The organism is Terrisporobacter mayombei (assembly GCF_020748465.1).
Classification (GTDB): Bacteria; Bacillota; Clostridia; order Peptostreptococcales; family Peptostreptococcaceae; genus Terrisporobacter; species Terrisporobacter mayombei.
The window spans coordinates 1-57671 of the sequence record NZ_JAHZMP010000010.1 but is presented as its reverse complement, the minus strand read 5'-3'; the positions used below and the strand labels follow the sequence as shown (position 1 = coordinate 57671).

Sequence of the window (57671 nt, the reverse complement as noted above, 5' to 3'; positions counted from 1 at the left end):
TGTAGGTATAAAAATAACTTTGAAAAGTAGAGAAGATTTATTTAATATTAGTAAACTAAGTAGATTATCTTCAAGTTTAGGAAAAGACAAGTCAGGTAAAAAAGAGAATGCTATAAAATCAATACCGCCAAAAGTATTAGACACTAGTGTAATAATAGATGGTAGAATAGCAGATATTTGTAGAACAGGTTTTGTAGAAGGAAAACTTATTATACCTAAGTTTGTTTTAAATGAATTACAGCATATCGCAGATTCTTCTGATGATTTAAAAAGAGTTAGAGGAAGAAGAGGTCTAGATATACTTAATATAATTCAAAAAGAATTAGATATAGAAGTTGAAATAACTGAAAAAGACTTTGATGATATACCAGAAGTTGATAGTAAACTTCTTAAGCTTGCTCAAGTAATGAATGGAAAAGTCGTGACAAATGATTATAACCTAAATAAAGTAGCTCAGTTCCAAGGTGTAGAAGTTTTAAACATAAATGAACTTGCTAATGCTGTTAAGCCTGTTGCAATACCAGGAGAAGAAATGGTAGCTCAAGTTGTAAAAGAAGGTAAAGAATCTAACCAAGGAATAGCTTATTTAGATGATGGAACAATGATAGTTGTAGAAGGTGGAAGAAAACATATTGGTGAAACAATAAATGTATTAGTTACATCGGTACTTCAGACTTCTGCAGGAAGAATGATATTTGGAAAACCTAAGAATTAATATAAAAGGCCTTCTATGACTAGAAGGCCTTTTTAACTTATTAGAATAAATTAATGAGCAATAAGAAGAGGTGAAATTATGAATAGTGTGATTATTGTTAGTGCAGGCAGGGGAAGCCGAATGAAAGCTGATATAAACAAACAATTTCTAAAGATAAGAGATAAAGAAGTAATAGCCCATACCATAGATAGATTTTATAAAAATAAAAATATAGGAGAAATAATTATGGTAGTGAGGGAGGATGAAGAAGAATTTTTCCAAGAAAATATTATAAATAAGTATGGATATAAAAATATAAAAGTTGCTTTTGGTGGAAACGAAAGGCAAGATTCTGTATATAATGGATTAAAGCAAGTAGATGAAAAATGTAAAATAGTTTTAATTCATGATGGAGCAAGACCTTTTGTAACTAATGAAATTATAGAAAAATCTATAAAGTGTGCCAAAGAATGCAAGAGTGCAATAGTGGGTGTTCCTGTTAAAGACACTATAAAAATAGTAAATAAAAATAATGAGGTGTGTGACACTCCAAATAGAAGCACATTATGGTCAATTCAAACGCCACAAGTTTTTGATTACTCGCTTATTATAAAGGCTCACGAAAAAGCTAAACATGATAAATACTATGGAACAGATGATTCCATGTTAATAGAGTATTTGGGACATAATGTTAAAGTTGTAGAGGGTTCTTATAATAATATAAAGATAACTACCCCTGAAGATTTAAAAATAGCGGAAGAGATTTTAAGAGAAAATTAATACAAAAAGGAGAAAATTTAGATGAGAATTGGTTTAGGATATGATGTACACAAACTTGTTGAAGGAAGACCTTTAATCATAGGTGGAGTAAATGTTCCACATGAAAAGGGACTTCTTGGACATTCTGACGCAGATGTATTGATTCATGCCATAATGGATAGTATGCTAGGAGCACTTGCCTTGGGGGATATAGGTAAACATTTCCCTGATACAGATGAAAAATATAAGGGCGCAGATAGTATGAAACTGCTAGAATGTGTTAATGACTTAATAAATAAAAAAGGGTATGAAATAAATAATATAGACAGTATAATAGTAGCTCAAAGTCCTAAGATGGCGCCACATATAGAACAAATGAGAAAAAATATTGCAATAGTATTAAATACGGATATAGACAATATCAGTGTGAAAGCAACTACGGAGGAAGGCCTTGGTTTTACAGGTGAAAAACAAGGTATTTCATCTCAAAGTATTTGTTTACTGAATAAAAAACAAGAAGTCTAAACTAAATAGAAAAAGGTTAGCACAAAAACTTTTTGTAAATAGTATATTAGTATTACTTACTGGATATAATAATTTCCATATAGTAAAAGATAAGCAACATAAAATTATTTTGAAATATACACTAAAAATTATAATGATATTATTTAAAAGTTGAAGTTGACAATAAAAATGAAATGCTATATCATTAAATTATTATATTTTAAAACAACTTAAGTAAGACTAAAAACAACAATAAAGAAATAGTAAAAAATGAAATCTTTACAGAGAGGGAACATTGGTGAGAGTTCCTAAGAGGAAGTTTTTGAACCAGTCTTTTAGTATAAAAACGGTAAAAAGTTTTTACGGGTCAGGACCGTTACATCCTTTGAGAGAATCATAAAATATTATGATTAATTAGAGTGGTACCGCGGAAAGTCAGCCTTTCGTCTCTATTTTTAGAGATGAAGGGCTTTTTTTATATTTTAAAAAAGAAATTATAATTTCTAATTGCTCAAAATGCGCAGAGCAAACTTTATATTTTACAAATAAATTTTAGGAGGTAATTTAATATGAGAATGTCAAGAATGTTTATACCAACATTAAAAGAAGTTCCAGCTGATGCAGAGATAACAAGTCATCAGTTAATGCTAAGATCAGGAATGATTAAAAAAATGTCTTCAGGACTTTACAATCATTTACCATTAGGACTAAGAGTATTTAGAAAAATAAGCGACATAATAAGAGAAGAAATGAATGCAAAAGATGCTAATGAAATATTCTGTACAGGTATAATACCTGCTGAATTATGGCAAGAGTCTGGTAGATGGGAAGCTATGGGACCAGAAATGTTTAGACTACAAGATAGAACTGGAAAAGATTACTGCCTTGGACCAACACATGAAGAAGTATTTACGGATACAATAAGACAAGAAGTAAAATCTTACAAAGATCTTCCAGTAAATTTATATCAAATACAAGCAAAATACAGAGATGAAAGAAGACCAAGATTTGGGGTTATGAGAACGAAAACATTCTTAATGAAGGATGCTTATAGTTTCGATATAGATGAAGCAGGATTAGACAAATCATACAAAGATATGTTTGATGCATACACAAAAATATTTGCTAGGTGTGGTCTTGATAATTCACCAGTTCAAGCGGATTCAGGAGCTATAGGTGGAGCTTTCTCAGCAGAATTCATGGTTAAATCAGAAGTTGGGGAAGATGAAATAGTATTCTGTAAAGAATGTGATTATGCAGCTAATATAGAGAAAGCAGAATCAGTAAATCATGAACCATGTAAAGAAGAAATGTTAGAGTTAGAAGAAGTTCATACTCCAGAAGTAAGAACAATAGAAGAATTACAAAAATTTATGAATACAGATGCAAGTAAATGTGCTAAAACTTTAATATTTGATGCAGATGGAAAATCTGTAGCAGTAGTTGTTAGAGGAGATAGAGATGTTAACGATACTAAGGTTGCTAATGCTATAGGTGGAGTTATAGAAATGGATATGGCAAGTGCAGAAATGGTTAAAGCAGTTACTGGTGCTGAAACAGGATTTGCTGGACCAATAGGAATAAAAGCTGACTATTTATTCATAGACCAAGAAGTTGTAGATCAATCTAACTTAATAGTTGGTGCTAACAAAACTGAATATCATATAAAAAATGCTAACTACGGAAGAGATTTCGAAGGTGTGGTAGGAGATTTCAGATCTGTACAACATGGAGACAAATGTATTAAGTGTGGTGGAGAATTAGAAATAATGAGAGGTGTTGAAGTTGGTCACATCTTCAAATTAGGAACTAAGTACTCTGAAGCAATGAACTGTACTTTTGTAGATAAAGAAGGAAAATCACACCCAATACAAATGGGATGTTATGGAATAGGTGTTGAAAGAACAGCAGCAGCTATAATAGAACAACACTACGATGATAATGGTATAAAATGGCCTTTATCAGTAGCACCATATCATGTTATAGTTGTACCAGTAAACATGAAAAAAGAAGAACAAGTAGAAAATGCAGAAAAAATTTACAAGCAATTAGAATCAATAGGTGTTGAAACTATATTAGATGATAGAGATGAAAGACCAGGATTCAAATTCAAAGATGCAGAATTAATAGGTATACCAATGAGAGTTACAGTTGGTAAAGATATAGTAGATGGAAAAGTTGAATTTGTATTAAGAGAAACTGGTGAAAAAGAATTAATAGCTTTAGAAGATATAGAAGCTAGAGTTAGAGAAGAATTCAAAAAAAATAACGTAAGATTATAATAGGTTAGTTTTAGGAGGCAAAAGATGAGTAATGTTAGAGTAAGATTTGCTCCAAGTCCCACAGGATTTGTTCATATAGGTAGTTTAAGAACGGCTCTTTATAACTATTTATTCGCTAAAAAAATGGGCGGTGAATACATATTAAGAGTTGAAGATACTGACAGAACAAGACTTGTTGATGGTGCAGTAGAAAATATGCTAAATGCTATGAAATGGGCTGGTGTAAATCACACAGAAGGTGTTATGTTAGACGACAATGGAAATGTGGTGCAAAAAGGTGATTGCGGACCATACATCCAATCTGAAAGATTAGACATATATCAAAAATACATTCAAGAACTTTTAGATAACGGCAAAGCTTACTACTGTTTCTGTACAAAGGAAAGATTAGACGAAGTAAGAGAAAAACAAAGAGAAGCAGGAGAAACTGCTAAATATGATGGTCACTGTAGAGACCTTTCTAAAGAAGAAGTTGAATCTAAAATAGCAGCTGGAGAGCCTTATGTTATAAGACTTAGATTACCAGAAAATCATGTTATAAAATTCATGGATGGTGTTAGAGGAGAAACTGAGTTTAATACTAATGATTTAGATGATCAAGTTTTAATAAAAACTGACGGATTCCCAACTTACCACTTTGCTGTTGTAGTTGATGACAACTTAATGGGTATTACTCATGTAATAAGAGGTGAAGAATGGGTTTCTTCTACTCCAAAACATGTATACTTATATGAAGCATTCGGATGGGAAGCTCCAACATTTGTACATCTACCAAACATACTTAATAAAGAAAAGAAAAAGTTAAGTAAGAGACAAGGTGATGTTGCAGTAGAAGACTTCAAGAAAAAAGGATATTTACCAGAAGGATTAGTTAACTATGTTGCGCTAGTTGGTTGGTCTCCAGAAGAAAACAAAGAAATATTCTCTATGGAAGAACTTGAACAAGCATTCTCTATAGAAAGAGTTTCTAAGAGTGGAGGAGTATTTGACACAGAAAAACTAAACTGGGTTAATCAACACTACATGAAAGATGGAGATGACGAAGTATTAACTACTTTAGCCATACCATTCTTAGTAGAAGCTGGTTTCGTAACAGAAGAAGAAGTCAAAGAAAAATATGATTTCTTAAAAGGAATGGTTTCAGTTCTTAAAGAAAAATTACAATATGTAAAAGAAATAACTGATCATGCTTCAATATTCTTTGGAGATAAGGTTGAATTAGAAACTGAAGAATGTAGAGAGTTCTTAAAATTAGAGCATATACCTACTTTAGTAGATGCTTTAATAGAAAAAATATCTAACATGGAAGTTTTAGATGAAGCTGCTGCAAAAGCTATGCTTAAAGAAATACAAAAAGAGCATGGAATAAAAGGTAAAAACTTATTCATGGGATCAAGAATAAGTTTAACAGGACAAATGCATGGTCCAGATCTTAACAAGATAATGGAAGTTATCGGAAAAGATACTTGCTTAAATAGATTAGCTTATGTAAAAAATAACATATTATAATAAATAAGAATTGCTATTAAAAAGGTAGCAATTCTTTTGCTTTAATTTAACAAAAGTAGAAGAATAGGTTTTTTATAAAGAGTTAATTATGTATAATAATATAGTAGAGCAAATTTATTAGAAAATATTTGTATTTTCTTTGGATTATGTGAGCAAAATTAAAGTTAGAAACAAAATATACAAGGGTATAATAATATCATTACTCTTAAAAAGAAATAAATTTATTTATAGAACAATATTTTAAAATACATAATAAAAAGGAAACTAAATAGAAAGGAGAGATGGGAAAATGAAACTATTTAATACCATGACAAGATCAAAAGAAGAGTTTAAACCATTAGAAGAAGGAAAGGTTAAAATGTATGTTTGTGGTCCGACAGTATATAACTACATTCATGTAGGTAATGCTAGACCATTTATAATTTTCGATACATTAAGAAGATATTTAGAATATAGAGGATATGATGTAACTTATGTTCAAAACTTTACAGATGTAGATGATAAAATAATAAAAAGAGGTCATGAAGAGAATATAGAACCAGAAGAAGTTGCTAAAAAATATATAGAGGAGTACTTTGTAGATGCAGATGGACTTGGAGTAAAAAGAGCAACTGTACACCCACAAGTTACAGAAAATATAGAGGAAATAATTGGATTTGTTAAAGAATTAGAAGAAAAGGGATATGCATATGCAGTAAATGGAGATGTGTATTTTGATACTCAAAAATTCAATGGCTATGGAAAACTTTCTGGTATAAAACAAGAAGAATTAGAAGCTGGTTCGAGAATAGAAGTAAATGATCAAAAAAGACATCCAATGGACTTCGTTTTATGGAAAGCAAAAAAAGAAGGTGAACCAGGATGGATGAGTCCTTGGGGAGAAGGTAGACCAGGATGGCATATAGAATGTTCTGTTATGTCTCGTAGATATTTAGGAGATACGATAGATATACATGCTGGAGGACAAGACTTAAAATTCCCTCATCATGAAAATGAAATCGCACAAAGTGAAGCTAGAAGTGGAAAGAAATTCTCAAACTACTGGATGCACAATGAATATATAAATATAAACAACGAAAAAATGAGTAAATCAAAAGGAAACTTCTTCACTGTAAGAGACATATCAAAATTATATGACTTAGAGATAGTTAGATTCTTCATGCTATCAACTCATTATAGAAATCCAATAAACTTTAGTGATGAAATCTTAAATCAATCTAAAGCTGGACTTGAAAGATTATATAATGCTAAGGAAAGATTAGAATTTATAATAAGTAAATTAAGCGATGATGCTGAAAATGATGAAGAACTAAAATTAGAAGAAGAGTTAAATTCATTTAGACAAAGGTTTATAGAGGCTATGGATGATGACTTAAACACAGCTGACGCTGTAAGTGTAATATTTGAATTAGCTAAATTTATGAACTCTAATGTAAATGAAAATTCAACTAAAGAGTTTGCTAATAAAGTTTTAGCTGAATTTAATGAATTAACTAGTGTACTAAATGTTGTAAACAAAAAACAAGAAGATATGTTAGATGAAGAAATAGAAAAATTAATAGAAGCAAGAACAAATGCTAAGAAAAATAAAGATTTTAAATTAGCTGATCAAATAAGAGATGAATTATTAGAAAAAGGTATTGTACTTGAGGACACAAGACAAGGAGTTAAATGGAGAAGAGCATAAAATGGATAAAATACAACTAGTGACAATGTCACCATTGGTATTAGCTTATTTAGGAGACACAGTATATGAATCTTATATAAGAGAATATTTAATAAGAGACAATTGTAATAAAAAAGTTAATGATTTACACAAAACTGCAATTAAATATTCAAATGCAAAGGCTCAAGCATCCATAATACATGGCATGGTTGAAGAATTTACAGAAGAAGAGAATAGAATATACAAAAGAGGAAGAAATCAAAAGTCCCATACATCTCCTAAAAATGCAGACATCATAGATTATAAATGTGCAACTGGATTTGAAGCTCTAGTGGGATACCTATATTTAAAAGAAGATAAAGAAAGACTGGAGTATATAGTGTATAAAGGGATTTCTATAATAGAAAGTAATATGTAATAAAAAAGTATTGCCATTTGTGCAATACTTTTTTATTTAGTTGGTAAACCTATTGAAACAAGGAGAATTATATACCATTTTTTAAAATATTCCGTAAACTATATGGTAATATAGTATAATATATTTATAACAATAGAACTAGGAGGTAAATGAATGAAGGTAAAACTATTAGCCCATACTCCACAGCCTGAAAAAGTTATAGCTATGGCAGCGAAGCTTTGTTATTCTCCAGTAGGAGTAGATGAAATAGAAGAAAATTTAAGTGATGAAAGCATAGAAAAGTTTTTAAATGTATTGATTAATATGGGACATGAATCTCCGTTAGAGCATGTAACATTTACATTTGGGATAGAAGGAATATCTAGAAGTTGTTCTCACCAAATAGTAAGACATAGAATAGCGAGTTTTTCTCAGCAAAGTCAAAGGTATGTTAAGCTAGATCAGTTTGAGTACATTATTCCTCCACAAATTGAAAAAATAGAAGAAGCTAAAGAAATATTTATTCAGTCTATGAAAAAAGACCAAGAAGATTATGATAAATTAGTTGATATACTATTTGAAAAACATTATAAGAAGTTAATAGAAGAAGGTAAGAATGAAAAAGAAGCTAAATCTCAAGGTGAAAAAATAGCCATTGAGGATGCTCGATATGTATTTCCAAATGCTTGTGAAACTAAAATGGTATTCACAATAAATACAAGAAGTTTATACAATTTCTTTGACCATAGATGTTGTGAAAGAGCACAGTGGGAAATAAGAGGACTAGCTACACAGATGCTAAAAGAAGTAAAAGCAGTTGCACCAATACTATTTAAAAATTGTGGACCAAAGTGTGTAAAAGGACCATGTCCAGAAGGAAAAATGAGTTGTGGCGAAATAGTCAGCATAAGGGAAAAATTCAAAAATTTATAGGCGGTGAACGAAATTGACAAATATAGAGGGAAGAAATCCCGTAATTGAAGTTTTAAAAAGTGATAGACAAATAGATAAAATAATGATCGCAAATGGAGCAAAAGAAGGCTCTATAAAAAAGATAATAGGAATGGCTAAGGACAAAAATGTAGTTGTACAATATGTGAATAAAGCTAAATTAGATGAAATAAGTACGAGTCATGCACACCAAGGTGTAATAGCTATTGTAAGCGAGTATGAATATTCTGAGTTAGAAGAATTAATAGAGAAAGCAAAAAGTACAAATGAAGATATGTTCTTTATAATATTAGATGAAATTACTGACCCACATAATTTAGGAACTATAATTAGAACAGCAGATGCTGTTGGAGCTCATGGAGTTATAATACCAAAGAGAAGATCTGTACATATTACTCCTGTTGTTGCCAAAGCATCAGCAGGAGCTGTGGAATATGTACCTGTTTGTAAAGTAACCAATATAGTCAACACAATAAAAAGATTAAAAGAAGAAGGTCTTTGGATAGCTGCAGCAGATATGGATGGAGAAGTTTTCTATGAACAAAACTTAACAGGTCCTATTGGATTAGTTATAGGAAGTGAAGGATTTGGTATATCTAGGCTGGTAAAGCAAAATTGTGACTTTACCGTAAAAATGCCAATGACAGGTAATGTAACATCTCTGAATGCTTCTGTAGCAGGAGGAATACTTCTTTATGAAATATTTAGACAAAGAAATAAAGGTTAAAAACTAAAAAATGAGGAGACACAATAGAAACGCTTATTTAATAATAGATGGTTACAATATTATAAACGCATGGGATAATCTAAAAGAAATATCTAAAGATGATTTGGAAGATGCTAGAGAAAAGCTGATTCATTACATTATTGAATACGCACAGTATACTGGGAAAAAAGCAATAATAGTATTTGATGCTTATAATGTTAAAAGTTCTAAAGAAAAAATAGAAGAGAGAGAATATATAACTATAGTTTATACAAAAGAACATCAAACAGCAGACAGTTTCATAGAAAAATACATAAGTTCATTATCAAAGTATGATGATATAGAAGTCGCCACTAGTGATTATGCAGAACAACAAATTATTTTGGGTAAAGGGGCTTCTAGAATATCAGCAAGAGAGTTAAAACTCTATGTAGACGGTGCAATGGTAAAAATTAAAGAAGAACAAGGAAAACGCCAGCAAAAAATACAGCGAAATTTTTTGGAAGAACGGTTAGATAAAGATATATTGTCGAAACTTGAGAACATTCGTAGAAAGCATTGAAAACACTAAGTTTCATAAGCTATAATGTACTTATGAAACTTTTAATTGGGGGAGATTTTAATGTTAGTAGCTAATGATAATGATTACAGAGTCTTAGATAATAACCAGCAGGATGAGTATAATATTGTATTAAAAGCAAGCAATGGGGATAAAATAGCATTAGAATACATTATTACAAAATATAAGAACTTTGTTAAAGCAAAGGCAAAATCCTACTTTTTGGTAGGTGCTGATAAGGAAGATATAATTCAAGAGGGAATGATAGGTCTGTATAAAGCAGTAAGAGACTTTGATGGAAGTAAAACAAATTCATTTAAGTGTTTCGCTGAAATTTGTATTACTAGACAGATAATAACTGCAATTAAAACAGCAACAAGACAAAAACATATACCTCTTAACTCATATGTATCTTTGAATAAGCCTATTTATGATGAAGAGTCAGATAGAACTCTTTTGGATATTATAGCAACTAGTATAGTTACTGATCCAGAGGAGCTAATAATAAGCAAAGAAGAACTGAGAAACATAGAAAATAAGATGAATGAACTTCTTAGTGATTTAGAACTTGAAGTACTGGAATTATACTTAAATGGGAAGTCTTATCAATATATTGCGGATAAGCTTGATAGAGATGTAAAATCAATAGATAATGCTCTTCAAAGAGTGAAGAGAAAATTGGAAAAACATCTTGAAAACAGGAATGATTAATAGTAAAATACTTATCATAGGCTTATAGTAAGCATTTTAAATTATATTAAATACAACAGGAGGTATTTTAAAATGGCTAAGGCTAAATTTGAAAGAAATAAACCACACGTTAATATAGGAACAATAGGTCACGTTGACCACGGTAAAACTACATTAACAGCAGCAATAACAAAAACATTATTTGACAGATATCAATTAGGAGAAGCTGTAGATTTCGCTAACATAGATAAAGCTCCAGAAGAAAGAGAAAGAGGAATTACAATATCAACAGCTCACGTTGAATATGAAACTCCAAACAGACACTACGCTCACGTTGACTGCCCAGGACATGCTGACTACGTTAAAAACATGATAACAGGTGCAGCTCAAATGGACGGTGCTATATTAGTTTGTTCAGCAACTGATGGACCAATGCCTCAAACAAGAGAGCATATACTATTATCAAGACAAGTTGGTGTACCATACATAGTAGTATTCTTAAACAAATGCGACATGGTAGACGACGAAGAATTATTAGAATTAGTTGAAATGGAAGTAAGAGAATTATTAAACGAATATGAATTCCCAGGAGATGACACTCCAATAGTAAGAGGATCTGCATTAAAAGCATTAGAAGATTCTTCATCAGAGTGGGGAGACAAAATAGTTGAATTATTCGAGCAAATAGATGAATATATACCAGCTCCAGAAAGAGATGTAGATAAGCCGTTCTTAATGCCAGTAGAAGACGTATTCTCTATAACAGGAAGAGGAACAGTTGCTACAGGTAGAGTAGAAAGAGGAGTATTAAAAGTACAAGACGAGGTTGAATTAGTTGGATTAACTGAAGAGCCAAGAAAAGTTATTGTAACTGGTGTAGAGATGTTCAGAAAATTATTAGATAGCGCACAAGCTGGAGATAATATAGGAGCATTATTAAGAGGTGTTCAAAGAGATGATATCGAAAGAGGACAAGTATTAGCTAAGCCAGGTTCAGTTAACGCTCATACAAAGTTCACTGCAGAGATATACGTTCTTAAAAAAGAAGAAGGTGGAAGACATACTCCATTCTTCGATGGATACAGACCACAATTCTACTTCAGAACAACTGACGTAACAGGAGCTTGTAAATTACCAGAAGGAACAGAAATGGTAATGCCTGGAGATAACGTAACTATAGAGGTTGATTTAATAAACTCTATATGTGTTGAAGAAGGATTAAGATTCGCCATCAGAGAAGGTGGAAGAACAGTAGCTTCAGGAGTTGTTGCAACAATAGTAGAATAATCTATTTTTAGATTATTTATATATAGAAATAAAGAGGGGTTACGACCTCTCTTTTTTTAGCAGTAAACTTACAAAAACATTGACATCAATATAAATTTGTGATAACTTATACAAAGTAATGATTTAAGGAAGGTGATAATATCTAGCGTTAATTTTTAAAATAAATGCTTAAGATATTATTTAACAATATATATTATTGTATTTACAAATTTGGAGGTGTAGCAGATGAGAGTAAAAGTAACTTTAGCTTGTTCAGAATGTAAGCAAAGAAACTACAACACTACAAAAAACAAAAAGAACAATCCAGACAGAATTGAGTTAAACAAATACTGTAAATTCTGTAAGAAACATACTACTCATAAAGAAACAAAATAGTCTTATTTTAAGGATGTGAGTGTGGATGGCAACTCAAGAGAGCCAAAAGGTTAAAAAGAAGTCTGGTTTAGTGGGATATTTAAAAGGCACTAAGCAAGAACTTTCAAGAGTTACATGGTCAACCAAAACAGAATTGCTAAAAAACACAGGTATAGTTTTAGCTACAATTATTTCGTTTACTATATTAGTATGGGGATTAGACACTGTATTATCTGGTGCACTAGGATTAATACTAAAATAGATTAAAAGGAGAAAACAAATGTCAGAGTTACAAGAAGCAAGATGGTATGTTGTTCATACTTATTCAGGACATGAAAACAAAGTTAAAGCTACCATAGAAAAAGCCGTAAAAACAAGAGGCATGGAACAATTCATAACAGATGTGGTTGTACCAACTGAAGATGTAGTGGAAACTACAAAAACAGGAAAAGAAAAAGTTAGACAAAGAAAAATATATCCAAGTTATGTTTTAATCAAAATGATAATAACTGATGAATCTTGGTATATAGTAAGAAATACTAAAGGCGTTACAGGATTTGTAGGTCCTGGATCTAAACCAGTACCACTGAGTGAAGCCGAAGTTGAAACAATGGGAATTGATTTAACTGTATTTAAAGTAAACGGTCCAGAAGATTTAGAAGTTGGGGAAGTTGTAAAAATTACGACTGGTCCATTTGTAGGTCAAACAGGAACTGTTAAACATGTCGACACAAATAATGACACAGCAAGAATATGTATAGACGCATTTGGTGGAAAAGAAACACCACTTGAAATGAGTCTTAAAAACATAGAAAGAATATAATAACGCAATAGGAAATCTGAGGAGGTGCGATCGTAATGGCTAAAAAAGTTATAGGTCAAATAAAATTACAAATACCTGCAGGAAAGGCTACTCCAGCTCCACCAGTTGGTCCAGCATTAGGACAACATGGGGTTAACATAATGGGATTCACTAAAGAATTCAATGCTAAAACTGCAGATCAAGCTGGAATGATAATACCAGTTGTTATAACTGTATATCAAGATAGATCTTTCAGCTTCATAACTAAAACTCCACCAGCTGCAGTATTATTAAAGAAAGCTGCTGGTTTAGACTCTGCGTCTGGAGAACCAAATAAAAAGAAAGTTGCAACTTTAACTTCAGCTCAAGTTAGAGAAATAGCTGAATTAAAAATGCCTGACTTAAATGCTGCTTCAGTAGAAGCTGCTATGAGAATGATATCTGGTACTGCAAGAAGTATGGGTATCGTAGTAGAAGACTAATTTTAGATTAGACACTTCGTATAGAAGTGGGAGGTTGTAAAACCGTAAATAAACCACAGGAGGAAAATAAAATGGCTAATAAAAGTAAAAAATATGCTCAAGCATTAGCAAAAATAGATAGAACAAAATTATATGATTCAAAAGAAGCTTTAGATTTAGTTGCTGAAATAGCTACAGCTAAATTTGATGAGACTGTAGAAGCTCATATAAAATTAGGTGTTGACGGACGTCACGCTGACCAACAAGTTAGAGGTGCTATAGTATTACCTCACGGAACTGGTAAAACTAAAAAAGTTTTAGTTTTCGCTAAAGGAGAAAAAGCTGCAGAAGCTCAAGCTGCAGGTGCTGATTTCGTAGGTGCTGAAGATTTAGTACAAAAAATACAAAAAGAAAACTGGTTTGACTTTGATGTAGTTGTTGCTACTCCAGATATGATGGGTGTAGTTGGTAGATTAGGTAGAGTATTAGGACCAAAAGGTTTAATGCCAAACCCAAAATCAGGAACAGTTACATTTGATGTTACTAAAGCTATAGAAGAAATAAAAGCTGGTAAAGTTGAATACAGATTAGACAAAAACAATATAGTTCACGTTCCAGTAGGAAAAGTATCTTTCGGTGGAGAGAAATTAGCTGAAAACTTTGCGACATTAATGTCTGCTATAGTAAAAGCTAAGCCATCTTCAGCAAAAGGAACTTACTTAAGAAGTATAACAGTTGCTTCTACAATGGGACCTGGAGTAAAAATAAACTCAGCTAAAATAACTGACTAATTATTGATTAATTATTCCAGTTGACATAAGCTAACAAAAATGTTAATATAACATTTGTTGATATAAAATTGAATAAATTTGCCGTAGACAGTAGGTGCTTTAGCTTAAATATCCTACCGAGGTTTTAGATAAATGATAATACTAAAGCTTTTATGTGGTCTATGCAATAGATAATATAAAGGCTTTTTATATGATGAATCGCGGCGAATTATAACCTACATGGTGAAGGAGGTGCACATCTAGATGAGAGAAGCTTTACAAATAAAATCACAAGTTGTTGCAGAGATAGTTGAAAAATTACAAAAATCATCTTCTACTATAGTTGTTGATTACAAAGGACTTACAGTTGAAGAAGTTACAGAACTTAGAAAGAAAATGAGAGAAGCTGGTGTTGAATACAAAGTATACAAAAATACTTTAGTAAGAAGAGCAGCTCAAGAAGTTGGAATATCTGAGTTTAATGACGAATTATTAGTAGGAACTAATGCTATAGCATTTGGTTACGAAGATCCAATAGCTCCAGCTAGAGTTATAAAAGAATTTATGGATTCTCATCCAAAAATGAAATTAAAAATGGGTGTTGTTGAAGGCGAATTCTACAACGAAGCTCAAATCGTTGAGTTTGCTAACATACCACCAAGAGAAGTTCTTCTTGCTAAGTTACTTGGTAGCTTAAAAGCTCCAATGTCTAACTTCGCTTACTTATTAGACGCGTTAATAAAAGAAAAAGAAGGACAAGAAGCTTAATTGTCAGTTAATTAAAAATTAACAATTATAAAAGATAATAATAAAAAATTAGAAAATAATTTCGGAGGTGCGAAAAATGACAATAGAACAAATATTAGAAGCTATAGAGCAAATGAAAGTTACAGAATTAAATGAATTAGTAAAAGCTGCAGAAGAAAAATTCGGTGTATCTGCTTCTGCTCCAGTAATGGTTGCTGGTGCTGCTGGTGGTGCTGCTGCTGAAGAAAAAACTGAGTTTGATGTAGTATTAGCTAGCGCTGGTGCATCAAAAGTTAAAGTTATAAAAGCTGTTAGAGAAATAACTGGTTTAGGATTAAAAGAAGCTAAAGAATTAGTTGACAACGCTCCTAAAACATTAAAAGAAGGAGTTTCTAAAGAAGAAGCTGAAGAAATGAAAGCTAAATTAGAAGAAACTGGAGCTTCTGTAGAAGTTAAATAATTATAAGATAGTTATTAAAAGCTAATAATAAAAATATAAAAGGCATCTTAGTTAGATGCCTTTTTTTAAACTAAAAATGAAATGATAAACTAGAGAATAGAAAGTAGATGTAAACTTACTTCTGTTTTCTATTCTCTAGTTTGGAAATTTTTTTAAAAAACTAGAATTATTGTTTGGTTTTTTGAGCATAATAAATAATGCATATTTTGTGAATAAAATTTTAATACATAAAATTAAAAAGATTGGGCAATAAGAATATTGAAATTTAGTCAGATTTGTGGTATAATTCCTAGATGCGTTAGAATCACAATGGTTTTATTTTTAATTATTGAGAGGTGAAAAGTGAATGCCATACCCTGTCACGATAGGTAAGAGAACTAGAATGAGCTTTTCTAAAATAAAAGAAATAGCTGATTTACCAAATCTTATAGAAATACAAGTTGATTCCTATAAGTGGTTTTTAGAAGAAGGTTTAAAAGAAGTATTTGAAGACATTTCTCCAATAGAAGACTACACGGGAAATTTAATATTAGAATTCGTAGATTACTCTTTAGACGAAAAACCAAAATACGATATAGAAGAGTGTAAAGAAAGAGATGCTACATATCATGCACCTCTAAATGTAAAAGTAAGACTTATAAATAAAGAGACTGGAGAAATTAAGGAACAAAAGGTCTTCATGGGGGATTTCCCTCTTATGACAGATAGAGGAACTTTTGTTATTAATGGAGCGGAAAGAGTTATAGTAAGTCAGCTAGTTAGATCTCCTGGTGTATACTATGCACTTGATAGAGATATGAAAACTGGTAAAAAAATGATATCTTCAACTGTTATACCGAATAGAGGAGCATGGTTAGAATATGAAACTGATACTAATGATGTTATCTATGTAAGAGTTGATAGAACAAGAAAACAACCTGTAACAGTTCTTTTAAGAGCATTAGGTATAGGAACAGACGAAGAAATAAAAGAGTTATTAGGTGAAGATGAAAGATTACTAGCTACATTAGACAAAGACAATACTAATTCTGTAGAGTCAGGTTTAGTTGAAATTTATAAAAAATTAAGACCAGGTGAACCACCTACTGTAGAGAGTGCATCATCATTAATAAATGCTTTATTCTTTGATGCAAAAAGATATGACTTAGCAAAAGTAGGAAGATATAAGTTCAATAAGAAATTAGCATTAGCTTATAGAATAATGAACAGAATATCTTGCGAAGACATAATAAATCCTGAAACAGGAGAAGTTTTCGTAAAAGATGGAGAAAAAATATCTTACGAAAAAGCTTGGGAGATACAAAATTCGGGTATAAACTTTGTTCGCGTTTTAGCTGAAGAAGACAAAAAAGTTAAAGTAATAGGAAATAATTTTGTAGACATCAAGTCTCATATTAAATTTGATATAGATGATTTAAAAATCAAAGAAAAAGTACATTACCCAACATTAAAAGAAATTTTAGCTGAATGTACTACTGAAGAAGAAATAAAAGAAGCTTTAAGAATAAGAATGAGAGAATTAATACCAAAGCATATCTTATTAGACGATATTATAGCATCTATAAATTATCAATTTAATCTATTCTCTGATGTTGGAACTATAGATGATATAGACCACTTAGGAAATAGAAGAATAAGATCTGTTGGAGAATTATTACAAAATCAAGTAAGAATTGGTCTTTCAAGAATGGAAAGAGTTATAAGAGAAAGAATGACTGTACAAGACATGGAATCTATAACTCCGCAAGCATTAGTAAATATAAGACCTGTTTCAGCTGCAATTAAAGAATTCTTTGGTAGCTCTCAGTTATCTCAGTTCATGGATCAAACAAATCCATTGTCAGAATTAACTCACAAGAGAAGATTATCAGCATTAGGACCAGGTGGGCTTTCGAGAGAAAGAGCTGGATTCGAAGTGCGTGACGTTCATCATTCTCATTACGGTAGAATGTGTCCTATAGAGACTCCAGAAGGACCAAATATCGGTCTTATAAACTCTCTAGGAACTTATGCTAAAATAAATGAATATGGATTTATAGAATCTCCTTACAGAAAATATGATAAAGAAACTGGAAGAATAACAGATAAAATTCAATATTTAACTGCTGATGAAGAAGATATATTTGTAAGAGCTCAAGCAAATGAGCCATTAAAAGAAAATGGTGAATTTGTAAACAATAAAGTGGTTTGTAGAACAGTTAATGGTACTGTTGAATTACTTCCTGCTAATAGAGTAGACTTCATGGATATATCTCCAAAACAAGTTGTTTCTATAGCTACAGCTATGATACCATTCCTTGAAAATGATGACGCCAACCGTGCCCTAATGGGATCAAACATGCAGCGTCAAGCCGTGCCTCTTGTAAGAAGAGAAGCACCAATCATAGGAACTGGTTGTGAGTATAGAGCAGCAAAAGACTCAGGAGCAGTTGTAGTAGCTAAACATTCTGGTATAGCAGAAAGAGTTACTGCAGATGAAATAATAATAAAAAGAGAAGATGGAAATAAAGACAAGTATAAACTACTTAAATTCAAAAGATCTAACTCTGGTACATGTGTTAACCAAACTCCTATCATAAGCAAAAATGATATGATAGAAGCTGGCGATGTTATAGCAGATGGTCCAGCAACAGACTTAGGAGAAGTAGCTTTAGGAAGAAACTGCCTGATAGCCTTCATGACTTGGGAAGGATACAACTATGAGGATGCTGTTTTAATAAATGAAAGACTTGTTAAAGAAGATAGATTATCAACAATTCATATCGAAGAGTATGAATGTGAAGCAAGAGATACTAAACTAGGACCAGAAGAAATTACTAGAGATATACCAAACGTATCTGAGAATGCAATTAAGAACTTAGATGAAAGAGGTATAATCAGAATAGGTGCTGAAGTAGATTCAGGAGATATATTAGTTGGTAAAGTAACTCCAAAAGGAGAAACTGAACTTACTGCTGAAGAAAGATTACTTCGTGCAATATTCGGAGAAAAAGCAAGAGAAGTTAGAGATACATCTCTTAAAGTTCCTCATGGAGAATCTGGTATCATAGTTGATATAAAATTATTCACAAGAGAAAATGGTGATGACTTATCACCAGGTGTAAATGAAAGTGTAAGATGTTACATTGCTAAGAAGAGAAAAATAAAAGTCGGAGATAAAATGGCCGGACGTCATGGTAATAAAGGGGTTATCTCAAGAGTATTACCAGAAGAAGATATGCCATTTATGGAAGACGGAACGCCTATGGATATAGTTCTTAATCCGCAAGGTATACCATCTCGTATGAATATCGGTCAGGTACTTGAAATGCATTTAGGACTTGCAGCTAAGAAATTAGGATGGCATGTTGCCACATCAGTGTTTGATGGTGCTAATGAGTATGATATTCAAGATGCTCTTGAGGAAGCTGGATATTCTAGAGATGGAAAATTAACTTTATTTGATGGTAGAACAGGTGAATCATTTGATAATAGAATAACAGTTGGATACATGTATTACTTGAAACTTCACCATCTAGTAGATGACAAGTTACATGCAAGAAGTACAGGACCATACTCACTAGTTACGCAACAACCACTAGGCGGTAAAGCGCAATTCGGTGGACAAAGATTCGGTGAGATGGAGGTTTGGGCATTAGAAGCATACGGTGCAGCTCATATCCTACAAGAAATACTTACTGTTAAATCAGATGATGTTGTTGGTCGTGTTAGAACTTACGAAGCTATTGTTAAAGGTGAAAACATACCTGAACCAGGTATACCAGAATCATTCAAAGTGTTAATAAAAGAACTTCAATCTTTATGCTTAGATGTAAAAATACTATCAGAAGAAGAAGAAGAATTAGACGTTAAAGAAAATGTTGACTTCGATGAACCAGAAAGTGATTTTGAAGGTTCGGTAATTAGCAATGATACTGATGTTCAAGAAAATCACATGATAGAAGAAATAGAAGTTGAAGAAGATGAACAATTAGTAGATGATATGAGTTACGATGATTTTGACTACAATAATGATGACAACGATAATTATGAAATGTAGTTTTATAAAATAAATATCAAATAGAAGGGAGAGAACTCCTTGTTTGAATTAAACAATTTCGAGTCGATTAAAATAGGATTAGCTTCTCCAGAAAGAATAAGAGAATGGTCTTATGGTGAAGTAAAAAAACCAGAAACTATAAACTACCGTACTTTAAAGCCAGAGAAAGACGGTTTATTCTGCGAAAGAATATTTGGACCACAAAAAGACTGGGAATGTCATTGTGGAAAATACAGAAGAGTTAGATATAAAGGCGTAATATGTGATAGATGTGGCGTTGAAGTAACTAAATCTAAAGTAAGAAGATCTAGAATGGGACATATAGAGCTTGCAGCTCCTATGTCTCACATCTGGTACTTCAAAGGAATACCAAGTAGAATGGGTCTCTTACTTGATATGTCACCTAGATCACTAGAAAAAATATTATATTTTGCTTCTTATGTTGTTATTGATCCAGGAGAAACAGGATTAAACGAAAAAGAGTTAATAAACGAAGATAAGTTTAGAACTGTTTACAGAGAGCATGGAAACACTTTTGAAGTTGGAATGGGTGCAGAAGCTGTTAATAAGCTTTTACAAAAAATAGACTTAGAAAAAGAGTCTAAAATGTTAAGAGATGATTTAAAAGACAGTACTGGACAAAAAAGAGTAAGAACAATAAGAAGATTAGAAGTTGTTGAAGCATTCAGAAAATCTGGAAATAAGCCAGAGTGGATGATATTAGATGCAATACCAGTAATTCCACCAGATTTAAGACCGATGGTTCAATTAGATGGAGGTAGATTTGCAACTTCTGACTTAAATGACTTATATAGAAGAGTTATAAACAGAAATAACAGACTTAAAAGATTATTAGAACTTGGAGCTCCTGATATCATCGTTAGAAATGAAAAGAGAATGCTTCAAGAAGCGGTAGATGCTCTAATAGACAATGGTAGAAGAGGAAGACCGGTAACTGGACCTGGTAATAGACCACTTAAGTCTTTATCAGACATGTTGAAAGGTAAGCAAGGGCGTTTCCGTCAAAACTTACTTGGTAAACGTGTTGACTATTCAGGACGTTCTGTTATCGTTGTTGGACCAGAACTTAAATTCTATCAATGTGGTCTTCCAAGAAAAATGGCCCTTGAATTATTCAAACCATTCGTGATGGATAGATTAGTTAAAGAAGGTCATGCACATAATATTAAGAGTGCTAAATCTATAGTTGAAAAAGTAAAACCAGAAGTATGGGATGTACTTGAAGATGTAATCAAGAGCCATCCAGTTTTACTTAACCGTGCTCCTACATTACACAGATTAGGTATACAAGCATTTGAACCAATATTAGTTGAAGGAAAAGCAATTAAGTTACATCCACTTGTATGTACAGCATACAATGCTGACTTCGATGGTGACCAAATGGCCGTTCACGTTCCTTTATCTGTTGAAGCACAAGCAGAAGCTAGATTCTTAATGCTTTCTGTAAATAATATACTTGCACCTAAAGATGGTTCTCCTATAACTACTCCATCTCAGGATATGGTTCTAGGTAGTTATTACTTAACGATAGAATCACAAGGTGAAGAAAAAGGAACAGGAAGTATATTTAAAGACTACAATGAGCTATTAATGGCTTACCAAACTAAAGCTGTTGAATTACATGCCGCTGTTAAAGTAAGAAAAGTATTCCCAGATGGAAGAAAAGGATTAATAGAAAGTACTGTAGGTAGATTTATTTTCAATGAGAATATGCCTCAAGACTTAGGATTTGTAGATAGAAATATAGATCCATTTAAATTAGAAATAGATTTCCTAGTTGATAAAAAAGCATTAGGAAAAATAATAGAAAAATGCTTTAGAAGACATGGTAATACAAAAACTGCAGAAGTTCTAGACCATATAAAAGCTTTAGGATTTAAATATTCTACAGTTGGTGGTATAACAGTTGCAGTTTCAGATATGAAAGTACCAAAAGAAAAGGCAGAATATATAGCTGCTGCTGAAAAACAAGTTGATAAGTTTGAAAAAGCTTACGGAAGAGGACTTATATCTGATGAAGAAAGATATGAGAAAGTTATAGAAACTTGGACAGAAACTACTAATAAAGTAACTGATGCACTTATGAATGGACTTGAAAGAATGAACAACATTTATATAATGGCCCATTCAGGAGCCAGAGGTTCTAAGAATCAGATAAGACAGTTAGCTGGTATGCGTGGTCTGATGGCCAATGCATCTGGTCAAACAGTAGAAATCCCAGTTAAATCTAACTTCCGTGAGGGGTTATCAGTTATGGAATACTTTATATCATCACATGGTGCTAGAAAAGGACTTTCAGATACAGCTCTTCGTACAGCCGATTCAGGATACTTAACAAGAAGACTTGTTGACGTTTCTCAAGACGTCATAGTTAGAGATTATGATTGTGGAACTACTGATGCTTCAACAATCGTAGCTATAAAAGAAGGTAACGAAGTTATTGAAGAAATATATGATAGAATAGTAGGAAGATATACTATAGATCCTATAGTAAATCCTAATACTGGTGAAGTTATAGTAGAAGCTGATGCTATGATAATGGAAGAACAAGCTGAAGAGATAGTAGCAGCAGGAATAGAAGAAGTTCAAATAAGAACTGTTCTTAACTGTAAAACTAGACATGGTGTTTGTTCGAAATGTTATGGTAGAAACTTAGCTACTGGAAAAGAAGTTAATATAGGTGAAGCTATAGGTATAATAGCTGCTCAATCAATTGGTGAACCAGGTACACAGCTTACAATGCGTACATTCCATACAGGTGGGGTTGCCGGTGGAGATATAACTCAAGGTCTTCCAAGGGTTGAAGAGTTATTCGAAGCAAGAAAACCTAAAGGTTTAGCTGTAATAGCTGAAATAGATGGTAGAGTTGAAATAGATGAAACAGGTAAGAGAAAAGAAATAATAGTTGTACCAAATGAAGGTGAAAAACAAGCTTACGCAATAGCCTATAACTCTAGATTAAGAGTTAAACAAGGCCAAATGGTTAAAGCTGGAGACCCTTTAACACAAGGTTCTATAAATCCACATGATATCGTAAGAGTTAAAGGTATAGGTGGAGTTCAAGAATATATAGTTAAAGAGGTTCAAAGAGTTTATAGGCTTCAAGGGGTTGACGTTAACGATAAGCATATAGAAGTTATAGTAAGACAAATGCTATCTAAAGTTAAGGTTGAAGATCCAGGAGATACACATTTATTACCAGGTGGTTATGAAGATGTATTAACATTTGAAAAATGTAATGATGAAGCTATATCAGATGGACTTAGACCAGCAACTGCTAAAAGAGTATTACTTGGAATAACTAAAGCATCTCTTGCTACAGAATCATTCCTGTCAGCTGCTTCATTCCAAGAAACTACAAGAGTTTTAACTGAAGCTGCAATAAAAGGAAAAGAAGACCGCTTAATAGGACTAAAAGAGAATGTTATATTAGGTAAGTTAATTCCAGCAGGTACAGGAATGAAAAAATATAGAAATATAGCCGTTGAAAAGATAGAAGAATAATACAAGAATGCAAATTAAAGAGTTCTTGACATCAATTGACGGTGGTGTTAAAATGTAAAAGTGTGAAATTTGAAAGTTTACTTGAAAACCCAGGTTTTTAGTAAACTTTTAAATAAGCATTAATATATAAATAAAGAACTATAAGTACCAAACTATTAAATGTTGCCCCTATATTTGTAGTGGCTTTTTATGACATTTTATAGTGACAAACTATTACAAAGTCAGTATGAATTCATATTGATTTAGTTGGCGATCATTTTAGATCGAAAATTACGAAAAGGAGGTGCAGATGATGCCAACAATTAACCAATTAGTTCGTAAAAGTAGAAAAGACATAGAGAAAAAATCTACTGCTCCAGCATTACAAAAAGGGTTTAACTCTTTACACAAGAAAACTACTAATGCTAGTGCTCCACAAAAAAGAGGAGTTTGTACGTCAGTAAAGACAGTTACTCCTAAAAAACCAAACTCAGCTTTAAGAAAAGTTGCCAGAGTTAGATTAACTAATGGTATAGAAGTTTCTGCTTATATACCAGGAGAAGGACATAACTTACAAGAACATAGTGTTGTTCTTATAAGAGGAGGAAGAGTAAAAGACCTTCCAGGGGTTAGATATCATATATTAAGAGGTACATTAGATACTGCAGGTGTTGATAAAAGAATGCAATCAAGATCTAAATATGGTGCTAAGAAACCTAAAGCTGCAAAGAAATAAATTACTAAACTAAACAATAAAATGACAATATTATAGTGCGGTGCTTTAAATATATATTCGTATTTATGGCATCACGGCATTTTATTATGTCGAGTACCTATGATTTAAGATTAAATAATTAAGGAGGGAAGCAAAATGCCAAGAAAAGGTAATGTTCCAAAAAGAGAAGTTTTACCAGATCCAATGTATGGAAGTAAAGTGGTAAGTAAATTAATAAACAATTTAATGATAGATGGAAAAAAAGGGAAAGCACAAACAATCGTGTATGATGCTTTTGCTATAATTGCTGAAAAAACTGGAGAAGATGCTTTAGAAGTATTCGACAAAGCTATGGATAACATAATGCCAGTTTTAGAAGTTAAAGCAAGAAGAGTTGGTGGAGCTAACTACCAAGTTCCAATAGAAGTTAGACCTGAAAGAAGACAAACTTTAGGTTTAAGATGGCTAGTAAACTATACTAGAGCTCGTGGTGAAAAAGGTATGGTTGAAAAACTTGCTAAAGAAATAATGGATGCTGCTAATAATACTGGTGCATCAGTTAAGAAGAGAGAAGATACTCATAAAATGGCAGAAGCTAATAAAGCATTTGCTCATTACAGATTCTAATCTTATACAAATAAAGAATAGAATTTGTTTCATATGAAATAATAAAGGATATCTTAAGGAGGATAACCATGGCTAGACAGTTTCCTTTAGAGAAAACTAGAAATATAGGAATAATGGCCCATATAGATGCAGGGAAAACTACTACTACAGAAAGAATCCTGTTCTATACTGGACAAACTCATAAAATAGGAGAAACTCATGAAGGAGCTTCTCAAATGGACTGGATGGAGCAAGAGAAGGAAAGAGGTATAACAATAACTTCTGCCGCTACTACTGCTCAATGGAAAGGTCATAGAATAAATATAATAGATACTCCAGGACACGTGGATTTCACTGTTGAAGTTGAGAGATCTCTAAGAGTTCTTGATGGTTCTGTTGCTGTATTCTGTGCTAAAGGTGGGGTTGAACCTCAATCTGAGAACGTATGGAGACAAGCAGATAACTACGGAGTACCTAGAGTGGCATTCGTAAATAAAATGGACATCATGGGTGCAGATTTCTACAATGTTGTACAAATGATGAAAGACAGATTAAATGCAAATGCTGTGCCAGTTCAATTACCAATAGGTAAAGAAGATTGGTTAGAAGGTGAAGTTGACTTAGTAGAAATGTGTGCTCACATATATAAAGACGACTTAGGAATAGAAATAGAAAGAACTGAAATACCAGAAGATATGCAAGAATTAGCTGCTGAGTGGAGAGAAAAATTAGTTGAAGCTGTAGCTGAAACTGACGAAGAGTTAATGATGAAATATCTTGAAGGTGAAGAATTCTCAGTAGAAGAAATAAAAACTGCTATAAGAAAAGCTACTATAGGATGTGAAATGAACCCAGTATTCTGTGGTTCTGCATACAAGAACAAGGGTGTTCAGTTATTATTAGATGGTGTTGTTGATTATTTACCAGCTCCAACTGATATAGCTTCAATAAAAGGTATATTAGAAGATGGAAGTGAAGATGAAAGACACTCATCAGATGAAGAACCATTCTCTGCTTTAGCATTCAAAATAATGACTGACCCATTCGTTGGGAAGTTAGCATTCTTCAGAGTTTACTCTGGTATAATGCAAGGTGGATCTTATGTTCTTAACTCTACTAAAGGTAAGAGAGAAAGAATAGGTCGTATCCTTCAAATGCATGCTAATACAAGAGAAGAAATAACAGTAGTATACGCTGGAGATATAGCTGCAGCAGTAGGTCTTAAAGATACTACTACTGGAGATACTTTATGTGATCCAGCTAACCCAATAATACTTGAATCTATGGAATTCCCTGAACCAGTTATATCTGTTGCTATAGAACCAAAGTCTAAAGCAGCTCAAGAAAAAATGGGTATAGCTCTTCAAAAATTAGCTGAGGAAGATCCAACTTTCACAGTTAAGACTGATGAAGAAACAGGACAGACTATAATATCAGGTATGGGTGAATTACACTTAGAAATAATCGTTGATAGATTATTAAGAGAATTCAAAGTAGAAGCTAACGTTGGGGCTCCTCAAGTTGCTTACAGAGAAACTATAACTCAACCAGTTGATGTAGAGTACAAATACTCTAAACAATCAGGTGGTAGAGGACAATACGGACATGTTAAGCTTAGAGTTAACCCACAAGAGCCAGGTCTTGGATACAAATTCGAAAACAAAACTGTTGGTGGATCTGTACCTAAGGAATATGTTGGCCCAACTGATACTGGTATTCAAGGTGCTATGCAATCTGGTTTAGTAGCTGGTTATCCAGTTGTTGACGTTGCTGTTGAATTATACGATGGTTCTTACCATGAAGTCGATTCATCAGAAATGGCATTCAAAATGGCTGGTTCAATGGCTATGAAAGAAGCTCTTAAGAAGGGGAACTCAGTATTACTTGAGCCATTCTTCAAAGTTGAAGTTGTTACTCCAGAAGAGTACATGGGAGACGTTATGGGTGGACTAAACTCTAAGAGAGGTCTAATCCAAGGGATGGAAGCTAGAAGCGGAGCACAAGTTATAAATGCATTCGTTCCACTTTCAGAAATGTTCGGATACTCTACTGAATTAAGATCTACTACTCAAGGTAGAGCAACTTACACAATGATCTTCGATCACTATGAGCAAGTTCCAGCAAGTGTTGCTAAGAAAATTGCTGAAGGGAAATAATAATTATTTCCTTTATAAATAAATAAATTAGTAAGACGAGGTTTATCCTCGTCTTATGATAATAAATTATAATAATAAAATATATTAGGAGGTATTTCACAATGGCTAAGGCTAAATTTGAAAGAAATAAACCACACGTTAATATAGGAACAATAGGTCACGTTGACCACGGTAAAACTACATTAACAGCAGCAATAACAAAAACATTATTTGACAGATATCAATTAGGAGAAGCTGTAGATTTCGCTAACATAGATAAAGCTCCAGAAGAAAGAGAAAGAGGAATTACAATATCAACAGCTCACGTTGAATATGAAACTCCAAACAGACACTACGCTCACGTTGACTGCCCAGGACATGCTGACTACGTTAAAAACATGATAACAGGTGCAGCTCAAATGGACGGTGCTATATTAGTTTGTTCAGCAACTGATGGACCAATGCCTCAAACAAGAGAGCATATACTATTATCAAGACAAGTTGGTGTACCATACATAGTAGTATTCTTAAACAAATGCGACATGGTAGACGACGAAGAATTATTAGAATTAGTTGAAATGGAAGTAAGAGAATTATTAAACGAATATGAATTCCCAGGAGATGACACTCCAATAGTAAGAGGATCTGCATTAAAAGCATTAGAAGATTCTTCATCAGAGTGGGGAGACAAAATAGTTGAATTATTCGAGCAAATAGATGAATATATACCAGCTCCAGAAAGAGATGTAGATAAGCCGTTCTTAATGCCAGTAGAAGACGTATTCTCTATAACAGGAAGAGGAACAGTTGCTACAGGTAGAGTAGAAAGAGGAGTATTAAAAGTACAAGACGAGGTTGAATTAGTTGGATTAACTGAAGAGCCAAGAAAAGTTATTGTAACTGGTGTAGAGATGTTCAGAAAATTATTAGATAGCGCACAAGCTGGAGATAATATAGGAGCATTATTAAGAGGTGTTCAAAGAGATGATATCGAAAGAGGACAAGTATTAGCTAAGCCAGGTTCAGTTAACGCTCATACAAAGTTCACTGCAGAGATATACGTTCTTAAAAAAGAAGAAGGTGGAAGACATACTCCATTCTTCGATGGATACAGACCACAATTCTACTTCAGAACAACTGACGTAACAGGAGCTTGTAAATTACCAGAAGGAACAGAAATGGTAATGCCTGGAGATAACGTAACTATAGAGGTTGATTTAATAAACTCTATATGTGTTGAAGAAGGATTAAGATTCGCCATCAGAGAAGGTGGAAGAACAGTAGCTTCAGGAGTTGTTGCAACAATAGTAGAATAATCTATTTTTAGATTATTTATATATAGAAATAAAGAGGGGTTAAACCTCTCTTTTTTTGTATACAATATTGACAAGTAAGAAAAAAAATTATATACTAATCAAGTCGCTGTAAAAAGAGTAAGATAAAATTTTTTATAATACAAAAGTTAAAAATAATGTATACAAAAAATAAAAAAAGTCTTGAAAAAAAATTAATAATAAGTTAGAATGTAATAGTGTGCTTGAGAGATACGAATTATAAGGAAAGAGAATTGGTCTTAAAATTTTAATATTTTTTACTTTTAAAAACAGGAACACCCGGAACTGTGTATCGGTATTGAAATGAATAAAGGCTAATGATAAACAAGCTAAGAAGGAGGGAAATAAAACATGGCTAAAAATGAAAAAATAAGAATAAGATTAAAATCTTATGATCACAAATTATTAGATTTTTCTGCTGGTAAAATAGTTGAAACTGCTAAAAAAGCTGGATCACAAGTTTCAGGACCTGTGCCACTACCAACAGAAAAGCAAGTAGTTACTATATTAAGAGCTGTTCATAAATACAAAGATTCTAGAGAACAGTTTGAAATAAGAACTCACAAAAGATTAATAGACATAACAAACCCAACACCTAAGACTGTTGATTCTTTAATGAAATTAGACTTACCAGCAGGTGTTGATATAGAAATAAAGTTATAAGAACAAACACCTAAGATATTATCCTATAAGGTGACTATCTTAGAATGATTATCCAATTAGGTAATCCGCTGTAAGAATTATAGGAGGTGCTAATATGAAAGGAATATTAGGAAAAAAAATAGGTATGACTCAAGTGTTTGCTGAAGCTGGTGAAGTAATTCCAGTAACGGTTGTTGAGGCAGGACCAGTTGTTGTAACACAAGTTAAAACAATAGAAAATGATGGATACAATGCAGTTCAAGTAGGTTTTGTAGATACTAAAGAAAAATCTTTAAACAAACCTCAAAAAGGACACTTAGCTGCAGCTAATACATTAAAAAAACATTTAAAAGAATTCAGAGTTGAGTCTGTAGATGCCTATACAGTTGGACAAGAAATAAAAGCTGACGTATTCGCTACAGGTGAAATGATAGATGTAACAGGAATATCTAAAGGGAAAGGATTCCAAGGTCCAATAAAAAGACATGGTCAATCAAGAGGCCCTGAATCTCACGGTTCTAGATACCACAGAAGACCAGGTTCAATGGGAGCTTGTTCTTACCCAGGTAGAGTTTTCAAAAACAAAAAATTAGCTGGACACATGGGTAGCGTAAAAGTTACAGTTCAAAACTTAGAAGTAGTAAGAGTTGACGCTGAAAAGAACTTTATACTAGTTAAAGGTGCTATACCAGGAGCTAAAGGTTCAGTAGTAACAATAAAAGAAGCAGTTAAGGCTTCTAAATAAGACTAACCTAAGAAAGGAGGATGCACAATGCCAAAATTAAATGTATTGAATATGAATGGACAAAATGTTGGTGAAATAGAATTAGCTGATTCTATATTCAATGTTGAAGTTAACGAACATGTTTTATATGAAGTAGTTAAAAACCAACTTGCAAATAAAAGACAAGGTACTCAATCTGCAAAAACTAGAGCAGAAGTTAGAGGTGGCGGAAGAAAACCTTGGAAACAAAAAGGAACAGGTAGAGCAAGACAAGGTTCTATAAGAGCTGTACAATGGATAGGTGGAGGAGTTGCTTTTGCACCGAAACCAAGAAATTACAGATACACTTTACCTAGAAAAGTTAGAAGATTAGCTATGAAGTCTGCTTTATCTTCAAAAGTACAAAACAACGAAATAATAGTATTAGATGCTTTAACTATGGAAGCTCCTAAAACTAAAGATTTCGCAGCTGTATTAAAAAACATAAATGCTGGTAAAAAAGCTTTAGTAGTAATGGCTGAAAAAAATGAAAATGTAATAAAATCAGCAGCAAATATACAAGGTGTTGAAACTGCATTAGTTAATACTATAAATGTTTACGATATCTTAAAATACGATTCTTTCGTAATAACAACAGACGCTGTTAAAAAAGTGGAGGAGGTGTACGCATAATGACTAATCCACACGATATAATAATAAAACCAATCGTTACAGAACAAAGTATGGCTGAAATGGCTGAAAACAAATACACATTTGTAGTAAGCAAAAAAGCTAATAAAACTGAAATAAAAAAAGCTGTAGAAACTATATTCGGAGTAAATGTTGAAAAAGTAAATACATTAAACTACGATGGAAAAGTTAAAAGAATGGGTAGAAGTGTAGGAAGAACTGCAAGTTTCAAGAAGGCGGTAGTTAAATTAACTGCTGATTCTAAAGAAATAGAATTCTTCCAAGGAATGTAATACCTTAATTAATGTAAGGAGGAAAAAAGATGGCTATTAAAAAGTTTAAACCAACTTCGCCTGCCTTAAGACAAATGACAGTTTTAGTTTCTGATGAGATAACAACTAACCAACCAGAGAAATCTCTTTTAGTTTCTTTAAAGAAGAATTCTGGTAGAAATGCTCACGGTAAAATAACTGTTCGTCACAGAGGTGGAGGAAACAGAAGGAAATATAGAGTAATAGATTTCAAAAGAAATAAAGATGGAATACCTGCAAAAGTTGCAACTGTTGAATATGATCCAAACAGAACTGCTAACATAGCTTTATTAAACTATGCTGATGGTGAAAAGAGATATATATTAGCTCCAGTTGGAATAAAAGTAGGAGATACTTTAATGTCAGGACCAGATTCTGATATAAAACCAGGTAATGCATTAGTATTAAAAAATATGCCAGTTGGTACAGTAATTCACAACATAGAATTAAAACCAGGAAAAGGAGCTCAGTTAGTTAGATCTGCTGGTGTTTCTGCTCAATTAATGGCTAAAGAAGGAACAAAAGCTTTATTAAGATTACCATCAGGAGAAATGAGATATGTTTCTATAGAGTGTAAAGCTACTATAGGACAAGTTGGTAACGTAGAACACGGTAACGTTGTTATAGGTAAAGCTGGTAGAGTTAGACACATGGGTATAAGACCTACAGTTAGAGGATCTGTAATGAACCCTTGCGATCACCCTCACGGTGGTGGTGAAGGTAGAGCTCCAATCGGTAGATCTGGACCAGTTACTCCATGGGGTAAACCTGCACTTGGATACAAAACTAGAAAGAAAAATAAAGCATCTAATAAATTAATAGTTTCAAGAAGAACTAAATAATAGATGATTAAATAGATTTTAAAGAAATTTATTTTACTCAGAGAGGAGGAAATTAAATGTCAAGATCAACTAAAAAAGGACCTTTTATTCATGCTAGATTACTTAAGAAAGTAGAAGCTATGAATGAAGTTGGAAATAAAGAAGTTATAAAGACTTGGTCAAGAAGTTCAACAATATTCCCTCAAATGGTAGAGCATACTATAGCTGTTCATGATGGAAGAAGACATATACCTGTATATATAACAGAAGATATGGTTGGACATAAATTAGGAGAATTTGTTCCTACAAGAACGTTCAAAGGACACAAAGACGACGAAAAGAGTAACAAGAGAAGATAATACCATTCTTACTAAGGAAGGAGGATATTAAAAATGGAAGCAAAAGCAATTGCAAAATATGTACGTGTATCTCCAAGAAAAGCTGGACAAATATGTAGCTTAGTTAGAGGTAAAAACGTTGATGAAGCATTAGCAATATTAAAATTCACTCCAAGAGGTGCAGCAGCAGATATATTAAAAGTTGTAAAATCTGCTAAGGCAAATGCTGAAAATAATCACGAAATGAACGCTGAAAATTTATATATAGAATCAATAGTTGCTAACCAAGGGCCAACAATAAAGAGATTTATGCCTAGAGCTCAAGGTAGAGCTACTATGATAAGAAAAAGAACTTCTCATATAGAAGTAGTTCTAAAAGAAAAAAATTAGTCACAGATAGGAGGGAAATAAATGGGACAAAAGGTTAACCCACACGGATTAAGAGTCGGTGTTATAAAAGATTGGGATTCAAGATGGTTCACAACTGATAAAAAAGAGTTTGGTGCATTATTATTAGAAGACCACAATATACGTAAATTCTTAAAGAATAAATTATACTCTGCTGGAGTTGCTAAAATAGAGATAGAAAGATCTGCTAACAAGATTAGATTAGATCTTCATGTTGCTAAGCCAGGTGTTGTTATAGGAAGAGCTGGTGCAGGAATAGAAGCATTAAAAGCTGAGTTAGAAAAAATGACTAAGAAAAATATAATAGTAAACATAGTTGAGGTAAGATCAACAGATAAAAACGCTCAATTAGTTGCTGAAAACATAGCTTTAGCTATAGAAAGAAGGGTTGCTTTCAGAAGAGCTATGAAACAAGCTGTTCAAAGAGCGCTTAAAGCTGGAGCTAAAGGGATAAAAGTTTCTGCATCAGGTAGACTTGGTGGAGCTGAAATGGCTAGAACTGAAGGATACAGTGAAGGAAATGTACCTCTTCAAACTTTAAGATCTGATATAGATTATGGATTTGCTGAAGCTGATACTACTTATGGAAAAATAGGTATAAAAGTTTGGATCTGTCATGGTGAAGTATTACCAACTAAAAACGGAATAAATCCAAGAGAAGAAAGAAAAGATAACAGAAGAGACAGAAGAGATAACAAGAGAGATAACAGAAGAAGAGATTCTAGAGGAACTGATAGAAGAGGTCAAAGACCACAACAAGGACAAAGACCTCAAGGACAAAGACCTCAAAGAACTGAAAACAAAGGTAATAAATAATTAGTAAGGTTCGAGGAAGGAGGAAACACTCATGTTAATGCCAAAAAGAGTAAAACGTCGTAGAGTTCATAGAGGAAGCATGGCTGGTAAAGCTCAAAAAGGTAACAAAGTTACTTACGGAGAGTTCGGTTTAATGGCTATGGAAGCATCATGGATAACTTCTAATCAAATAGAAGCTGCCAGAATAGCTATGACTAGATATATAAAAAGAGGCGGGAAGGTTTGGATAAAAATATTCCCACATAAGCCAGTAACAAGAAAACCAGCTGAAACTCGTATGGGTGCTGGGAAAGGTTCTCCAGAGTATTGGGTAGCCGTAGTTAAACCAGGAAGAGTTATGTTCGAATTAGCAGGTGTAGATGAAGAAAAAGCTAGAGAAGCTATGAGACTTGCTGCACATAAACTTCCAATAAAATGTAAATTTGTTAAAAAAGAAGATTTAGAAGTAAAGGGTGGTGAATAGGATGATAGCTAAAGAATTAAGAAATTTAACAAGCGAAGAGCTAATGAGTAAATTAAATGACTTCAAAAGTGAATTATTTAGCTTAAGATTCCAATTAGCTACTGGTCAATTAGAAAACACAGCAAGAATTAAGTTTGTTAAAAAAGATATAGCTAGAGTTAAAACTATCCTTGCTGAAAGAAAGTTAAACGAAACTAGAGCTTAATTTGGAGAGGAGGCTTTTTAAACATGGAAAGAGGAAGAAGAAAAGTTAGAATAGGCCGTGTTGTAAGTAACAAAATGGATAAAACTATAGTAGTTGCTGTTGAAGATTTCGTACGTCATGAGTTATATAACAAGCCTGTTAAAAGAACTAAAAAGTTCAAGGCTCACGATGAAAACAATGTATGTTCAATCGGAGATAGAGTTAAGATAATGGAAACTAGACCTTTATCAAGAGATAAATATTTCAGACTAGTAGAAGTTATCGAAAAGGTTAAATAGTCTTGCAAAAAGGAGGTATTACGATATGGTACAACAAGAATCACGTTTAAAAGTTGCTGACAATTCTGGTGCAAAGGAACTTTTATGTATCCGTGTATTAGGTGGAAGTAAAAGAAGATATGGTAACGTAGGTGACGTAATCGTTGCTACTGTTAAAAGTGCAACACCTGGTGGAGTTGTAAAAAAAGGTAAAGTTGTTAAAGCTGTAATAGTTAGAACAAAAAAAGGTATGAAGCGTAACGACGGATCTTATATAGCATTTGATGAAAATGCTGCAGTTATAATAAAAGATGACAAAACTCCAGTAGGAACTCGTATATTCGGGCCTGTTGCAAGAGAGTTAAGAGATCATGAATTTATGAAGATAGTATCTCTTGCTCCAGAAGTACTATAATAAGGAGGTGCAATAGGACATGATGCGTGTTAAAAGAGAAGATACAGTTGTTGTTATAGCTGGTAAAGATAAAGGTAAAACAGGGAAAGTAGTTAAAGTATTTCCTAAGACTAATAAAGTAATAGTTGAAGGTGTTAACGTTGTAACTAAACACCAAAAACCAAGTGCTATAAATCCACAAGGTGGAATAGTAAATAAAGAAGCTGCTGTACACGTTTCAAATGTAATGCCAGTTGATCCTGAAACAGGAAAAGGAACAAGAGTTAGATTTGAAATGAAAGACGGAAAAAAAGTTAGAGTAGCAGTGAAGAGCGGAAAAGAAATATAATATAGCTTGAAAGGAGGGACCTTAAATGGCTTCTAGATTACAAGAAAAATACAACAAAGAAGTTGCTCCAGCAATGATGGAGAAATTTGGATATAAAAACATAATGGAAATACCTAAATTAGATAAAATAGTTATCAATATGGGTGTTGGAAATGCTAAAGAAAATCCAAAAGGATTAGAAAAAGCAGTAGAAGAAATGCAAATAATATCTGGTCAAAAACCAGTTATAACTAGAGCTAGAAAATCAGTAGCTAACTTTAAATTAAGAGAAGGTATGCCAATAGGTGCAAAAGTTACATTAAGAGCTGACAAAATGCACTACTTCTTAGATAAATTAGTTTCTGTTTCTTTACCAAGAGTTAGAGACTTCAGAGGAATTAATCCTAACGCTTTCGATGGTAGAGGAAATTACGCTTTAGGAGTTAAAGAGCAATTAATATTCCCTGAGATAGAATATGATAAAATAGATCAAGTTAGAGGAATGGATGTAATATTCGTTACTACAGCTAAAACAGACGAAGAAGCTCGTGAATTATTAAAATTATTAGGAATGCCATTTTCTAAATAATTAAAGGAGGGATTCCAGTGGCTAGAAAAGCGATGGTTGTAAAGCAACAAAAGAAGCAAAAGTATTCTACAAGAGAATATACTAGATGCTCAATATGTGGTAGACCACATTCTGTAATAAGAAACTTCGGTATATGCCGTATATGCTTCAGAGAATTAGCTTACAAAGGTCAAATACCTGGTGTAAGAAAAGCAAGTTGGTAAGATTTTTTTAAACTGAAAGGAGGGTTTCAATATGACAATGACAGATCCAATTGCAGATATGCTGACTCGTATAAGAAATGCGAATACTGTTAAGCATGAAACTGTTGACGTTCCAGCTTCTAACATAAAGAAGGAAATAGTTAGAATCTTATTAGAAGAAGGTTTCGTTAGAGGTTATGATGTTATAGAAGATGAGAAACAAGGAATAATAAGAATACAATTAAAGTACGGACAATCAGGCGAAAGAGTTATACAAGGGATAAAGAGAATATCTAAACCTGGTATGAGAGTTTATACAAATGCTTATGAAGTACCAAAGGTATTAAGAGGATTAGGAATATCTATGATATCTACTTCAAAAGGTATATTAACTGATAGACAAGCAAGAAAAGAAAATGTTGGTGGAGAAGTAATCTGCTACGTTTGGTAATCAATCGAACTAAGTAAGGAGGTGCGACTATGTCAAGAATAGGTGTTAAACCAATAACAGTACCAGCTGGTGTTGAAGTTACTATATCAGATGATAATACAGTAACTGTAAAAGGACCTAAAGGAACTTTAACAAAGCAATTAGATGGTGCTTTAACTATAAAACAAGAAGGAAATGTTATAACTGTTGAAAGACCAACAAATAACAAACAACACAGATCATTACACGGATTAACTAGAACTTTAATAGATAATATGGTAGTAGGTGTTAATACTGGTTTCGAAAAGAAATTAGAATTAGTAGGTGTTGGATACAGAGTACAAAAACAAGGAAATAAATTAGTTATGAACTTAGGATACTCTCATCCAGTTGAGATGGTAGATCCAGAAGGAATAACTGTAGAATCTCCAAATCAAACTGAATTAGTAGTAAAAGGTATAGACAAGCAATTAGTTGGTAACTATGCTGCTAAAATAAGAGACTGGAGAAAGCCAGAGCCATATAAAGGTAAAGGTATAAGATACGCTGGTGAAGTTGTAAGACGTAAAGAAGGTAAAACTGGTAAAAAGTAAGCCTAATTAAATAAAGGTTGAAAGGAGTGAGCTCAATGTTAAAGAAAGCTGATAAAAATGCTATAAGACTTCAAAGACATAAGAGAGTAAGAAGAAAAATATCTGGAACTACTCAAAGACCAAGATTATGTATATTTAGAAGTTCAAACAATATATACGCTCAAATAATAGATGACACTAATAGAGTAACTCTTGTTGCTGCTTCTTCTTTAGAAGCTGATGTAAAGGGTACTGTTAATTATAGAGGAAACAAAGAAGCAGCTAAATTAGTTGGACAATTAGTAGCTAAGAAAGCTGTAGAAAAAGGTATAACTGAAGTTGTATTCGACAGAGGTGGATACTTATATCATGGAAGAATAAAAGAGTTAGCTGAAGCTGCAAGAGAAGCTGGTCTTAAATTCTAATTAAAAAAGGAGGGACATGCACATGCGTCGTAAATTAATAGATGCGAGACAACTAGACTTACAAGAAAAAGTTGTTGAAGTTAGACGTGTTACTAAAGTTGTTAAAGGTGGTAGAAACTTTAGATTCGCAGCTTTAGTAGTTGTTGGAGATGAAAACGGACACGTTGGAATAGGTTCTGGAAAAGCTATGGAAGTTCCAGATGCTATAAGAAAAGCAGTAGAAGATGCTAAAAAGAATCTTATAAGAGTACCTATGGTAGGAACTACTATACCTCACGAAGTTATCGGACACTTCGGTGCTGGAAGAATAATAATAATGCCAGCTCAAGAAGGTACAGGAGTTATCGCTGGTGGTGCTGCTAGAGACTTATTAGAATTAGCTGGATTAAAAGACGTTAGAGCGAAATGCCTAGGAACTAGAAATCCAAGAAACTTAGTAAATGCTACAATAGAAGGACTTAAATCTCTTAAAACAGCTGAAGATGTAGCTGCGTTAAGAGGTAAAAAAGTTGAAGATCTTTTAGGCTAAGGAGGTAGTGTGAAATGGCTAAATTACAAATCAAATTAGTTAGAAGTACAATAGGAACTACTCCTAACCAAAGAAAAAACGTTGAAGCGTTAGGATTAACAAAAAGAGAACAAGTAGTTGTTAAAGAAGATAATGCTCAAATGAGAGGTATGATCTCAAAAGTTAGTCACTTAGTTGAAGTGACTGAAATAACTGAATAATTTATTTACGGAATAAGAAGGAGGTGCAATCCATGAAACTACATGAGTTAAAACCTGCCAAAGGAGCAGTAAAAGCTAAGAAAAGATTAGGTAGAGGTACTGCTACTGGTCAAGGTAAAACTGCAGGACGTGGACAAAAAGGACAAAAGTCTCGTTCAGGTGGTGGAGTTAGAGTAGGATTCGAAGGTGGACAAATGCCACTTGCTAGAAGATTACCTAAAAGAGGTTTCACAAATATATTTAAAAAGCAATATACAGAAGTTAACGTTGAACTTTTAAATAGATTCGAAAATGGTACTGAGGTAACTGCAGAATTATTAAAATCTACAGGTGCTGTAAGTAAGATAGAAAAAGACGGTATAAAAATATTAGGACAAGGAAATCTTGAAAAAGCTGTTACAGTTAAAGCTGCTAAATTCACAGCATCAGCTCAAGAGAAAATAGAAAAAGCTGGAGGAAAAGCTGAATTAATATAATTTATGCTTTCTAGCAACACTTGTGGGGTGATTACGTGCTATCAAAGATAAAACAATCTTGGAAAGTGAAAGATGTAAGAAAAAGAATTTTATATACCCTAATGATGATTCTAATATTTAGAATAGGTACTACTATACCAGTTCCTGGAGTCAATACCAGTATTATAAAGGATATGGTAGGCAACAATAGCCTACTTTCCCTATATAATATGTTTGTTGGGGGCGCTTTCAGCAACTTTACTCTATTTGCATTAGGTATAGGACCGTTTATTACAGCTTCAATTATTATACAACTTCTTACAATTGGATTTGATAGTTTGAAAGAACTACAAAAGTCTGGTGAAGAAGGTAGAAAGAAAATGAATGCGTATACTAGATATACAGCTTTAGTATTAGGGTTTGTACAAGCGATAGGAATAACTCTTGGTATTGTTAAACCGGCTTTAGCTGATCAAAGTATATTTTTCATTTGTACAGTTATAGTAACTTTAGTTGCAGGTAGTATGCTTGTAATGTGGATGGGTGACAGAATTACTGAAAAAGGTTTAGGTAATGGTAGTTCAATTATAATATTCGTTGGTATTATCTCAAGAATACCAACAGATCTTATTGGAACTGTAAAAGATGTAAATCAAGGGAGTTTAGCTTTATGGGCTGCAATATTAATTGCTGTTGTAATGCTAATCACTATAATGGCAGTAACATATATAAATGAAGCAGTTAGAAAAATTCCAGTACAATATGCTAAGAGAGTTGTTGGAAGAAAGTTATATGGAGGAGATAGTTCTCATATACCAATGAAAGTCAACCAATCAGGTGTTATGCCCATAATATTTGCTAGTTCACTTTTAGCTTTTCCACAAACAATAGCAATGTTTATGGGAGAAAGTGCTCAAACATTTGTATCAACTTACCTAAGTACAAGTTCAGACATAGGTTTTTGGATATATAGATCTTTAGAAGTTCTATTGATAGTATTTTTCTCATATTTCTACACTACTATATCATTCAACACTGAGGATATAGCAGAAAATATGAAAAACAATGGTGGATTCATTCCTGGGATAAGACCTGGAATGCCTACAATTGATTATCTAAATAAAATATTATCAAAGCTAACATTAGCAGGAGCTGTATTCTTAGCTATAATTGCGATGATACCAGCATTCACAGTACATTTCTTAAATGTTCAAATAAGTTTAGCTGGAACATCTATACTAATCGTTGTAGGGGTAGCTCTTGAACTTAAGAGACAATTAGAGTCACACCTTGTTATGAGAAGTTATCAAGGATTTTTAAAATAAATTGGAGATGATAGTATGAGACTTATATTATTAGGACCTCCTGGGGCTGGTAAAGGTACTCAAGCTGCAGGAATAGTTGAAAAATACCAAATACCTCATATATCAACAGGAGATATATTCAGAAAAAATATAAAAGAAGGAACGAATCTTGGAAAAAAAGCCAAAGAGTTTATGGACCAAGGATTGTTAGTTCCTGATGAATTAACTGTAGGATTAGTTACAGATAGATTATCTAAAGATGATTGTAAAAATGGGTTCATGTTAGATGGATTTCCAAGGAATGTAGCTCAAGCTGAACAGTTAGATGCTTTCTTGAAAGATACAGGAATGGCATTAGATAGAGTTATCAACATAGAAGTTGATAAAGAAAAATTAGTAGCAAGAGCAGTTGGTAGAAGAATCTGCAAATCTTGCGGTGCTACTTATCATATAGAATTTAACCCTTCAAAAGAAGAAGGTGTTTGTGATATATGTAAAGGTGAGCTTTATCAAAGAGCTGACGACAATGAAGAAACTGTATCAAAGAGAATACAAGTTTACTTAGATGAAACAAAACCATTAGCTGATTATTATTCTAAAGCAGGTATAATAGCAGATATAAATGGTCAACAATCTATAGATAAAGTATTTAATGATATAGTAGCTGCTTTAGAGAGTAGTAACTAATTAATGATTATTATAAAATCTAAATCAGAAATTGAACTTATGAGAGAAGCGGGGAAAATTGTCGCAGAAACTCATGAAATTATTAGAGAGGCTATTATTCCGGGAATATCTACTTTAGAGCTAGATAAAATAGCTGACGAAAATATAAAAAAATATAATGCAGTACCATCTTTTAAAGGCTATGGAGGATTTCCAGGAAGCATATGTGCTTCTATTAACAATAAAGTTGTGCATGGAATTCCTGGTAATGAAATAGTAAAAGAGGGAGACATTATAAGTATAGATATAGGCGCCTATTATAAAGGATACCATGGTGACTCTGCGAAGACTCATGGAGTTGGCCTGATATCTGAAGAAAATAGGAAGCTCATAGAAGTTACGAAAGAAAGCTTCTATGAAGGACTTAAATTCGCGAAAGTTGGATATAGACTTTCGGATGTCTCACACACAATACAAACACACACAGAAAAAAATGGTTTTTCAGTAGTTAGGTCATTAGTTGGACATGGAGTAGGCAAAGATCTTCATGAATCTCCAAACATTCCTAACTATGGTAGACCCAATAAGGGACCTATGTTAAAGCAAGGAATGGTATTAGCTATAGAACCTATGATTAATCAAGGAAGTCACCATGTTTACAGTTTAGCCGATGGTTGGACAATAGTAACGGGAGATGGAAAAAACTCTGCTCACTATGAGCATACGATAGCAATAACAGAGGATGAACCTCTTATATTAACTAGTTTATAAAACGGATAGTATAATGCTATCACAAAAATTGCATTTATTTCTAAGTATTTAAATGTAAAATGGAGGGCTGATTATATAATGGCCAAAAAAGATGTTATAGAATTTGAAGGTACAGTTATTGAAAACTTACCAAACGCTATGTTTAAAGTTAGACTAGAAAATGGACATGAGGTATTATGCCATTTATCTGGTAAGTTAAGAATGAACTTCATAAGAATTCTTGAAGGTGATAAGGTTAATGTTGAGCTTTCACCTTATGATCTTACAAGAGGAAGAATCACTTGGCGTAAGAAATAGGCTATGTACTAGTCTAAGGAGGGATAATAATGAAGGTAAGACCATCAGTAAAACCAATGTGCGAAAAATGTAAAATCATTAAAAGAAAAGGTAAAGTAATGGTTATATGCGAAAATCCTAAGCACAAACAAAAACAAGGATAAGAAAATATTACTAGCATAAAGTCGCTGAATATGTTATAATGTTTAAATGTGACATTGACTGGATGCGTTGGAAATACAGTACTTGAATACTTTCTAGTAAATATTTAAGTAAAACAATTAAAAGTAAAATAACTAAGTCGTAGGAGGTGCAAGTAATGGCAAGAATCGCTGGGGTAGATTTACCTAGAGAAAAAAGAGCGGAAATAGGCTTAACTTATATATACGGTATAGGTAGAGCAACTGCTAATGAAATATTAGCGAAAGCTGAGATAAATCCAGATGCAAGAATCAAAGATTTATCAGATGATGAAGTTAATACATTAAGAAGAATAATAGACACTGATTTCTTAGTTGAAGGTGACTTAAGAAGAGAAATCGCTTTAAATATAAAAAGATTAAGAGATATAAAATGCTACAGAGGTATAAGACATGCTAAAGGTTTACCACTAAGAGGGCAAAAAACTAAGACTAACGCTAGAACTAGAAAAGGTCCTAGAAAAACTGTATCTCGTAAGAAGAAAAAATAATAAATTAGGATAGGAGGGAAATCGAACAATGGCTAAACAAAAAAAGAAAGTTACTCGTGTAAGAAGAAGAGAACGTAAAAACATAGATCGTGGTCATGCACATATACAATCAACTTTTAACAACACTATAATTACTTTAACTGACGTTCATGGAAATGCTATATCATGGGCATCTTCAGGACAATTAGGATTCAAAGGATCAAGAAAATCAACTCCATTTGCTTCTCAAATGGCTGCAGAAACTGCTGCTAAAGCTGCAATGGAACACGGTTTAAAAAGTGTTGAAGTATTCGTAAAAGGACCAGGTTCAGGAAGAGAAGCTGCTATAAGAGCTTTACAAGCTACTGGACTAGAAGTAACAATGATAAAAGATGTTACTCCAATCCCACATAACGGATGTAGACCACCAAAAAGAAGAAGAGTATAATTAGGAGGTGTAATTATGGCAAGATATACTGGTGCATCATGCAGACAATGCCGTAGAGAAGGAATGAAATTATTCCTTAAAGGTGATAGATGTTATACAGATAAATGTGCTATAGTTAAAAGAAACTATGCTCCAGGACAACATGGACAAGGGAGAAAGAAAGTTTCTAACTATGGTTTACAATTAAGAGAAAAACAAAAAGTTAAGAGAATATACGGAGTTTTAGAAACTCAATTCAGAAACATGTACGAACGTGCTGAGAAAATGTCAGGTAAAACTGGTGAAAACTTATTAAGCTTATTAGAAAGAAGATTAGATAATGTTGTTTACAGAATGGGATTAGCTAACTCTAGAAAAGAAGCTAGACAATTATTAACTCATGCACACTTTACTTTAAATGGTAAAAAAGTTGATATACCTTCAATAACTGTAAAAGTTGGAGATGTTATAGGAGTTAAAGAAACTTCTAAATCATCTGCTAAATTCAAAGGTATAGTAGAAGCAAATACAAAAGTAGCTCCAAGATGGATAGATGCAAACGTAGAAAATATGACTGCGACTGTAACTGCTCTTCCAAACAGAGAAGATATAGATCTTGAAATAGCTGAACACTTAATCATAGAGCTTTATTCTAAATAATAAGCATCTTCTAAAGTTTTTCTTTAGAGGTGTTTACCCTCAGTGGATTAATAAATTTGAAGGAGGGTTTTGTCCATGATAGAAATAGAAAAACCAAAAGTAGACATTGTAGAACTTGGTGAAGATTATAGATATGGAAAGTTTGTCATTGAACCTTTAGAAAGAGGATACGGAACTACTATAGGGAATGCTCTAAGAAGAATATTATTATCTTCTTTACCTGGTGTAGCAGTGAATTCGATAAGAATAGATGGTGTTCTTCATGAATTCTCAACAGTACCAGGAGTTAAAGAAGATGTTACTGAAATAATATTAACTTTAAAAGAACTTTCTGCAACTATAGATGGTGAAGGAAGTAGAACTCTTAAAATTCAGGCTCAAGGACCTTGTACTGTAACAGGAGCAGACATAATCTGCCCACCAGATGTAGAAATATTAAATAAAGACTTATTAATCGCTACTTTAGATGATAATGCTAAATTTAATATGGAAATAAACATTGACAAAGGTAGAGGATATGTTCCGGCCGAGGAAAACAAGACTGAAAATATGCCTATAGGTGTTTTACCTGTAGACTCAATATACACTCCCGTACAAAAAGTTAGCTACCATGTAGAAAACACAAGAGTTGGTCAAAAATCAGATTATGATAAATTAACACTTGAAGTATGGACTAATGGAAGCATTAATCCTCAAGAGGGTATATCTCTTGCAGCTAAAGTATTAGTTGAGCATTTAAATCTATTCATTGACTTAACTGAGCATGTAAGCAACGTTGAAATAATGGTAGAAAAAGAAGAAGATCAAAAAGAAAAAGTTCTTGAAATGACTATTGAAGAGCTTGATTTATCAGTTAGATCTTACAACTGTTTAAAGAGAGCGGGAATTAATACAGTTGAAGAATTAGCTAATAAATCAGAAGATGATATGATGAAGGTTAGAAACCTTGGTAAAAAATCACTTGAAGAAGTTATTCAAAAACTTGAAGAATTAGGATTAGGACTTAAACCTAGCGAAGAATAAGCGAGCAAAGGAGGGATTGGCGTGGCTAATTACCGTAAATTAGGACGTGTGACATCACACAGAAACCTTATGTTAAGAAACTTAGTAACTGACTTACTAAGATGTGGTAGAATAGAAACTACAGTAACAAGAGCAAAAGAAACTCGTAGAATGGCTGAAAAGATGATAACTCTTGCTAAAAGAGGAGATCTTCATGCTAGAAGACAAGTTTTAGCTTACGTTATGGATGAAACAGTAGTTAACAACTTATTCACTGATATAGCTCCAAAATATGCTGAGAGAAATGGTGGATATACTAGAATAATAAAAAAAGGGCCAAGAAGAGGCGATGCAGCTGAAATGGCATTTATTGAATTAGTTTAGTAAATAGTTAAAATATATGAAAAAAGATTAAGTTTGATGGGCTTAATCTTTTTTTTATGCAAATAATATTAATTAAAAAAGATTATATAATCAAAGGAATTATTTTTTAATTAGAACTGTGATATAATATTAAGATACAAATTTTAAATTACTACTTTAAAGAAGGAGTAGAATAAATGAATAATATTATAAACGTTAACAATATTTCATATGAATATATAACTGAAGAATCTAGTTTTAAAGCTATAGATAATTTAAGTTTGAATGTTAAACAAGGTGAATTCGTGGCTATTATTGGACATAATGGTTCGGGAAAATCAACTTTATCTAAAAACTTAAATGCTATTTTGATGCCAACAGAAGGTAATATATTAATAGATGGAAATGATACAAAAGATGAAGAAAAGCTATGGGATATAAGACAGACTGCAGGTATGGTATTCCAAAACCCGGATAACCAAATAGTTGCAACTATAGTAGAAGAAGATGTGGCATTTGGACCGGAAAATTTAGGTATAGAGCCAAAAACAATTAGAGAAAGAGTTAAAGATGCTCTTGAAAGTGTGGGAATTTCGGAATTAAAAGATAGACAGCCACACTTGTTATCTGGAGGACAAAAGCAGAGAGTTGCCATAGCAGGTATAATTGCTATGAGACCTAAATGTATAATTTTTGATGAGGCTACAGCAATGCTTGATCCGTCAGGTAGAAAAGAAGTTATGAATGTAATAGAGAAACTTAACAAAGAAGAAAACATTACAGTATTACATATAACTCACTACATGGAAGAGGCTGTAGATGCTGATAGAGTTATAGTTATGGATAAAGGAAGAAAAGTATTAGAAGGAACACCAAAAGAAGTATTTAGAAACATAGAAAAGCTTAAGAAAATAGGTTTAGATGTTCCTTATATGACAGAACTAGCCACTTCTTTAAAAGAAGAAGGAATAGATATTAACGATGATGTATTAACAGTAGATGAGATGGTGGTGAAATTATGTCAATTATTGTAAAAAACTTAACTTATATATATGATGAAGGTATGCCTTTTGCTAGTAAAGCAATAGATGATATATCATTTGAAATAAAAGATAGAGATTTTGTAGGTTTAATTGGTCATACAGGATCAGGTAAATCTACTCTTATACAACACTTAAATGGCCTTATTAAACCATCATCAGGAGAAATTTTCATAAATGAGTTTAATATAACTGGAGAAAATCAAAACCTGACTGAAATTAGAAAAAGAGTAGGCATAGTATTCCAATATCCTGAGTATCAGCTTTTTGAAGAAACAGTTGAAAAAGATATAGCTTTTGGGCCTTCTAATTTGAATTTAAGCCAGGAAGAAATATCTATTAGGGTAAAAGAATCTATGAGAGCTGTAGGGCTTGATTATGATGAATATAAAGATAAATCACCTTTTGACTTATCAGGTGGCCAAAAGCGTAGAGTGGCAATAGCTGGAGTTATAGCGATGAACCCAGAATTATTAATACTAGATGAACCTACTGCTGGATTGGATCCAGGAGGAAGAGATGAAATATTTGCTTTAATAAAAAGATTACATGAAGAAAGCAATATGACTATAATACTATCTTCTCATAGTATGGACGATATGGCTAAGATAGCTAAAACTATAATAGTTATGAATCATGGTAAAATTGAATTTATGGGAACACCTAGACAAATCTTTAATAATCATGCGTCAAGACTTAAAGAAATAGGATTAGATGTACCTCAAGTTTTAGAATTAGCTATAAAATTAAAGGATAAAGGTTTTGATATAAAAACTGATGTCTTAACAATAGAAGAAATAAAAGAAGAAATACTAAACTTTATGAAAGGAAGAAAGAAATGTTAAAAGATATAACCATAGGTCAATATTATCCTGCAAATTCTTGTATTCATAAGTTAGATTCAACAACAAAGCTTATTGCAACAATAGTGTTCATGGTATCTTTATTTGTAATAAATAAATTTTGGCCATATTTATTAGTGACTGCAGCATTAGTTGCAGTAATAAAAATGTCTCAAATACCTCTTAAATACATTATAAAAGGTATAAAACCACTTAGATGGATAATTCTATTTACATTTGTTATAAATATATTCTTTTTACCTGGTGAGGTAATTTGGAAGTTTGGTTTCTTAACTCTAACTAAAGAGGGAATAAGACAGGCTATTTTTATGTCTATAAGATTAGTATTTTTAGTTGTTGGTACATCATTACTTACTTTAACGACTTCTCCTATACAACTTACAGATGGTATAGAAAGAATGTTAAATCCTTTAAAGAAAATAGGAATGCCTGTTCATGAGCTAGCGATGATGATGACAATTGCTCTTAGATTTATACCTACATTATTAGATGAAACTGACAAAATTATGAAAGCACAAATGTCTAGAGGTGCTGACTTTGAAAGTAGCAATATAATAAATAGAGCTAAAAATTTAGTACCATTGCTAGTGCCATTATTTGTTAGTGCTTTCAGAAGAGCTGATGAATTAGCAATGGCTATGGAAGCTAGATGTTATAGAGGTGGATATAATAGAACTAAAATGAAAGAAGCCAAAATTACAAAAGCTGATTATATAGCCTATGTTTTACAAGTTGTATTTTTGGCAATCATAATAGTAACTAAATTCATATAAATGAGGAAGTAAATGAGAAATTTAAAACTTACTATACAATATGATGGCACAAAATATTGTGGTTGGCAAAAACAGCCTAACTCTTCTGGTATACAGGGTACAGTAGAATATGCCATCTATGAAATAACAAAAGAAAAAGTAAATATAACAGGATCTGGAAGAACAGATGCTGGTGTTCATGCTTTAGGTCAAGTTGCTAATTTTAAGACAAACTCAAGCATACCAGTAGCTAAAATTCCTGATGCATTAAATGCAAAGTTGCCAAAGGATATATCTATAATTGACTGCCAAGAAGTATCTGATGATTTTCATTCTAGATACAGTGCAACAGGGAAAATATATAGATATTTAATATATAATAAGCCTTATAGAAGCCCACTATACAAGGATACATCGTATCATGTTAGATATGAACTTGATATAGAAAAAATGCGCTCAGAAGCTAAATTACTACTTGGGACACATGATTTTAAAGGATTTATGAGTTCGGGATCATCAGTGAAAGATACAGTTAGAACCATACATAATATTTCAATTGAGAATAGTGGAGACTTAATTGCTTTAGAAGTGGAGGGTAATGGATTCTTATATAATATGGTGAGAATTATAGTAGGAACGTTGGTGGATATAGGCAGAGGAAGAATAGATAAATCGATGGAAGAAATAATTGCTTCGCAAGATAGGGGAGAAGCAGGTCATACCGCGCCTGCACACGGATTATTTCTTAAAAAAGTTCATTATTAAACTTGACACACCAGGGTCATTGTATTAAAATGAATAAGAGTGTGCTAGTAAGTCCACATTGCCCCGGACTTTATATATACGGTAGATAAAAAAATTATGAAAATTAAGGAGGGACAACCATGAAAAGTTATATAGCTAAACCAGCTGACGTACAAAGAAACTGGTACGTAGTTGATGCTGAAGGAAAAACATTAGGTCGTCTTGCTACAGAAATAGCAACTATATTAAGAGGAAAACATAAACCAACATTTACACCACACGTAGACGGTGGAGATTTTGTTGTTGTTGTAAACGCAGCAAAAGTAGTTTTAACAGGAAAGAAATTAGATCAAAAATTATATAGATACCACACTGGTTATGTAGGTGGATTAAAAGAAATAACTTACAGAGAAATGATGGATAAAAAACCAGAAGAAGTAGTAGCACATGCTGTTAGCGGAATGTTACCAAAAAATAAATTAAGAAGCAGAATGATGACTAGATTAAGAGTATTCGCAGGTGCTGAGCATACACATGCGGCTCAAAACCCAGTTGAATTAAACGTATAGGATTAATAGGTGAAAGGAGGAGTTATCATGGAAAAAGTTCAATTCTACGGAACAGGAAGAAGAAAAAGCTCTGTAGCTAGAGTTAGATTAGTTGCAGGTGAAGGAAATATAGTAGTTAATGGAAGAAATGTTGAAGAATACTTCAACTACGAAACATTAATAAGAGATGTTAAACAACCATTAGTTTTAACTAATAATGAAAATAAATACGATGTAATAGTAAAAGTTGAAGGTGGAGGATTCACTGGACAAGCTGGAGCTATAAGACACGGTATATCAAGAGCTTTATTAAAAGCTGATGCTGAGTTAAGAGGAGACTTAAAGAAAGAAGGATTCTTAACTAGAGATGCAAGAATGAAAGAAAGAAAGAAATATGGTTTAAAAGCTGCAAGAAGAGCGCCTCAGTTCTCAAAAAGATAGTTTTTATTCAATATTGGAAATTTTTCAAATTGTATATACAAGATGTATTTCAACAATATGTTGGAATACATCTTTTTTTATTATAAATTTCAACTAATAATTTCTCAGGAAATAAAGAAACATTTAATAAAAGGTAAAAAAATGTATTCAATTAGATGATTAATAAACACACTGTATAAAACTACGATGTGGGAGTGTAAAATTTAAGAGTATAAAAAAGGGCTAACAACTATAAGTTGTTAGCCTAGCTTAATATTGGGTATTGGGATTATCTACTTGAGATAAATTACTCGCTTATTTATAGTTTTCTGCTCTAACTTGGAAGTATGATTGTGGATGATTACAAACAGGACATACCTTAGGAGCTACCTTACCTTTATGTATATGTCCACAGTTTTGGCAATGCCAATAAACTTCACCGTCTTTTTCAAATATAGTTCCGTTTTCTAAGTTTTCAAGAAGTTTACGGTATCTTTCTTCGTGTTCTTTTTCAATTTCTCCAACAGCTTCAAATAAATATGCTATTTTATCGAAGCCTTCTTCTTTAGCCTCTTTAGCAAAAGTAGCGTACATGTCAGTCCATTCATAATTTTCCCCTGAAGCAGCATCCTTTAAGTTTTCTGGAGTTGATGGCATACCGTCGTGTAAAAGTTTGAACCATATTTTAGCGTGTTCTTTTTCGTTATTTGCAGTTTCTTCGAATATATCAGCTATTTGATTATATCCTTCTTTTTTTGCTTTAGAAGCATAATAAGTATACTTAGTTCTTGCTTGAGCTTCTCCTGCAAAAGCAGATAATAAATTTTTCTCGGTTTTACTTCCCTTTAATTCCATAATTATTTCCTCCCTTGATTTAGCAAATTTAATCTATATGATCAATATTTATTTTTATTTATATTACATTTATACCATAAAATGGTAAAATCAAACATGAAAATGTATTCTTTCTAAATGTATTGTTTCTAAGTAAAATAAAAATATAATTGACAAGTTAAGTATATTAAATTATGATTATCTTAATTGAATAAAATCTTCAGGGCAGGGTGAAATTCCCTACCGGTGGTTATAGCCCACGAGCCATTATGGCATGATTCGGTGTGATTCCGAAGCCGACAGTAAAGTCTGGATGAAAGAAGATAGGATAATTAATCTAATTTAATTTTTATTAATTTGAATTATATGCTCTGGAATGAATTTATCATTTCAGAGTTTTTTAATTTAGAATAAAAATATATTATTAGATTAATCGATTTATAGAATTTCTGCCTTGAATATATTGTTCGAGGCTTTTTGTATTTGTAGGAATTTTATTGGAGGTGAACTATGATTGATAAAAAATATATGCAAATAGCCTTGGAACTTGCTAAAAAAGGCTGTGGGTTTGTAAATCCGAACCCTATGGTTGGTGCTGTTATTGTAAAAGATAATGAAATAATAGGTCAAGGATATCACCAAGCTTATGGCATGTTTCATGGGGAACGAAATGCAATTAAAAATTGTAAAAAATCACCCAAAGGAGCCACTATATATGTAACATTAGAACCTTGTTGTCATTATGGGAAAACACCACCATGTACACAAGCGATTATAGAAGCTGGTATAAGCAAAGTTGTTATAGGGTCATCAGATTCAAATCCATTAGTAGGAGGAAAAGGAATAGAAGAACTTCGAAATAATGGAGTGGAAGTTGTAGAAGGACTTTTAAAAACAGAATGTGATGATCTAAATGAAGTCTTTTTTCATTACATAAAAACAAAAACACCTTATGTTGTAATGAAGTATGCAATGACAATGGATGGTAAAATTGCAACTTATACTAATCAGTCTAAATGGATAACAGGAGAAGTTTCGAGAAAAAAAGTACATGAAGATAGACATAAATATAGTGGAATAATGGTTGGAGTAGGAACTGTATTGATAGATGATCCTATACTTAACTGTAGATTAGATAATAGTAAAAACCCTACAAGAATAATATGTGACACTAATCTAAGGACGCCTATTGACAGTAAGGTAGTAAGTACAGCTCATGAGATACCCACAATAATAGCAACAAGCGAAGGTGATAAGGATAAACAAAAAGCATACACAGATAAAGGTTGTAGGATTATAGTTGTACCTAAAAAAAATGAGCATATTGATTTGAAAGAATTAATGTTTATATTAGGACAAAAAGAAATCAATAGTATTCTTTTGGAAGGTGGAGGAACTTTAAATTGGTCAGCTTTAAATCATGGGATAGTTAATAAAGTTCAAGCCTATATTGCACCGAAAATATTTGGAGGTATAAATGCTAAGTCTCCAGTAGCAGGAATAGGTGTGGATAATCCTCAGAATTCATTTTATTTAAAAAATACAAAAGTAATAAAAATAGATGAAGATGTATTAATAGAAAGTGAGGTGGTATATCAATGTTTACAGGAATAATAGAGGAAATAGGAATAATAGAGAATGTAAAAAGAAATAATAAATCTTCTATTCTTACTATACAAGGGGAAAAAATATTTGAAGATATTCATATAGGGGATAGTATTTCTGTCAACGGTGTATGCCTTACTGTAACTACATTTAGCAATGAAACTTTTACAGCCGATGTAATGAATGAAACTTTAAACAGGTCTTCATTGAAAAACCTGAAAAATGGAAGTTATGTAAATTTAGAAAGGGCCATGTCTGTAAATGGTAGGCTTGGAGGACATATTGTGTCGGGTCATATTGATGGCACAGGTAAAATAGTAAAAATTGAAAAAGACGACAATGCAATTTGGTACACAATGACAGTTGAAGAGAACTTAATAAAGTATATAGTAGAAAAAGGTTCTATTGCCATAGATGGAATAAGTTTAACTGTTGCAAAAGTAAATGAAAAAAAATTTAGTGTATCTATTATCCCACATACAGCACAGGAAACTATACTTTCCCACAGGTTAGTTGGGGATATTGTGAATATCGAGAATGATGTTATAGGTAAGTATGTGGAAAAGTTAATAACTTTTGAAAAAAGCAAAAAAGGTGAAAGTAATATAACAATGGATTTATTAATAAAGAATGGTTTTTAGGAGGGAGAAAAATGTTTAAGTTTAATACAATAGAAGAAGGTTTACAAGATCTTCGAGAAGGAAAAATTATAATTGTTACTGATGACGAAGACAGAGAAAATGAAGGCGACTTAATATGTGCAGCTGAATTTGCAACAACAGAAAATGTGAATTTTATGGCTACTCATGCCAAAGGCCTTATATGTATGCCTATGAGTAAAGAAATTTGTGATAAATTACAACTTACTCAAATGGTATCCAATAATACAGACAATCATAGTACTGCTTTTACAGTATCAATAGATCATGTGAATACAACTACAGGAATATCTGCAGTTGAAAGAAGTATAACAGCTATGAAATGTGTGGATGAGAATTCTAAACCAGAAGATTTTCGTAGGCCAGGTCATATGTTTCCACTTTTGGCAAAGAAAAATGGAGTACTAGAGCGTAATGGACATACGGAAGCTACTGTTGATTTAATGAAATTAGCAGGACTTAAAGAATGTGGATTATGTTGCGAAATCATGAAAGATGATGGAACTATGATGCGCACATCAGAATTAATAGAGTTATCTAAAAAATGGAATCTAAAATTTATAACAATAAAAGATTTGCAAGATTATAGAAAAAAGCATGACAATCTTGTAGAGTGTGTAGCTAATACAAAAATGCCAACAGCTTATGGAGATTTTAGAGCATATGGATATATAAATAAATTAAATGGAGAACATCACGTTGCCTTAGTAAAAGGTGATGTAGGTGATGGGAAAGATATATTGTGTCGTGTACATTCAGAGTGCTTAACAGGAGATGCCTTTGGTTCACAAAGATGTGACTGTGGGGAGCAATTTGCTGCTGCCATGAGACAAATAGAAGAAGAAGGAAGAGGAATACTTCTTTATATGAGACAAGAGGGACGTGGCATAGGCCTTATAAATAAACTCCGTGCTTATGAATTACAAGATCAAGGTATGGATACTTTAGAAGCTAATTTAGCTCTTGGATTTGAAGGGGATATGAGAGAATACTTCATAGGAGCTCAGATACTAAGAGACTTAGGATCAAAAACATTAAGACTACTTACAAATAATCCTGAAAAAATATATGGCCTATCAGGGTTTGGCATGGAAATTGTAGAAAGAGTGCCAATACAAATGAATCCAACTATGAATGATATATTTTATTTAAAAACAAAGCAAGAAAAAATGGGGCATATTTTAAATTATTAATTATAAAAGGAGGTAGGAAATATGAAATTATATGAAGGAAAATTAGTATCAAAGGATATAAAAATAGGGATAGTAGCAGCTCGTTTCAATGAATTTATAACGTCTAAATTATTAGGTGGAGCAGTAGATGCTTTAAAGCGTCATGATGTAGATGAAGATAATATAGAAGTTGCATGGGTACCAGGAGCATTTGAAATACCTCTAATAGCATCAAAAATGGCAAAAATTAATAAATATGATGCGATAATATGCTTAGGAGCAGTAATTCGTGGAAACACAACTCACTATGACTATGTATGCAGCGAAATGTCAAAAGGAATTGCTCATGTATCATTAAGTAGCGATATACCAGTAATGTTTGGAGTTATAACTACAGAAAATATAGAACAAGCAATAGAGCGTGCAGGAACCAAAGCAGGAAATAAAGGATTTGATTGTGCTGTAGGTGCCATAGAAATGGTAAATTTAATAAGACAAATAGAAGCTTAGTAAATATTAATAAATTATAAACTCATGGCATTTTGCTGTGAGTTTTTTTGTAAGAATTCCTTAAGAAATAGAGTGACTATTATGTAAGAATTGTATTCTATTATATTAGTATAGTAAAAAAAGAATTGTATAAAGGAATATAGGGGGTGAAGATTAATATGCTTATTCAATACATATGGGTAGGATTATGTACAGTAAATAGAAGTATAATTATAGGAGCAATGATATATTTAATAATTTTAGGAGTGCTGTATCTAACTAATAAAAGAAAAGAATTTAAAGTAAGACAAATTATTTCTGCAATATTGTTAAGCATATATACAATAGCATTGTTAAAGGTGGAAGATATGCGGAAATTGATGACCTTTTAGTAAATTCATTATGCACACTTTCAGGTCTTATAATTTATACATATGAATCTAAAAATATATTAAAAAGTCTGAAAGTTATAAAAGGATGTGATTCTAGTGTATAATACAAGTGATAATGAATTGTATAAAGGAGATGAGGCAAATGTACAATATATTAGTAGTGGATGATGATAAAGAAATAGTTGAATCAATAGAGATATTTTTAAGAAATGAAGGTTATAACGTATATAAAGCGTATAACGGAATAGAAGCTTTAGATGTACTAGTGAACAAAGATGTGCACCTAATACTTATGGACATAATGATGCCGAAATTAGATGGAATAAAAGCAACAATAAAAATAAGAGAAGAAAAAAATATACCAATTATATTAGTTTCAGCAAAGAGTGAAGATACAGATAAAATAATGGGACTTAATATAGGAGCGGATGACTATATAACAAAGCCATTTAACTTATTAGAACTTATAGCTAGAGTGAAATCTAACTTAAGAAGATATGTGGCATTAGGAACTTATAATAATGATAACACAAATAATAAAGAGGTATTAAGTAGTGGTAGCTTAGAGTTAAATACGTGTACAAAAGAAGTAAAAGTAGATGGACAAATAGTAAAAGTAACCCCTATAGAGTTTAAAATATTAAACTTACTTCTTGCCAATAAAGGAAGAGTGTTTTCCATAGATGAAATATATGAGAAAGTATGGAATGAAGAAAGTTTTAATGTAGAAAATACAGTAGCAGTTCATATTAGAAGAATAAGAGAAAAAATTGAGATAAATCCAAAAGAACCAAGATATTTAAAAGTAGTATGGGGAGTGGGATACAAAATTGAAAAACTATAATGGGAAAGTATTTAGGGAAAGAAGCTTAATGTTTAATTTTATATTTATACTACTAATGTTTGCCATAACTCAGATAATAGGAATTATAATATGTTTTAATTATGGTGGCATGAATATATTTATAGATACAGTAATTATATTTATTTTAAACTACATATTATATAAAGCATTAAGATTTTAAACAAAAAAAGGAGATTATATGAAAGGAAACAAAGGGTTTAAGTTTATTAACTTAATAATCATATTTGTATGCATATCAGCATTTTTATCTATGATACCAACGACAATTAGTGTGATTGGTAGAGGTGCAGGTGTACTTACAAGTTATATGCATAAAAATCAGTTTGGCATAGAAGAAGAATTTTATAAGAGTAGGGCTTTTGATAATAACTTAATGAGTTATTTGACATCCATTACAAGCGGTAGTGTGGTAGGTGTAGATAAAGACTCCTCTAAGGAAGATAAGAATAATATAGAAGAGACGAGAAAGTATTCTAGAAAAGAATTAAAAGGAACTTCAAATCTTAATTATTTTATTATAAACAAAGATACAAATGAGATTTACACAAATACAGATAGTAAGACAGCAAAAGAATTTCAAAATAAATATAAGGTAGAATGTGATGTAAAAATATTATCTAAAGATCATAATGTTAGCTATTCTAAAACATTCAATAACAATGAATATAAAGATTCAAATGTGAATAATGAGTTAGGATCAGTTATGCAATTAAGAAATGGCGATATATATATGTCCATACCTGAAAATTTTGAACATGCTTCGGGTATTCATGACAAAATATGTGAAGCTAAAAGTGATTTTAATAGAGATATAGTATCTGTTCAAATAATACTAGCAACTTTAGGTAGCTCATTAATACTAGGAATAATATCTACATTCTTATATAAAAGAAGCAAAGCTGAGCTATTTGATAAAGATAGTTTCTGGTTAAAACTTAGTAAACTTGTACCTTTAGAATTATATATATTAGGGTTAATATGGGCAGTAGTATTTTTAATGCAAAGTGTTGATTATTATTATGATATGCTTAGTAGTTTTATATTTAGCTTTTTAGGTATAGGATTTATTTGTACTGTACTTTATATATTTAACAAGCAAATAAATAGCTATGACAACAAGTTAGACTTCTTCAAAACAACTTTTGTTTATAGAGTATTTAACTTTTCTAAAAAAATATTAGTGAATACATCAAAGCTCACAATAAGTATGCCTCTATCAAAGAGGATAGTAGGACTAACGATAGTATGTATAGTAGTTAATTTATTTTTAATGATAATTGCAATAGACAGCTATAATCCTTTTATTGCGATTATATCATCTGCTTTAACAATAGGTGGATTATCTTATTATGTATTAAAAAAGTTATGGTATCTATCTTATATAATGGATGGTACTCAAAGGATAAAAAATGGAGATATTCATCATAAGTTAAAGTTAATAGGTGAAGACAACTTTACAACTTTAGCGGATAATATAAACAACATAAGAGATGGGCTAGATAAAGCCATAGATAATCAACTAAAAAGTGAGAGAATGAAATCAGAACTTATTACAAACGTATCTCATGATTTAAAGACTCCACTAACTTCCATAATAAATTATGTGGAATTAATAAAAAAAGAAGAAAATATTAGTCCAGAGTATTTAAAAGACTACGTAAATGTACTAGATTCAAAATCAAGAAGACTAAAAATACTAATAGAAGATTTGTTTGAAGCTAGTAAAGCTAGTAGTGGGAATATAGAATTAAATATGGAAAAAATAGATCTTATTCAATTACTAAGACAATCTATTGGAGAGATGGAAGAAAAATTATCAGAAGCTAACTTAGATTTAAAAATAAGTATACCAGAAGATAAAGCTTATGTAAGAGCAGATGGACGAAGATTATATAGAGTTCTTGAAAATTTATTAATCAATATATCTAAGTATTCTTTACCAAACACAAGGGTATATATAGATATAATTGAAGAAGATAGCAAAGTTAAATTAACTATGAAGAATATATCTTCTTATGAATTGAATTTTGACCCAGAAGAAATAATGGAAAGGTTTAAAAGAGCTGATGACTCTAGAAATACAGAAGGTAGTGGATTAGGACTTGCTATAGCTAGAGATCTAGTCAACTTACAAGGAGGAACTTTCTCCATAGATATAGACGGAGATTTGTTTAAGTCTATAGTTGAGTTCGATATAATAAGATAAGTTAAATTTAAATATGTAGGGATGTACTTTTATAGTATGTCCCTTTTTAATTGAAATAAAGTAATAAATCAAGACAAACCCCAATATAAATATATGGGGTGATAATGTGAGCAAATTAAGTAAAAAAATAATCTTTGGAATAATATCATTGGCATTAATAACAGTATCAATAATAGAAATAAAAACTGCATCGGAAGATGTAATTAAACTGATGCCAATAACTAGTAAAACAATAATTGTAGATGCAGGACATGGTGGCATAGATCCAGGCGCAATGACAGATGACCGATCAATAAAAGAAAAGGACATTAATCTAAAAATAGCTAAGAAAGTTAAAGAATTAATAGAAGCTAGTGGTGCAACAGTAATATTGACAAGAAATGATGATACAAGTTTATATACTGAAGAAGCAGGAAAAACTATTAGACAAAAATATAATGAAAACCTAAGAAATAGAAAAAAAATAATTGATGAATCTTCAGCAGATATGTTTGTATCTATACATCTTAATAAATTTGAACAATCAAAGTATTATGGTGCACAAACGTTTTATCCTGAAGGTAAAGAAGAGGACAAGGAACTAGCAACCTATATTCAAAGTGAACTAAAAAGAGTAGTAGACAATACAAATAATAGACAAATAAAACCAAGGAATGATCTTTATTTAATAAAAGACAATGAGATACCTTCTACATTAATAGAGTGTGGATTCCTTTCTAATGATAAAGAAGCTAAGTTATTAAATGATGAAGAGTATCAAGATCAAATTGCATGGGCTATTTATGTTGGAATTCAAAAATATTTTAGTGAAAATAGCTAAAATTAAATGATATTAGAATACATATTTATATTAAAAGTTATAAAACCTATTTGGTTTTATAACTTTTAATGTTTAATGCTATATAATTATTAAAAAAATATAAATAATAAGATTGTGAAATAATTAGTGCATTACTGTGGTTAGGGTACATTATGTATTTACAAAATTAAAATGTATAAAAAAAGTTTTGTAAAAAGTATTGACGCATTTTATTTAAAGTGGTAAAGTAATACTTGTCCTTGAGATAGGGACAAAACGTCAACGAAAACTTCTTAAAAAAGTAGTTGACAAAGAAAAACAGCTTTGGTAGAATAAAGAAGCTGAAACAAGCAAAGAACTTTGAAAATTAAACAGTAGGTTAACAATAAATTAATTCTTTAAGAATTAAACTGAAACAACAAACAAACCAAGCCAGATATTCAGATAATGATTAG

71 protein-coding genes, 1 riboswitch and 2 other annotated features (1 of these 74 running past the window's edge) are annotated in these 57671 nt (G+C 32.1%); of the genes, 70 read left to right on the top strand and 1 reads right to left on the bottom strand.

The window, feature by feature from the left end:
• The 62 genes from K0039_RS18775 to rpsI all read left to right on the top strand — a co-directional run.
• A protein-coding gene (locus tag K0039_RS18775; protein ID WP_228106583.1) for a PIN/TRAM domain-containing protein crosses the window boundary here: on the top strand, positions 1-715 show its 3' portion. Its footprint begins 386 nt before the window's first position; only the last 715 of its 1101 coding nucleotides appear in the window; its start codon lies off the left edge, out of view; its stop codon occupies positions 713-715.
• A gap of 78 nt (positions 716-793) precedes the next feature.
• The gene (ispD, locus tag K0039_RS18770; RefSeq protein WP_228106582.1) at positions 794-1474 is read left to right on the top strand and encodes a 2-C-methyl-D-erythritol 4-phosphate cytidylyltransferase; all 681 of its coding nucleotides are present in this window, start codon (positions 794-796) and stop codon (positions 1472-1474) included.
• Positions 1475-1495: 21 nt separating this feature from the next.
• On the top strand, positions 1496-1978 hold the full coding sequence (ispF, locus tag K0039_RS18765) for a 2-C-methyl-D-erythritol 2,4-cyclodiphosphate synthase (protein WP_228106581.1): 483 nt from the start codon (positions 1496-1498) through the stop codon (positions 1976-1978).
• Positions 1979-2197: 219 nt separating this feature from the next.
• Positions 2198-2411, top strand: a binding site (T-box leader).
• 115 nt (positions 2412-2526) lie between these two features.
• Positions 2527-4239, top strand: coding sequence for a proline--tRNA ligase (locus K0039_RS18760; protein ID WP_228106580.1), 1713 nt, complete (start codon positions 2527-2529; stop codon positions 4237-4239).
• A gap of 24 nt (positions 4240-4263) precedes the next feature.
• Positions 4264-5748, top strand: coding sequence for a glutamate--tRNA ligase (gene gltX, locus K0039_RS18755; RefSeq protein WP_228106579.1), 1485 nt, complete (start codon positions 4264-4266; stop codon positions 5746-5748).
• 289 nt (positions 5749-6037) lie between these two features.
• The gene (gene cysS / locus K0039_RS18750; protein WP_228106578.1) at positions 6038-7435 is read left to right on the top strand and encodes a cysteine--tRNA ligase; all 1398 of its coding nucleotides are present in this window, start codon (positions 6038-6040) and stop codon (positions 7433-7435) included.
• Position 7436: 1 nt separating this feature from the next.
• Positions 7437-7832 carry a Mini-ribonuclease 3 gene (locus K0039_RS18745; protein WP_228106577.1) on the top strand — a complete coding sequence of 132 codons (396 nt, stop codon included), beginning with the start codon at positions 7437-7439 and terminating at the stop codon, positions 7830-7832.
• Positions 7833-7985: 153 nt separating this feature from the next.
• Positions 7986-8744: an FAD-dependent thymidylate synthase gene (gene thyX, locus K0039_RS18740; RefSeq protein WP_228106576.1), complete on the top strand. Its 759-nt coding sequence runs from the start codon at positions 7986-7988 to the stop codon at positions 8742-8744.
• 13 nt (positions 8745-8757) lie between these two features.
• Positions 8758-9489 carry a 23S rRNA (guanosine(2251)-2'-O)-methyltransferase RlmB gene (rlmB, locus tag K0039_RS18735; RefSeq protein WP_228106575.1) on the top strand — a complete coding sequence of 244 codons (732 nt, stop codon included), beginning with the start codon at positions 8758-8760 and terminating at the stop codon, positions 9487-9489.
• Positions 9490-9499: 10 nt separating this feature from the next.
• Complete coding sequence (locus K0039_RS18730) at positions 9500-10030, top strand: NYN domain-containing protein (RefSeq protein WP_228106574.1); 531 nt, start codon at positions 9500-9502, stop codon at positions 10028-10030.
• A gap of 60 nt (positions 10031-10090) precedes the next feature.
• Complete coding sequence (gene sigH, locus K0039_RS18725) at positions 10091-10738, top strand: RNA polymerase sporulation sigma factor SigH (protein ID WP_018590472.1); 648 nt, start codon at positions 10091-10093, stop codon at positions 10736-10738.
• A gap of 72 nt (positions 10739-10810) precedes the next feature.
• Complete coding sequence (gene tuf / locus K0039_RS18720; RefSeq protein WP_228106565.1) at positions 10811-12004, top strand: elongation factor Tu; 1194 nt, start codon at positions 10811-10813, stop codon at positions 12002-12004.
• 225 nt (positions 12005-12229) lie between these two features.
• Positions 12230-12379: a 50S ribosomal protein L33 gene (rpmG, locus tag K0039_RS18715; RefSeq protein ID WP_018590901.1), complete on the top strand. Its 150-nt coding sequence runs from the start codon at positions 12230-12232 to the stop codon at positions 12377-12379.
• A gap of 25 nt (positions 12380-12404) precedes the next feature.
• A complete protein-coding gene (gene secE / locus K0039_RS18710) occupies positions 12405-12620 on the top strand; it encodes a preprotein translocase subunit SecE (RefSeq protein ID WP_018590902.1) in 216 nt (71 codons plus the stop codon).
• Between the two features lie 18 nt (positions 12621-12638).
• Positions 12639-13181: a transcription termination/antitermination protein NusG gene (nusG, locus tag K0039_RS18705; protein ID WP_228106573.1), complete on the top strand. Its 543-nt coding sequence runs from the start codon at positions 12639-12641 to the stop codon at positions 13179-13181.
• A gap of 35 nt (positions 13182-13216) precedes the next feature.
• Entirely contained in the window at positions 13217-13642 is a 426-nt protein-coding gene (gene rplK / locus K0039_RS18700; protein WP_228106572.1) for a 50S ribosomal protein L11, read from the top strand.
• Between the two features lie 71 nt (positions 13643-13713).
• Positions 13714-14412 (top strand): 50S ribosomal protein L1, encoded by a 699-nt coding sequence (rplA, locus tag K0039_RS18695; protein ID WP_228106571.1) that lies wholly within the window; start codon positions 13714-13716, stop codon positions 14410-14412.
• Between the two features lie 63 nt (positions 14413-14475).
• Positions 14476-14610: a sequence feature (ribosomal protein L10 leader region), on the top strand.
• A gap of 45 nt (positions 14611-14655) precedes the next feature.
• Positions 14656-15159: a 50S ribosomal protein L10 gene (rplJ, locus tag K0039_RS18690; protein WP_228106570.1), complete on the top strand. Its 504-nt coding sequence runs from the start codon at positions 14656-14658 to the stop codon at positions 15157-15159.
• A gap of 76 nt (positions 15160-15235) precedes the next feature.
• Complete coding sequence (gene rplL / locus K0039_RS18685) at positions 15236-15598, top strand: 50S ribosomal protein L7/L12 (protein ID WP_018590907.1); 363 nt, start codon at positions 15236-15238, stop codon at positions 15596-15598.
• A 346-nt stretch (positions 15599-15944) separates the two neighbouring features.
• Positions 15945-19637, top strand: a complete 3693-nt coding sequence (gene rpoB, locus K0039_RS18680; RefSeq protein ID WP_228106569.1) for a DNA-directed RNA polymerase subunit beta — start codon at positions 15945-15947, stop codon at positions 19635-19637.
• Between the two features lie 39 nt (positions 19638-19676).
• Positions 19677-23162: a DNA-directed RNA polymerase subunit beta' gene (rpoC, locus tag K0039_RS18675; protein ID WP_228106568.1), complete on the top strand. Its 3486-nt coding sequence runs from the start codon at positions 19677-19679 to the stop codon at positions 23160-23162.
• Positions 23163-23454: 292 nt separating this feature from the next.
• Positions 23455-23877 carry a 30S ribosomal protein S12 gene (gene rpsL, locus K0039_RS18670; protein WP_228106595.1) on the top strand — a complete coding sequence of 141 codons (423 nt, stop codon included), beginning with the start codon at positions 23455-23457 and terminating at the stop codon, positions 23875-23877.
• Positions 23878-24012: 135 nt separating this feature from the next.
• Positions 24013-24483, top strand: a complete 471-nt coding sequence (gene rpsG / locus K0039_RS18665) for a 30S ribosomal protein S7 (protein WP_228106567.1) — start codon at positions 24013-24015, stop codon at positions 24481-24483.
• Between the two features lie 68 nt (positions 24484-24551).
• A complete protein-coding gene (fusA, locus tag K0039_RS18660; RefSeq protein ID WP_228106566.1) occupies positions 24552-26618 on the top strand; it encodes an elongation factor G in 2067 nt (688 codons plus the stop codon).
• A 101-nt stretch (positions 26619-26719) separates the two neighbouring features.
• On the top strand, positions 26720-27913 hold the full coding sequence (gene tuf, locus K0039_RS18655; protein WP_228106565.1) for an elongation factor Tu: 1194 nt from the start codon (positions 26720-26722) through the stop codon (positions 27911-27913).
• Between the two features lie 369 nt (positions 27914-28282).
• The gene (gene rpsJ, locus K0039_RS18650; protein ID WP_018590366.1) at positions 28283-28594 is read left to right on the top strand and encodes a 30S ribosomal protein S10; all 312 of its coding nucleotides are present in this window, start codon (positions 28283-28285) and stop codon (positions 28592-28594) included.
• 94 nt (positions 28595-28688) lie between these two features.
• Positions 28689-29318, top strand: coding sequence for a 50S ribosomal protein L3 (rplC, locus tag K0039_RS18645; protein ID WP_228106564.1), 630 nt, complete (start codon positions 28689-28691; stop codon positions 29316-29318).
• Positions 29319-29345: 27 nt separating this feature from the next.
• Complete coding sequence (gene rplD, locus K0039_RS18640; protein WP_228106563.1) at positions 29346-29969, top strand: 50S ribosomal protein L4; 624 nt, start codon at positions 29346-29348, stop codon at positions 29967-29969.
• Positions 29969-30259, top strand: coding sequence for a 50S ribosomal protein L23 (rplW, locus tag K0039_RS18635; protein WP_228106562.1), 291 nt, complete (start codon positions 29969-29971; stop codon positions 30257-30259). Before rplD ends, rplW begins: the two co-directional genes overlap by 1 nt.
• A 29-nt stretch (positions 30260-30288) precedes the next feature.
• Entirely contained in the window at positions 30289-31119 is an 831-nt protein-coding gene (gene rplB, locus K0039_RS18630) for a 50S ribosomal protein L2 (RefSeq protein ID WP_228106561.1), read from the top strand.
• 56 nt (positions 31120-31175) lie between these two features.
• Complete coding sequence (gene rpsS, locus K0039_RS18625) at positions 31176-31457, top strand: 30S ribosomal protein S19 (protein WP_228106560.1); 282 nt, start codon at positions 31176-31178, stop codon at positions 31455-31457.
• A 33-nt stretch (positions 31458-31490) separates the two neighbouring features.
• Positions 31491-31826, top strand: coding sequence for a 50S ribosomal protein L22 (rplV, locus tag K0039_RS18620; protein WP_228106559.1), 336 nt, complete (start codon positions 31491-31493; stop codon positions 31824-31826).
• A gap of 21 nt (positions 31827-31847) precedes the next feature.
• Positions 31848-32660 (top strand): 30S ribosomal protein S3, encoded by an 813-nt coding sequence (gene rpsC / locus K0039_RS18615; protein ID WP_228106558.1) that lies wholly within the window; start codon positions 31848-31850, stop codon positions 32658-32660.
• Positions 32661-32691: 31 nt separating this feature from the next.
• Positions 32692-33123: a 50S ribosomal protein L16 gene (rplP, locus tag K0039_RS18610; RefSeq protein WP_018590374.1), complete on the top strand. Its 432-nt coding sequence runs from the start codon at positions 32692-32694 to the stop codon at positions 33121-33123.
• Between the two features lies 1 nt (position 33124).
• Complete coding sequence (gene rpmC, locus K0039_RS18605) at positions 33125-33328, top strand: 50S ribosomal protein L29 (protein ID WP_228106557.1); 204 nt, start codon at positions 33125-33127, stop codon at positions 33326-33328.
• Between the two features lie 23 nt (positions 33329-33351).
• Complete coding sequence (gene rpsQ, locus K0039_RS18600) at positions 33352-33606, top strand: 30S ribosomal protein S17 (RefSeq protein WP_228106556.1); 255 nt, start codon at positions 33352-33354, stop codon at positions 33604-33606.
• 25 nt (positions 33607-33631) lie between these two features.
• A complete protein-coding gene (gene rplN / locus K0039_RS18595; protein ID WP_018590377.1) occupies positions 33632-34000 on the top strand; it encodes a 50S ribosomal protein L14 in 369 nt (122 codons plus the stop codon).
• A 22-nt stretch (positions 34001-34022) separates the two neighbouring features.
• Entirely contained in the window at positions 34023-34328 is a 306-nt protein-coding gene (gene rplX, locus K0039_RS18590; RefSeq protein WP_228106594.1) for a 50S ribosomal protein L24, read from the top strand.
• A gap of 25 nt (positions 34329-34353) precedes the next feature.
• A complete protein-coding gene (gene rplE / locus K0039_RS18585) occupies positions 34354-34896 on the top strand; it encodes a 50S ribosomal protein L5 (protein WP_228106555.1) in 543 nt (180 codons plus the stop codon).
• Between the two features lie 17 nt (positions 34897-34913).
• Positions 34914-35099 (top strand): type Z 30S ribosomal protein S14, encoded by a 186-nt coding sequence (locus K0039_RS18580; protein ID WP_018590380.1) that lies wholly within the window; start codon positions 34914-34916, stop codon positions 35097-35099.
• 31 nt (positions 35100-35130) lie between these two features.
• Positions 35131-35529: a 30S ribosomal protein S8 gene (gene rpsH, locus K0039_RS18575; protein WP_228106554.1), complete on the top strand. Its 399-nt coding sequence runs from the start codon at positions 35131-35133 to the stop codon at positions 35527-35529.
• A gap of 29 nt (positions 35530-35558) precedes the next feature.
• Positions 35559-36101, top strand: coding sequence for a 50S ribosomal protein L6 (gene rplF / locus K0039_RS18570; RefSeq protein WP_228106553.1), 543 nt, complete (start codon positions 35559-35561; stop codon positions 36099-36101).
• A 35-nt stretch (positions 36102-36136) separates the two neighbouring features.
• Positions 36137-36505, top strand: a complete 369-nt coding sequence (gene rplR / locus K0039_RS18565; protein WP_228106552.1) for a 50S ribosomal protein L18 — start codon at positions 36137-36139, stop codon at positions 36503-36505.
• Between the two features lie 22 nt (positions 36506-36527).
• Complete coding sequence (gene rpsE, locus K0039_RS18560; protein WP_206925867.1) at positions 36528-37034, top strand: 30S ribosomal protein S5; 507 nt, start codon at positions 36528-36530, stop codon at positions 37032-37034.
• Positions 37035-37048: 14 nt separating this feature from the next.
• The gene (rpmD, locus tag K0039_RS18555) at positions 37049-37234 is read left to right on the top strand and encodes a 50S ribosomal protein L30 (protein ID WP_018590385.1); all 186 of its coding nucleotides are present in this window, start codon (positions 37049-37051) and stop codon (positions 37232-37234) included.
• 32 nt (positions 37235-37266) lie between these two features.
• A complete protein-coding gene (gene rplO / locus K0039_RS18550) occupies positions 37267-37710 on the top strand; it encodes a 50S ribosomal protein L15 (RefSeq protein ID WP_018590386.1) in 444 nt (147 codons plus the stop codon).
• A 35-nt stretch (positions 37711-37745) separates the two neighbouring features.
• Positions 37746-39014, top strand: coding sequence for a preprotein translocase subunit SecY (secY, locus tag K0039_RS18545; RefSeq protein WP_228106551.1), 1269 nt, complete (start codon positions 37746-37748; stop codon positions 39012-39014).
• 15 nt (positions 39015-39029) lie between these two features.
• A complete protein-coding gene (locus K0039_RS18540) occupies positions 39030-39680 on the top strand; it encodes an adenylate kinase (protein ID WP_228106550.1) in 651 nt (216 codons plus the stop codon).
• 3 nt (positions 39681-39683) lie between these two features.
• Positions 39684-40430, top strand: a complete 747-nt coding sequence (gene map / locus K0039_RS18535; protein ID WP_228106549.1) for a type I methionyl aminopeptidase — start codon at positions 39684-39686, stop codon at positions 40428-40430.
• A 78-nt stretch (positions 40431-40508) separates the two neighbouring features.
• On the top strand, positions 40509-40727 hold the full coding sequence (gene infA, locus K0039_RS18530) for a translation initiation factor IF-1 (RefSeq protein WP_039680327.1): 219 nt from the start codon (positions 40509-40511) through the stop codon (positions 40725-40727).
• Between the two features lie 29 nt (positions 40728-40756).
• Positions 40757-40870 (top strand): 50S ribosomal protein L36, encoded by a 114-nt coding sequence (gene rpmJ / locus K0039_RS18525; RefSeq protein ID WP_018590391.1) that lies wholly within the window; start codon positions 40757-40759, stop codon positions 40868-40870.
• Between the two features lie 155 nt (positions 40871-41025).
• A complete protein-coding gene (gene rpsM / locus K0039_RS18520) occupies positions 41026-41397 on the top strand; it encodes a 30S ribosomal protein S13 (protein WP_228106548.1) in 372 nt (123 codons plus the stop codon).
• A 28-nt stretch (positions 41398-41425) separates the two neighbouring features.
• Entirely contained in the window at positions 41426-41824 is a 399-nt protein-coding gene (rpsK, locus tag K0039_RS18515; RefSeq protein WP_018590393.1) for a 30S ribosomal protein S11, read from the top strand.
• Between the two features lie 15 nt (positions 41825-41839).
• Positions 41840-42463, top strand: a complete 624-nt coding sequence (rpsD, locus tag K0039_RS18510; RefSeq protein ID WP_228106547.1) for a 30S ribosomal protein S4 — start codon at positions 41840-41842, stop codon at positions 42461-42463.
• Between the two features lie 75 nt (positions 42464-42538).
• Positions 42539-43486: a DNA-directed RNA polymerase subunit alpha gene (locus K0039_RS18505; protein ID WP_103980648.1), complete on the top strand. Its 948-nt coding sequence runs from the start codon at positions 42539-42541 to the stop codon at positions 43484-43486.
• Between the two features lie 21 nt (positions 43487-43507).
• Positions 43508-43849, top strand: coding sequence for a 50S ribosomal protein L17 (rplQ, locus tag K0039_RS18500; RefSeq protein WP_018590396.1), 342 nt, complete (start codon positions 43508-43510; stop codon positions 43847-43849).
• 176 nt (positions 43850-44025) lie between these two features.
• On the top strand, positions 44026-44862 hold the full coding sequence (locus K0039_RS18495) for an energy-coupling factor transporter ATPase (RefSeq protein ID WP_228106546.1): 837 nt from the start codon (positions 44026-44028) through the stop codon (positions 44860-44862).
• A complete protein-coding gene (locus K0039_RS18490; protein ID WP_228106545.1) occupies positions 44847-45713 on the top strand; it encodes an energy-coupling factor transporter ATPase in 867 nt (288 codons plus the stop codon). The genes K0039_RS18495 and K0039_RS18490 overlap by 16 nt, the downstream gene beginning before the upstream one ends.
• Positions 45707-46504, top strand: a complete 798-nt coding sequence (locus tag K0039_RS18485; RefSeq protein WP_228106544.1) for an energy-coupling factor transporter transmembrane component T family protein — start codon at positions 45707-45709, stop codon at positions 46502-46504. The genes K0039_RS18490 and K0039_RS18485 overlap by 7 nt, the downstream gene beginning before the upstream one ends.
• Before the next feature lie 12 nt (positions 46505-46516).
• Positions 46517-47248 (top strand): tRNA pseudouridine(38-40) synthase TruA, encoded by a 732-nt coding sequence (truA, locus tag K0039_RS18480; protein ID WP_228106543.1) that lies wholly within the window; start codon positions 46517-46519, stop codon positions 47246-47248.
• A 119-nt stretch (positions 47249-47367) separates the two neighbouring features.
• A complete protein-coding gene (gene rplM, locus K0039_RS18475) occupies positions 47368-47796 on the top strand; it encodes a 50S ribosomal protein L13 (RefSeq protein ID WP_039680319.1) in 429 nt (142 codons plus the stop codon).
• A 27-nt stretch (positions 47797-47823) separates the two neighbouring features.
• Positions 47824-48216 carry a 30S ribosomal protein S9 gene (rpsI, locus tag K0039_RS18470; RefSeq protein ID WP_228106542.1) on the top strand — a complete coding sequence of 131 codons (393 nt, stop codon included), beginning with the start codon at positions 47824-47826 and terminating at the stop codon, positions 48214-48216.
• A gap of 294 nt (positions 48217-48510) precedes the next feature.
• On the opposite strand, the gene rbr is transcribed toward rpsI, so the two are convergent.
• Positions 48511-49050, bottom strand: a complete 540-nt coding sequence (gene rbr / locus K0039_RS18465) for a rubrerythrin (RefSeq protein WP_265589530.1) — start codon at positions 49048-49050, stop codon at positions 48511-48513.
• Between the two features lie 191 nt (positions 49051-49241).
• A riboswitch (FMN riboswitch) is annotated at positions 49242-49358 on the top strand.
• Between the two features lie 181 nt (positions 49359-49539).
• Between rbr and ribD the strand changes: the two genes are divergently transcribed.
• From ribD to cwlD, 8 genes are all read left to right on the top strand, one after another.
• The gene (gene ribD, locus K0039_RS18460) at positions 49540-50643 is read left to right on the top strand and encodes a bifunctional diaminohydroxyphosphoribosylaminopyrimidine deaminase/5-amino-6-(5-phosphoribosylamino)uracil reductase RibD (protein ID WP_228106541.1); all 1104 of its coding nucleotides are present in this window, start codon (positions 49540-49542) and stop codon (positions 50641-50643) included.
• The gene (gene ribE, locus K0039_RS18455; RefSeq protein WP_228106540.1) at positions 50628-51275 is read left to right on the top strand and encodes a riboflavin synthase; all 648 of its coding nucleotides are present in this window, start codon (positions 50628-50630) and stop codon (positions 51273-51275) included. The genes ribD and ribE overlap by 16 nt, the downstream gene beginning before the upstream one ends.
• An 11-nt stretch (positions 51276-51286) precedes the next feature.
• Positions 51287-52486 carry a bifunctional 3,4-dihydroxy-2-butanone-4-phosphate synthase/GTP cyclohydrolase II gene (locus K0039_RS18450; protein ID WP_228106539.1) on the top strand — a complete coding sequence of 400 codons (1200 nt, stop codon included), beginning with the start codon at positions 51287-51289 and terminating at the stop codon, positions 52484-52486.
• Between the two features lie 21 nt (positions 52487-52507).
• Positions 52508-52975 (top strand): 6,7-dimethyl-8-ribityllumazine synthase, encoded by a 468-nt coding sequence (gene ribH / locus K0039_RS18445; protein WP_228106538.1) that lies wholly within the window; start codon positions 52508-52510, stop codon positions 52973-52975.
• A 158-nt stretch (positions 52976-53133) separates the two neighbouring features.
• Positions 53134-53346, top strand: a complete 213-nt coding sequence (locus K0039_RS18440; protein WP_228106537.1) for a hypothetical protein — start codon at positions 53134-53136, stop codon at positions 53344-53346.
• A 142-nt stretch (positions 53347-53488) separates the two neighbouring features.
• A complete protein-coding gene (locus K0039_RS18435; protein ID WP_228106536.1) occupies positions 53489-54190 on the top strand; it encodes a response regulator transcription factor in 702 nt (233 codons plus the stop codon).
• Positions 54191-54389: 199 nt separating this feature from the next.
• Complete coding sequence (locus K0039_RS18430) at positions 54390-56417, top strand: sensor histidine kinase (protein ID WP_228106535.1); 2028 nt, start codon at positions 54390-54392, stop codon at positions 56415-56417.
• A 106-nt stretch (positions 56418-56523) separates the two neighbouring features.
• Complete coding sequence (gene cwlD, locus K0039_RS18425; RefSeq protein WP_228106534.1) at positions 56524-57237, top strand: N-acetylmuramoyl-L-alanine amidase CwlD; 714 nt, start codon at positions 56524-56526, stop codon at positions 57235-57237.
• Positions 57238-57671: the final 434 nt, after the last annotated feature.

Bases quoted from the DNA above. Each gene is read 5' to 3' on its own strand.
- ribH (WP_228106538.1), top strand. From the start codon at position 52,508: ATGAAATTATATGAAGGAAAATTAGTATCAAAGGATATAAAAATAGGG.
- thyX (WP_228106576.1), top strand. From the start codon at position 7,986: ATGAAGGTAAAACTATTAGCCCATACTCCACAGCCTGAAAAAGTTATA.
- rpsL (WP_228106595.1), top strand. From the start codon at position 23,455: ATGCCAACAATTAACCAATTAGTTCGTAAAAGTAGAAAAGACATAGAG.
- K0039_RS18485 (WP_228106544.1), top strand. From the start codon at position 45,707: ATGTTAAAAGATATAACCATAGGTCAATATTATCCTGCAAATTCTTGT.
- ispF (WP_228106581.1), top strand. From the start codon at position 1,496: ATGAGAATTGGTTTAGGATATGATGTACACAAACTTGTTGAAGGAAGA.
- K0039_RS18745 (WP_228106577.1), top strand. From the start codon at position 7,437: ATGGATAAAATACAACTAGTGACAATGTCACCATTGGTATTAGCTTAT.
- K0039_RS18440 (WP_228106537.1), top strand. From the start codon at position 53,134: ATGCTTATTCAATACATATGGGTAGGATTATGTACAGTAAATAGAAGT.
- fusA (WP_228106566.1), top strand. From the start codon at position 24,552: ATGGCTAGACAGTTTCCTTTAGAGAAAACTAGAAATATAGGAATAATG.
- rpsM (WP_228106548.1), top strand. From the start codon at position 41,026: ATGGCAAGAATCGCTGGGGTAGATTTACCTAGAGAAAAAAGAGCGGAA.
- rpmG (WP_018590901.1), top strand. From the start codon at position 12,230: ATGAGAGTAAAAGTAACTTTAGCTTGTTCAGAATGTAAGCAAAGAAAC.
- rplW (WP_228106562.1), top strand. From the start codon at position 29,969: ATGACTAATCCACACGATATAATAATAAAACCAATCGTTACAGAACAA.
- cysS (WP_228106578.1), top strand. From the start codon at position 6,038: ATGAAACTATTTAATACCATGACAAGATCAAAAGAAGAGTTTAAACCA.
- rplP (WP_018590374.1), top strand. From the start codon at position 32,692: ATGTTAATGCCAAAAAGAGTAAAACGTCGTAGAGTTCATAGAGGAAGC.
- secE (WP_018590902.1), top strand. From the start codon at position 12,405: ATGGCAACTCAAGAGAGCCAAAAGGTTAAAAAGAAGTCTGGTTTAGTG.
- K0039_RS18490 (WP_228106545.1), top strand. From the start codon at position 44,847: ATGTCAATTATTGTAAAAAACTTAACTTATATATATGATGAAGGTATG.
- rpsE (WP_206925867.1), top strand. From the start codon at position 36,528: ATGCGTCGTAAATTAATAGATGCGAGACAACTAGACTTACAAGAAAAA.
- rpsC (WP_228106558.1), top strand. From the start codon at position 31,848: ATGGGACAAAAGGTTAACCCACACGGATTAAGAGTCGGTGTTATAAAA.
- ispD (WP_228106582.1), top strand. From the start codon at position 794: ATGAATAGTGTGATTATTGTTAGTGCAGGCAGGGGAAGCCGAATGAAA.
- sigH (WP_018590472.1), top strand. From the start codon at position 10,091: ATGTTAGTAGCTAATGATAATGATTACAGAGTCTTAGATAATAACCAG.
- rplD (WP_228106563.1), top strand. From the start codon at position 29,346: ATGCCAAAATTAAATGTATTGAATATGAATGGACAAAATGTTGGTGAA.
- rbr (WP_265589530.1), bottom strand. From the start codon at position 49,050: ATGGAATTAAAGGGAAGTAAAACCGAGAAAAATTTATTATCTGCTTTT.
- rplK (WP_228106572.1), top strand. From the start codon at position 13,217: ATGGCTAAAAAAGTTATAGGTCAAATAAAATTACAAATACCTGCAGGA.
- K0039_RS18730 (WP_228106574.1), top strand. From the start codon at position 9,500: ATGAGGAGACACAATAGAAACGCTTATTTAATAATAGATGGTTACAAT.
- rplO (WP_018590386.1), top strand. From the start codon at position 37,267: ATGAAACTACATGAGTTAAAACCTGCCAAAGGAGCAGTAAAAGCTAAG.
- rpsQ (WP_228106556.1), top strand. From the start codon at position 33,352: ATGGAAAGAGGAAGAAGAAAAGTTAGAATAGGCCGTGTTGTAAGTAAC.
- K0039_RS18760 (WP_228106580.1), top strand. From the start codon at position 2,527: ATGAGAATGTCAAGAATGTTTATACCAACATTAAAAGAAGTTCCAGCT.
- truA (WP_228106543.1), top strand. From the start codon at position 46,517: ATGAGAAATTTAAAACTTACTATACAATATGATGGCACAAAATATTGT.
- rplJ (WP_228106570.1), top strand. From the start codon at position 14,656: ATGAGAGAAGCTTTACAAATAAAATCACAAGTTGTTGCAGAGATAGTT.
- gltX (WP_228106579.1), top strand. From the start codon at position 4,264: ATGAGTAATGTTAGAGTAAGATTTGCTCCAAGTCCCACAGGATTTGTT.
- ribE (WP_228106540.1), top strand. From the start codon at position 50,628: ATGTTTACAGGAATAATAGAGGAAATAGGAATAATAGAGAATGTAAAA.
- rplC (WP_228106564.1), top strand. From the start codon at position 28,689: ATGAAAGGAATATTAGGAAAAAAAATAGGTATGACTCAAGTGTTTGCT.
- rplV (WP_228106559.1), top strand. From the start codon at position 31,491: ATGGAAGCAAAAGCAATTGCAAAATATGTACGTGTATCTCCAAGAAAA.
- rpsI (WP_228106542.1), top strand. From the start codon at position 47,824: ATGGAAAAAGTTCAATTCTACGGAACAGGAAGAAGAAAAAGCTCTGTA.
- rplL (WP_018590907.1), top strand. From the start codon at position 15,236: ATGACAATAGAACAAATATTAGAAGCTATAGAGCAAATGAAAGTTACA.
- K0039_RS18495 (WP_228106546.1), top strand. From the start codon at position 44,026: ATGAATAATATTATAAACGTTAACAATATTTCATATGAATATATAACT.
- rpsS (WP_228106560.1), top strand. From the start codon at position 31,176: ATGTCAAGATCAACTAAAAAAGGACCTTTTATTCATGCTAGATTACTT.
- rpsG (WP_228106567.1), top strand. From the start codon at position 24,013: ATGCCAAGAAAAGGTAATGTTCCAAAAAGAGAAGTTTTACCAGATCCA.
- rpsJ (WP_018590366.1), top strand. From the start codon at position 28,283: ATGGCTAAAAATGAAAAAATAAGAATAAGATTAAAATCTTATGATCAC.
- rplN (WP_018590377.1), top strand. From the start codon at position 33,632: ATGGTACAACAAGAATCACGTTTAAAAGTTGCTGACAATTCTGGTGCA.
- rplE (WP_228106555.1), top strand. From the start codon at position 34,354: ATGGCTTCTAGATTACAAGAAAAATACAACAAAGAAGTTGCTCCAGCA.
- rpoB (WP_228106569.1), top strand. From the start codon at position 15,945: ATGCCATACCCTGTCACGATAGGTAAGAGAACTAGAATGAGCTTTTCT.
- rpsH (WP_228106554.1), top strand. From the start codon at position 35,131: ATGACAATGACAGATCCAATTGCAGATATGCTGACTCGTATAAGAAAT.
- rpmD (WP_018590385.1), top strand. From the start codon at position 37,049: ATGGCTAAATTACAAATCAAATTAGTTAGAAGTACAATAGGAACTACT.
- rpsK (WP_018590393.1), top strand. From the start codon at position 41,426: ATGGCTAAACAAAAAAAGAAAGTTACTCGTGTAAGAAGAAGAGAACGT.
- rpmC (WP_228106557.1), top strand. From the start codon at position 33,125: ATGATAGCTAAAGAATTAAGAAATTTAACAAGCGAAGAGCTAATGAGT.
- rplM (WP_039680319.1), top strand. From the start codon at position 47,368: ATGAAAAGTTATATAGCTAAACCAGCTGACGTACAAAGAAACTGGTAC.
- rplF (WP_228106553.1), top strand. From the start codon at position 35,559: ATGTCAAGAATAGGTGTTAAACCAATAACAGTACCAGCTGGTGTTGAA.
- rpmJ (WP_018590391.1), top strand. From the start codon at position 40,757: ATGAAGGTAAGACCATCAGTAAAACCAATGTGCGAAAAATGTAAAATC.
- K0039_RS18450 (WP_228106539.1), top strand. From the start codon at position 51,287: ATGTTTAAGTTTAATACAATAGAAGAAGGTTTACAAGATCTTCGAGAA.
- rplB (WP_228106561.1), top strand. From the start codon at position 30,289: ATGGCTATTAAAAAGTTTAAACCAACTTCGCCTGCCTTAAGACAAATG.
- rplA (WP_228106571.1), top strand. From the start codon at position 13,714: ATGGCTAATAAAAGTAAAAAATATGCTCAAGCATTAGCAAAAATAGAT.
- tuf (WP_228106565.1), top strand. From the start codon at position 10,811: ATGGCTAAGGCTAAATTTGAAAGAAATAAACCACACGTTAATATAGGA.
- rplR (WP_228106552.1), top strand. From the start codon at position 36,137: ATGTTAAAGAAAGCTGATAAAAATGCTATAAGACTTCAAAGACATAAG.
- K0039_RS18430 (WP_228106535.1), top strand. From the start codon at position 54,390: ATGAAAGGAAACAAAGGGTTTAAGTTTATTAACTTAATAATCATATTT.
- nusG (WP_228106573.1), top strand. From the start codon at position 12,639: ATGTCAGAGTTACAAGAAGCAAGATGGTATGTTGTTCATACTTATTCA.
- map (WP_228106549.1), top strand. From the start codon at position 39,684: ATGATTATTATAAAATCTAAATCAGAAATTGAACTTATGAGAGAAGCG.
- K0039_RS18540 (WP_228106550.1), top strand. From the start codon at position 39,030: ATGAGACTTATATTATTAGGACCTCCTGGGGCTGGTAAAGGTACTCAA.
- infA (WP_039680327.1), top strand. From the start codon at position 40,509: ATGGCCAAAAAAGATGTTATAGAATTTGAAGGTACAGTTATTGAAAAC.
- K0039_RS18505 (WP_103980648.1), top strand. From the start codon at position 42,539: ATGATAGAAATAGAAAAACCAAAAGTAGACATTGTAGAACTTGGTGAA.
- K0039_RS18435 (WP_228106536.1), top strand. From the start codon at position 53,489: ATGTACAATATATTAGTAGTGGATGATGATAAAGAAATAGTTGAATCA.
- rpsD (WP_228106547.1), top strand. From the start codon at position 41,840: ATGGCAAGATATACTGGTGCATCATGCAGACAATGCCGTAGAGAAGGA.
- ribD (WP_228106541.1), top strand. From the start codon at position 49,540: ATGATTGATAAAAAATATATGCAAATAGCCTTGGAACTTGCTAAAAAA.
- tuf (WP_228106565.1), top strand. From the start codon at position 26,720: ATGGCTAAGGCTAAATTTGAAAGAAATAAACCACACGTTAATATAGGA.
- rplX (WP_228106594.1), top strand. From the start codon at position 34,023: ATGCGTGTTAAAAGAGAAGATACAGTTGTTGTTATAGCTGGTAAAGAT.